Origin of the sequence: Pantoea ananatis LMG 2665 (assembly GCF_000710035.2) — a bacterium.
GTDB lineage: Bacteria > Pseudomonadota > Gammaproteobacteria > Enterobacterales > Enterobacteriaceae > Pantoea > Pantoea ananatis.
This window is the reverse complement of the sequence record NZ_JMJJ01000007.1, coordinates 112,339-169,376: the sequence shown is the minus strand read 5'-3', so window position 1 is coordinate 169,376 and position 57,038 is coordinate 112,339. Positions and strand designations below refer to the sequence as shown.

The following is a 57,038-nucleotide window of genomic DNA, read 5'->3' as shown; positions in this document are numbered from 1 at the left end:
ATGTTGCGGGGCGTCAAGGACGCGCTGTGTTTCACCCAGCTCCACAATTTGTCCCAGATACATGACTGCAACGCGATCGCTCATATGGCGCACGACCGACACGTTGTGCGATATCAGGATATAGGTCAGGTTTTGCTGTTTTTGCAGTTCTACCAGCAGATTCAGAATCTGCGCCTGAACAGAAATATCCAGTGCCGAGGTCGGTTCATCCAGCACGATAATATCGGGCTGCGATGACAGGGCCCGGGCAATCGCGATGCGCTGACGCTGGCCGCCGGAAAATGCATGCGGCGGACGGTCCAGATATTCGGGGCGAATACCGACCTGGTGAGCCAGTGATTCCGCCAACGCGCGCCGCGTTTTTTCTGAAGCACGCGACTGAATCCACACCGGCTCGGTGATAATGCGCCAGACGGGCAGGCGGGGGTCGAGTGAAGAGAGCGGATCCTGAAACACCATTTGCATGCGACGTCCCCGGTTATCGGCAGGCGCTGTTGCCAGTTCGAGCTGGCCTGAGGTTGGGCTGAGCATGCCCATCAACAGTTTCGCCAGGGTGCTTTTTCCACAGCCGGATTCGCCAACAATCCCCAGCGTTTCTCCCTGTCTGACCTCCATATCCAGGCCATTCAGCGCATGGACCTGTTCCATGACTTTGCCGCGCCAGTTCTTTTTGGCCGGGAAGGTGACATGTACGTTTTGCAGCGTAAGCAGAGCGTCAGACATGCTGCGCCTCCTGTTGTGGATACCAGCAGGCAACCTGCTGCGCGGCGTTGTCGGTAGTATGCAAGCGCGGCGTGGTGGTGCAGCGTTCTCCTGCCGCAAAACAGCGATCGCGAAAGGCACAGCCTGCGGGTAAACAGGCCAGATTAGGCACGGTGCCGGAAATGGATGCCAGCGGAGCACGCGGTTCAATCGCGTCAGGCGAGCAGGCCAGCAGACCAATGGAATAGGGATGGCGTGGTGAACGCAGCACGGTTTCAGTGACGCCGCTTTCAATGACGGACCCGGCATACATAACGTAGATCCGATCGCACAGCTGTGAAACCACAGCCATATCGTGACTGATAAACAGCACGGCGGTGCCGGTCGCTTCGGCTTTTTGTTTCAACAGGCGCAGTACCTGCCGCTGAACGGTAACATCCAGTGCGGTCGTGGGTTCATCCGCAATCAGCAGGTCTGGCTCACAGGAAAAGGCCAGGGCAATCATGACGCGCTGACGCATTCCGCCTGACAGTTCAAAGGGATAGCGCTCCATAACGTTCTTCGCATCCGCAATTTGCATATCGCCCAGCAGCGTAAGCGCCCGGGCTTTTGCCTCACGGACAGACAGAGGACGATGCTGTCTGATCACATCGACCATCTGTTTGCCAATGCGGCGGGTCGGATTCAGCGCGGTCATGGGCTCCTGAAAAATCATGGCAACACGATTGCCGCGCATTTTGCGCATGTCCACTTCACTGGCGGCGAGAACATCCTGACCCGCCAGCTCCAGCCTGCCGCCTTTGATGTGATAGCTGTGTTCCGGAATGAGCCGCATCGCCAGCATGGCGGTGACGGATTTCCCCGAACCTGATTCGCCGACAACGCCCACAATCTCGCCGCGATTGATGTGCATTGATACGCTATTCAGTACGTTCACCTCTCCCTGATAAACCGGGAAGCTGAGACGTAAATCCTCGATCGTCAGAATTCTTTCTTGCATCAGTTACGTCCTCCCGCTTTGGGGTCCAGCAGGTCTTGGATGCCATCGCCAAACAGATTGAATCCCACCGCTGTGATCAAAATCGCGGCCCCGGGAAAGGTGCAGTACCACCACTGGTCAAGAACATAGTTACGTCCGTTAGCCACCATTGCGCCCCATTCCGCCGTCGGTTGCTGAGCGCCCAGCCCGATAAAACCCAACGTGGCCGCTATCAAAATGGCGCTGCCAATATCCAGGGAGGCCTGCACCACCAAGGGCGGCAGAGCATTGCGCAGGATATGCCAGCTAATCAGGTGCCAGCGCGAAGCACCGAACGTTTTTGCCGCTTCAACAAAGGTATGCTGTTTGACGATTAACGTCTGACCGCGCGCCAGCCGGACATAAAAAGGGATGCGCACAATGGCGATAGCCAGCATGGCGTTGAACAGGCTCGGCCCCAGCGCGGCAGCCAGCGCCATGGTCAGCACCAGAGAAGGAATAGACAGCATGATGTCCATCAGGCGCATAATTATTGCATCGCTGCGGCCACCTAATACGCCGGACAGACAGCCCAGTAACGAGCCGCTTATGCCAGCCAGCAGCACGACCGCCAGCCCTGCTGCAACCGACTGCTGGCTCCCCACCAGGACACGGCTGAACAGATCCCGGCCCACCTCATCAGTCCCGAACCAGTGCGCGGCACTGGGTGGCTGGAGGCGATCGGTCAGGCTAATGGCGTTGGGATCGTGCGGCACAATCCACGGTGAAAACACCATTAATCCCAGCATCAGCGTGATGATGGCGGCACCCAACAGGGTCAGAGGGCTTTTACTTAGCATCCACAGGCGGCGTTTCCAGGCGAACAGGCTGGGTTTTGCCTGACGCACGGCGGGCTGCTCTTGCGTTATCATCATGTTCTACGCTCCCCGACCCATTCGCGGGTCAATCCACAGATAAAGAAGATCCACGAACAGGTTCACCAGCACGTAAGCAAAGGAAACCACGATGGCGAAGCCCATCACCGCCGGGAAATCAAGCGCCTGAATAGAAGACACCACATACGCGCCCATACCTGGCCAGGCAAACACGGTTTCGGTTAATACTGCACCATACAGCAGGTCGCCTAATGCCAGCCCCAGTACGGTTACGGAGGGAATCAGGGCATTGGGCAGGGCATAGCGCACGACGATAGTCCATTTCGGCAGCCCGCTGGCCAGCGCGGTACGAATATAGTCTTCGCTCAACTGCTCCAGCATGGCCGAGCGAATCTGGCGCGCCACAATGCCAAGGTGAACAAAGGCCAGGGTGGTGGCAGGCAGGATCAGATGCTGAAGCGCATTAAAGAAGACCTCAATGTTGCCTTCCAGCAGGGCATCGATCAGATAGAAGCCGGTAACGCGCGTAGGGGGATCGAGCCAGTCATCCAGCCGTCCGCCGCCGGGCAGCAGGTTTAACTTGCCATAGAACAGCACGATCGCCCCCAGGCCCAGCCAGAAGGCCGGTGTGGAAATCCCGGTCAGCGCCAGCAGACGAACCAGATGATCGAGCCAGCGGTTACGATACACCGCAGAGAGCACGCCCAGCGGCACGCCAACGAGCAGGGCGATGGTCAGGGCACAAAAGGCCAGTTCCAGAGTCGCGGGAAAAAACGCCCGCAGATCGTCCAGGACCGGGCGACCTGTCCGGATAGAGGTGCCCAGGTCGCCATGTAACAGCTGCTCCACATAACGGATAAATTGTTGCCATAACGGTAAATCCAGCCCCAACTGCTGACGGATGTGCTGGACGATTTCATCACTGGCGCGGTCGCCCGCCAGCAGCCTGGCAGGATCCCCGGGAATAAGATGCGAAATAATAAATGTAATGACGCAGACGCCGGCGACCACCAACAGCAGTCCCCAGCTACGCTGTCTTAATAAACTCCAGTAACTCATCATGTCTTCCTCAGCAGGGCCAGGCAGGCCCTGCATGAACGGGCGTGAGCGGTGTTATTCTTTATGCATGGTGGCGATGTTAAATATTTGCTCGAGCATCGGGTTAAACACGTAGCCTTTAACCGATTTGTTCATCGCAACCTGATAATTTTTCTGGAATAAGTAAACGTAAGCTGCATCCTTAATCACGATATTTTGCGCTTGCTGGTAATCGGCAGTCCGCTCAGCCTGATTCGTGGTCGATACCGCTTTTTTCAGCAGCGCATCGACTTCAGGGTTGGAATAAAAGGAGCGGTTACCCGGCAGGCCTTTTTTGTCTGACGCAAACCAGTAATTCATAAACATGTAGGGATCGGCGAAGTCCGGGCTCCAGTTACCAATCGCGATGTCATAGTCTGCTTTACCGATGCGCTCACGCATGGTGGCGTTGGCCAGTTTTTCCAGCTTCACATTGATGCCAATAGCCTGAAGGTTGGCCTGCATCGACAGGGCAATCGGCTCCCAGTTGGGATCGTTGTCAGAATAGAGGAACGACAGCGACTGCGGTTTAGTGGCCACTTTATCCATCTCCGCTTTGGCTTTCGCAAGATTAAAGCTGTACTGCATGGCCTTGGCATCGTAGCCCCACATGCCTTCCGGAATCGGTCCACGCATCTGTTTACCGTTGCCGCCCAGAATGCCCTGCACCATTCCCTGATAATCGGTGGCCCAGGAGATCGCTCTGCGCAAATCGGGCTGGTTCAGAGGCGGTTTACTGTTGTTGAGATAGAGATAGGTCACGCGCAGAGCGGGATAATCCCGCACTGCCACCTCATTTTGCTTTTTCAGGGCGGCAAACTGGTCCATCGGCAGGGCATCCGCAATGTCCACATCACCTTTTGCCAGCTGCAGGCGTCGGGCCGAACTTTCACTGATAATCTTTACGGACACGCGCTTAAAGGCAGGCTTAGGTCCGGAGAAATGTGGATTCGGCACCAGCACGAGCTGCTGACCTTTCTGCCAGCGCTGCAGCATGTAGGCGCCAGAGCCCGCGGTATGGTCGGCCAAATAACTGCGCGCGTCGTCAGCGGCATTCGCTTTCAGCACGGCAGGGTTGATGATGGAGGCGCCGTCGTTAGCGAGAGTGTAAAGGAAAGGCGCAAACGGCGTCTTCAGTGTGAAGCGCACGGTAAGCGGGTCCACGACCTCAACGTTGAGATCGGACGGGAACGCTTCTGAAGGCCCCTGCTTAATGCGCAGCAGGCGCTCAAACGACAGCTTAACGGCCTCCGCGTTAACGGCTGACCCATCCGCAAACGCGGCGCCGGGACGTAATTTAAACGTCCACACCTTTCCGTCCTCGCTGCTCTGCCAGCTTTCTGCCAGATCGCCTTCAACGTCTGTCGAACCCTTCCCGTCCTCGGTTTTGTATTTGATCAATCGTTGGTAGGCAGGATAGGTAACGGTCCAGTCGTTATTATCGATAGTCACGGCAGGATCAAGCGTCTGGGGATCGGCAGCTTTACCTATCACCAACATGTCTTTGGGAACCGCCGCCAGGACGGATGTCGTGGTGGCTGCAAGGGTCATGGCCAGTAACAAAGGGCGAAAATAGCCGGGTGCTGTGTGCGTCATTTTCATGGTAATACTCCGTCAGTCTGGGCTGGGGATATGCAGGTAAAAACATCATTGAGCAGCGGATAACGGGCCGCTTCCGGTAATTCGAAATGCCACCATTCCGTGGCAATGCCAGTGAAGCCGCCGCCAAACATCACGGCATTAAGCAGCAGCCTGTTACGTTGAGCCGTTAGCGGTACGTCGGGATGATAGGGATGGGACAACGCCTGCATTTCATCGAATCCGGTACCCATATCCAGGATCTGACCTTCGGCATCGACCAGCGTGACGTCAATGGCGGTACCACGACTATGGTTGGATCCTTGCGATAAAGGCACCACGTAATTCTGATCGGGGCAGGCGTGCCACAGCAGCTCCTGGGCTTTTTGCGGGCGATAGGCGTCCAGCACCAGCAGACTCAATCCGGCCACTTTTGCGATCGCGATGCTTTTCGCCAGCGCGCTGACCGCATCGGGGTGCAGCAGACAGCGGGCGACGCTGTAGATGGGCTGTCCCGTGATGTTATCGGCGGTGGCATATTTCAGGTCGATAGTGAGCGCGGGAAAGGCCGCTGCAATATCGACCAACTCTGTTTCCTGCATCATGCTGTAATCCCTGTTTTGTTAATGTTCAAACTGGCCAAATTCCTGCTGCAACAGTCGGTTCTGTGCCAGACGCTCAGAAAGCGCCGGGCCAAGTCGTTCCACGATGGCAGACAGCAGCAGGTTGAAAAGGCAACTGATGGGCGCAAGAGAGTCCCAGAAATTGGCGGTATCCGTTTTTACCTGAAGCAGATCAACCGGGTAATCACGCGCCCATGGGCACCAGATATCGGTGACGAGCGCCATCGCGACCTTGCGCTCGGTGGCAATCCGGCAAAACTGCCTTGCTACAGTGGAATAGGCCCGGGTATCGGTAAGAATGACGTAAGGCCTTGAAGACTCGGAATTCAGCGACTCCAGCCAGCTGCCTGAGCTGCCATCGGCGTAGGTAACGCGCGGGCGCAAATATTCCAGATGACTGAAAAAGGTGTTGGCAATGCCGCGTGTAGACTGAATACCCAGCACGATGACCGTGTCGGCATCCGCGATTTGCTGGCTGATATGGCGGAAAGTATCCGTTTGGGCCAGCTGATAGACATAGCGAATGGCATCCAGCTCCATCTGCAGGGACTGGCTGGACAGGTCGGGCAGGGTGCGTTGCTGCTCCCAGGAATCAAGACGGTCAATAACGCCCCATTGCTTGTAGGGCGTATTGGGGACGTCGCGCAGCAGGTTTTTCACATCATCAAGGTTTTTAAATCCCAGCTTACGCAGGTAACGCCCTACGGTTATACCGCTGGTACCGGTCGCCTGGGCGATGCTGTCAGCCGTTTCAAACGGAATTTGCTCGGGATGACTTAACAGCCACGAACTAATCCGCTTTTCGCTTGGCGTTTGCAGGCTAAAAGCGGCTTCGATTTTTTTGAACAGGGCTTCGTTCGCGCTCATGTTGTCCTCAGTGTTACCTGGCTGTCATTGTCCGCTGCGTTGTTAGTCAGGTAACAAGCACAATGCATGCCATATTTCTGAGGTGCATGAAAATAAGCCGCACGTCAGAGGATTCAGTAAAGGGAGTGAGAGGAGTGAATAGCCCGTCCATCAATCTGGCGCAATTAGGGTGCAACATATTTGAAACCTGCATCACATTGGGGCAACAAAATCGGCGGGAAATGTGATGCAGGTGAAGAAAACGGTTCAGCACGGCGCGGACCCGGTCAGCGCGGTTAAGGCCGTTGCGCTACGAGGTCTGAGGACAAGGCCTGAGTGGCCTGAACGATGCGGAGACATTACTCGTCATGCTGAGGGCCAGCCAGAGACGATCGGTTTTCCAGGTCGCGTTTTGAACCCCAGGGAGTGAGGTAAAGCAAAAATCAGCGGTGGCCGCGAAGGGGAAAATTCAGCGTTAAAATAACCTGTTTCTGGCGTGATTTTTTAAAAACGGCGGCCTTTTGCATGCAGAAAAAATTATGGCTGATTACCGCTTCGCTAAAGTGACTTTTAAGAATGTTTACCGGCAATAAAATGGCAGTAAACACGATTCAGTCACATACTTGCTTTTTTGACTCGTTAAGTGACACATCATGATTAGCTTCGTTCGTTCTTTGTTCGCCAGCCCGGATAAATTCCTGCAGATAATGAGCCGCCAGGACATAAACGACTCTATTGCGGATGGTGAGCGCATAATTATTGATGAAAATGGCAATGCTGCCGTCAATATTCTCAGTGATGAAGTAAAGGAAGATTTTAATCGGCACGTCAATACCTTAAAGGGAGTTTGAGGTGGGAACCGCAATTTTTATGGTACTGATGGTGAGTGGTTATTGGTACACCAGCCGGGATCTGTCCAGCCGTTTCAAAATGCGTCGTTCTTCAGGATGGGATGTCTATTTTCTTGTCGCACTTTACGGCTGTATTTTTGTACTGCAGGGCGTTTTCGTCACCGCCCTTATCTGGTTTATCTTGTTTATTATTTCAAGCGTTTCCAATTTCCTGTATGCGTTTCCTGGCGATCATTTGCAACTGCAAATGAAGTTCATGAACTGGAGTTTTCTCGGTATTCAGGCCCCAGTGGTAATCATGCTGGGCTTTGCCATCCTCTTCTGTCTCTACCGGTCAAACTGGGCAGGCAGCGCACAACTGAACGTGTCAGGTCGCAAAGATCTTTATCAGAAGCTTTCACGATCCAATGGTGTTGAACAGATGCTGTTCCAGTGCATGGAAGAAGGAGAGCTGGCGTGGATCACCTTAAAATCCCGTCGTATTTATATCGGCATGGTACACGCTGCCACCTTTGAATATGAGCGCACGGCCAATATCGTGCTCATCCCGATGCTGAGCGGCTACCGCGACAGCCATACGCTGAAACTGTCGGTCGAGCATAACTACAGCAGTTGGTATGCCGAGCACGACATCACACTGGATTCTGAGCCGAAAAACGCGATGGCATTTCGAAAAGTCATCATGGTGGATCAGATTGAAAGCTTCTCACTGTTTGATCCCGCCAGCGCAACTGCACTGTCAATGGGCGAAGACCATCCGCAGAGCGTTGAGAAAAGTCGTGAAGGTGACCATTCATCCCCGCCAGACCAGCAAATTGAATAATACAGCAACACCTCTGTCCGTAAGTATTCACTGCCCCATCAATGCTGTCTGAATGCAAAATAGCATTGATGATGCAGTGTGTTTGCCAATACGTATCTACGCTGTTTACTGCGTTCATCAACGAGGAAACTCTATGGCTTATCAAGGCAAAGCGTTAGTGATTGGTGCATCACGTGGCATTGGACTGGCGGTCGTCAAGGCGTTTGCGGCCAACAACTGGCAGGTCACGGCAACCCATCGCAGTGAAGTCCCCCCGCAGGGGGAAATCCCGCAGGTTGACTGGCGTCGGCTCGATATGACGCAGACCGAGGCGGTCAAGCAATTTGCGGTTGGGCTGAGCGGGCAGCCTTTTGACGCGATTCTGATCAACGCCGGCATTTACGGGCCTGCGCATCAGAAGCTGTCAGAGAGCAACGATGCTGAGCTAATCCAGCTGTTTATGACCAATGCCGTTGCGCCGATACGAACCGCAGAAATTTTGCTGCCGTTACTGAACCAGCAACACGGCGTACTGGCGTTAACCTCATCTCAACTTGCCAGCCTGAATGAGAATCGACATGCAGAAGCGCCACTTTACTCAGCCAGCAAAGCGGCTCTTAATATGCTCACGCGCTCGCTGGCCAGACCGGTGGCGGCGCAAAACGGCACGCTACTAACCCTGCATCCCGGTTGGGTCAAAACGGATATGGGAGGCGATGCGGCACCGCTCACGCCTGAAGAAAGCGCCAATGGGATTGTCACGCAGTTAACCGCCATCGGGGACGTGGCGGCCACCACTATCTGGACTACGCGGGCAAAACGCTTCAGTGGTGAGGTAAAGGTTGCAGCAACGCTGACGGGCTGACAGGGATAATGGCAGCCCGTCAGCGTGAAATTTTGCAACATCCACGCCCCGGCATTACACTGCGCTTTTGATTACATTGATTGAAGGTGCTTATGTCTCAGCCCTACGAGCGACAACCGCTACCCTTACCGGGTGGCCATAAAAAAGTGCTGTTGCACTCCTGCTGCGCGCCCTGTTCGGGAGAAGTCATGGAGGCGATGCTGGCATCCGGCATTGAATACACCATCTATTTCTATAATCCGAACATCCATCCGCTTAAAGAGTATGAGCTGCGCAAAGACGAAAATATCCGCTTTGCCGAAAAGTTTGGCGTGCCGTTTGTCGATGCGGACTACGATCGTGACGACTGGTTTAAACGTGCCAAAGGGATGGAGTGGGAACCGGAGCGCGGTGAGCGCTGCACCATGTGCTTCGATATGCGTTTCGAGCGCACGGCGCTGTACGCCCATGAAAATGGTTTCCCGGTGATCACAAGTTCACTGGGGATTTCCCGCTGGAAGAACATGCAGCAAATTAACGACTGCGGCGTCCGTGCTGCCGCACATTATCCCGATCTGTCCTACTGGGAATTCAACTGGCGTAAAGGCGGCGGATCGGCACGCATGATTGAAATCAGTAAGCGTGAGAGTTTTTATCAGCAGGAATATTGCGGTTGTGTTTACTCCCTACGGGATACCAATCGTCATCGCGTTGCCAGTGGTCGCGAGCGGATCCAGATTGGCGTACAGTACTATAAGCCTGATGATAACTAGTTTTTTGCTGCCACGGTTAAAGCAAGCGGACTAAATGACCAACCCCGAAGGTTTCGTTTATTCCGCTAAATAACTTCTTTTTTGGGGGGGGTTCAGCCTTACTACATACGCTGCAAGGATGGGCGTTGCTGTCGGTAACGTTCAGTCGCTGGCTTTTACGGCATACGCTAGGCGTACAGCCCATCATCTGCTTGAAGGAGCGGGTAAAAGACTGCTGACTTTCAAAGTGGTATTTAACCGCCAGGCTGATAATGGGCGCATGGCTGTATTTTAAATCATTAATACAGGCAATTAATTTCTTTCTACGGATGTAATGGGCCAGCGTTTCATTATGATAACGGGAAAATAACTTTTGTAGATACCATTTTGAATAACCCGCCTTTTCAGCAATGTCGTCAATGCTTAAGCGCTGGTCCAGATTCTTATTAATCCAGTCAGTAACAGAAATAATCACGCTCTCATTGTATTTGTTCTCATTCATAACACCCCCTTAAATTTCGAAGGTGATTGTAAATTATCCTGTGTTTCTCAAAACATTACATGCGTAAAGATTCTTAAGGAAGTGAATGGTTATTTCCTGCGATGTGGAAGTAAAGGCTAAAAGATTATATTACGTTGCGATTTGTGTATTATTTGTTTACTGAATAGAGGGCATAATGAGTGATGTGATTAATTCACGCCAATAAGCATCGCGTTCATTTCCCCGTTTACCGGACAGGAATAACGCCTTCTGCGAGGGTGCAGGCACCGTCGCAGAAGGGCCATGGCTCAGAGCAGGTTGTTCTCGGCCAACTCAAGTGCAAAATAGCTGAAAATCAAATCTGCGCCAGCCCGCTTGATCGCGCCAAGGCTTTCGAGCACGACATTACGCTCATCGATGGCGCCCGCCTGGGCCGCGAATTTAATCATCGCGTACTCACCACTAACCTGATAGGCCGCCAGCGGAAGTTCGGTGCGCTCGCGGATATCGCGCAGAATGTCCAGATAGGCTCCGGCCGGTTTAACCATCAGTGCATCGGCACCTTCAGCCGCGTCAATTAGCGACTCGCGAATAGCCTCACGACGATTCATCGGGTTCATCTGATAGGTTTTACGATCGCCTTTCAGGGCCGTACCTGCCGCTTCCCGGAAGGGGCCATAGAAGGATGATGCAAACTTGGTGGAATAAGACATGATCGCTGTCTGGGTAAAGCCTGCGGCGTCCAGCGCCTGGCGTATCGCCTGAACCTGGCCATCCATTGCGGCAGAAGGCGCGATAAAGTCGGCCCCCGCCGCCGCCGCCACAACGGCCTGCTTGCCCAGATTGATCAGGGTGGCATCGTTATCGACGCCGTGGTCACACAGCACGCCACAGTGGCCGTGGCTGGTGTATTCGCAGAAGCAGGTATCCGACATCACGATCATTTCAGGCACGGTGTCTTTGCAGATTTTCGACATACGCGCCACCAGGCCGTTTTCATTCCACGCATCGCTGCCGGTCGCGTCGGTATGATGGGAAATCCCGAAGGTCATGACCGAGCGAATGCCCGCCTTAGCGATACGTTCAATTTCATAGGCAAGACGTTTTTCAGGAATACGTCTTACGCCAGGCATGGCCTGAATATCTTTATAGTCATCAACACCTTCCTCAACAAAAATGGGCAGGGCCAAATCGTTCAGGCTAAGGCTGGACTCCTGAAACATTGCACGCATTGACGCGCTGGCGCGCAATCTTCTGGGACGTTGGGTAAGGGAAAAATCAGACATAGACACTCACGTAGCCAGTTTAAATAAGACGCACAGTCTACTCCGATTAGGTGCAGGCGATGAAGGTTTGTGTGCGGTGTGCAGAGGCAGCAAAAGATTCTCCCGCCTCAGGGGCGGGAGAGAGAGGCGTTACTCGTTGATATTTGGGTGCTGTTCAACCAGATTTTTACGTTTAGCTTCCAGGCGGGCCATCTCGGCGTCGATATCTTCGATTTTCTGCTCGATGTTATCGTGATGCTCCTGCAGAATTTCGCGCGCTTCTTCCATGTCAGAGGCGGCGGGAGTTGCACCTTTCAGGGGCTTATTCGCCGTCTCTTTCATGTAGAGGCCGGTAATCAGGCCAATGACTGCAACCACCATCAGATAGTAAGCGGGCATATAAAGGTTATTGGTCGATTCTACCAGCCAGGCCGCTAACGTTGGCGTCAGGCCTGCAATCAGTACCGATATGTTGAAGGCGCTGGCTAATGCACTGTAGCGAATGTGCGTCGGGAACATAGCAGGCAGTGACGAAGCCATCACGCCGGTAAAGGCATTAAGGATAACGGCCAGCAGCAACAACCCTGCGAAAATCATTCCCAGCATGCCACTGTTGATCATCATGAAGGCCGGAATGGCGAAGATCATCAGGGCGATACTGCCGATAATCACAAACGGACGACGGCCAAAGCGGTCGCTCAGCAGCCCCATCACCGGCTGGACAAACAGCATGCCCATCATGATGGCGATGATAATCAGCACGCCATGATCTTCAGAGTAGTGCAGGTTGTGCGACAGGTAACTTGGCATGTAGGTCAGCAACATGTAATAGGTCACGTTGGTTGCAATAACCAGACCGATACAGGCTAGCAGGCTACGCCAGTGTTTCGTGGCGATTTCTTTGAAAGAGACTTTCGGACCGTCACGCAGGCCTTCGCGATCGCCTTGTTCCAGTTTGTCGACGTGCTGCTGGAACGCGGGGGTTTCTTCCAGGGCATGGCGTAAATACAGGCCAATAATACCCAGTGGCAGGGCCAGGAAGAACGGAAGACGCCATCCCCACGCAAGGAAGTTCTCTTCGCCGATGATGGTAGAGATTAAGACGACGACGCCCGCGCCCAGCACGAAGCCGGCGATAGAACCGAAGTCCAACCAGCTTCCCATAAAGCCGCGCTTACGGTCAGGCGAATACTCGGCCACAAAGATAGAGGCACCGGTATATTCCCCACCGACTGAGAAGCCCTGGGCCATTTTGGCCAACAGCAGCAGAACCGGCGCCCAGATGCCAATGGAGGCATAGGAGGGAATCAGGCCGATACAGAAGGTACTGACCGACATAATGACGATGGTAATCGACAGGATTTTCTGACGACCATATTTATCCCCCAGCATGCCGAAAAACAGGCCGCCTAAAGGACGAATCAGGAAAGGAACGGAGAAGGTTGCCAGTGCGGCAATCATTTGAATCCCTGGAGAGGCATCCGGAAAAAACACCTTACCTAAGGCATAAGCCACAAAGCCATAAACACCAAAATCAAACCACTCCATGGCGTTACCCAAAGAGGCGGCGGTAATGGCTTTACGTAAACGGGAATCATCAATGATGGTGACATCATCTATCCCAATCGGTTTTACACGCTTCCTACGCAATTTCATAGAATTACCCTGTAATGGAACATGAAAGTCCTCAACGGCGCGAACCGAAAACAGCGTTCAGACCGCTGCGTTGAGGAAATTTAAGCATAGCCGTAAAACAGCATTATCTGTCGATCCATCAAAACAACAAATACTGTTGTTATCTGATTTATCGGCCGCAGAGTATAACGTTTTTGTGTGATATTTGTCATGTTTGACCTGAAAACGAACAATTTTACCGGTGGTTTATAGCCGCCCCTGAAGCGAAAAAAAGTCAGGTTCTGCGCGCGTTTGCGTGTTAAGTGAGCGCTGCGGTTTGAGTTCACTCAGCCGTCTGGCTTAAAGCTATTAATAAAGATTAAGGATTGGGCGGGTTAAGGTTTGAGGCTTGCCTATCAGAACGCCTTCGGCAATACTCTTTCACCTTGATTTGGAGGAAGAATGTCAAGGAAAACACCCCTTACTTGCCAGAGCCCTTGGGTGGCGCAGATAGATAGTGTAGAAAGAAAATTAATGAATTCTTCTGAGGTGCCCACGGCTTCCCGGCCTCCTGAGGCGCAGCTCAGTTCTGGATGGCTTAGCTGCCGCACGAAATACTGGATCGACCGCCTGGCTCAATTGAGCGAAGCACTACAAACATCGACCGTGACAGGTAAGCAACGCTCGGAATACGAGGAGTGCCAGCAACTGTTGCAGCAGTCGATGCCTACGCTGCAACGGCTGAATCAGCGCGCCAGTGCGCCTGTTGAGCACGTCATTCAACAGGAAGAGGCCATTGCGGTGGCAATGCGGGCGGCGAGTAAGCAGCGTGCAGCACAGCGAAAAGCGCGTTGATTTAGCGCTTCTTCGCCGTCATTGTGCCGCGTGCGTCAGTAAGTTGCGGCTCAGGTGTTTTCAACCTCAACCGGCAAATGACCATATTGTTTCATCCACGCCACGATCGTGGGGTTATCCATGGGCCTGGCGTAAAAATAGCCCTGGATAAAGGTGACTCCATGCTGCTGTAAATAGCGGAACTGCATTGCCGTTTCGACGCCTTCTCCCAATACCTGCAGCTTCAGTTTATGGCTCAGACTGATAATGGCGTCCAGCACCGGCGTTTCCCCCTCCAGGGATTCGATGGCATTGATAAAACCCTGATCGATTTTTAGGTAGTCCAGCGTAAAAGTTTGCAGGTAACTCAGAGAGCAGTGCCCCGTACCAAAGTCATCAATAGCGACTTTCATGCCTGCCTGACGCAGTTGCGCCAGCTTAGCCGCGACAAGGCTCCCTTCTTTGATCAGGCTCCGCTCCGTCAGTTCCAGAGTAATGTTGAATTCGGTTCTCGCCATCCTGTCAGCAAAATTAAGCATATCGTCAACAAAATCCGGGTGCTGAAGATGCTCGGCAGCCACGTTAATCGCCAGATGAAAGCCGGGGTTAGGCGCCCAGCTTTGCGTGTCTTCAACGATCAACGCCATCAAATGATGGGTAATCGGGATAATCATCCCTTCCGCTTCTGCGGCGGTAATAAAGGTGTCCGGGCGCACGCTGTTACCGTTGGGCAGGGTCCAGCGCAACAGGGCTTCTGCGCCAGTGCAACGTTGCAGCGTGCAGCTGTAGGTAGGTTGATAATGCACGCTGAACTGACGGGACTGAATGGCGCGACGAATTTCATCTCCCCAGGAAAAACGTCTGCGAAGCCAGGAGGCGGTAAGAATCATAAACAGCACGGAAAAAATCGCCGCCATCGGCATAAACACGAAAAGAAGCTGCGTCCATGTTTTAACCAGCTCAGCACCGGGCGCTATCAGGGTGACCTTGATGCTATAGCGGGAAGAGGTGGCATGATAGACCTGAGGCTTAAGCCACCTGTCGTCGGCCATTTCACGATCGCCTGACACGATTGGCGCACCGTTACTAAAACGCATGGTTATCTGATAATGATGCGTACTGCCCAGCGCGCTCATAAAATCAATAAGATACTGCCCTTCAACCATCACCCAGAGGGCTCTGCCAGCTGCCAGCTGGCGCACAAATATCACGGCAGGTCGGTCTGGCACGATGTAAGAACCCGCGATGGACAGGCTCCACCAGTCTTTGCCGGTCACGGGCGGGGCGACGCCAATCATGGCTTTAAGCGTAGCGGGCTTGTTACCGTAAGCAGAAGAGCAGCTTACCGTGTTACTTTCCAGTTTGCCGATACCGCGAAAATAGGGATGGAGAGTGCTATTAACCCGTAGCGTATTTTCTATCTTTTCACAGGGTTGGTACTCATACTGGCGCAGCCAGGCGATCATGCTCCAGGCGTTATCGCTGATTTTTTCTGCCTGAGACAGTAAGGTCGCGGCCGTATCAATTTGCTGTTCTTTTACTGTTTTTCTGGCATCAATTATCGTGAACAACAACCCCAGGAGCAGCGGCAATAGTCCTGCGAGGACAATGAGCGATTTGGCATGCTCATGTTTTCTTTTTATTAGCGGCACCGTAAAAACCTCTGAATCGTGATCGTGTTTTGAGAGGTGCTAAGGGTTAATGCAGCATAGCACGCCAGTTCACGCCGCTGGTGAACGGTCGGAAATCCCTTATTCTCCGATATGGTCAATTATCGACCTGGCAGGCAATTAATTGACAAAAAATTCATGCTATTAGTGAATGCTCACACATTAGTTTGATGGCGGCTGTAAACCGGTCGTGGAAAAGGTGAGCTTGGGGGTGTCCTGAAAAGGGTGCCGCAGCGAAGCCGTGGGAGGAGTAATCCAAAACACGGCAGCCAGAAGGGAGAGAAATGAGAACCCTCTTGTTACCTGGAAAGCGCGGCTGACCAACTGATGACGCGCCATAAATATGAGTACAGCAACCTGTCTAAACTACCCTTTGCCCCGACAGCATAACGACGTCGGGGCAACAACGTTTAGTCCTGGAAATAGATCTGCTTCAGGGCAACTTCGACGCCGCGCAGTTCTGCAAGCCCTTTAAGGCGGCCAATGGCGGAATAGCCTGGGTTGGTGCGCTTACGCAAGTCATCCAGCATCTGGTGACCATGATCGGGGCGCATCGGGATGGCTCGCTGTTCGCCCGCCCTACGGCGACGCTGCTCCTCGGCCAGGATCACTTTGATGACGCCAACCATATCCACATCGCCTGTCAGATGGGCCGCCTCGTGGAAGCTGTTGGGGTTCGTTTCTCGCTTTGTTGCCCGCAGGTGCACAAAGTTAATGCGGTCGGCATAGGTTTCTGCCATCTCGATAAGGGCATTATCCTCACGTACGCCGTAGGAACCGGTACAGAAACAGAATCCGTTATGCAGGCTGTCTACCGTTTCTTTCAGCCACTGCATGTCCTCTTGCGTGGAGATAATGCGCGGCAGGCCAAGAATTGGACGGGGAGGATCATCAGGATGGACGGCCAGCTTAATGCCGACTTCTTCCGCCACCGGCACGATGGCGCGCAGAAAGGTGGCCATATGCTCGCGCAGCCTGGCTTTATCAATACCGTCGTATTGCGCCAGCTGTGCCTGAAATTGTTCGAGCGTATAACCCTCTTCTGCACCGGGTAAGCCTGCGATGATGTTGCGCACCAGCGTGGCTTTCTCTTCCTCGGTCATGGCGGCGAAACGCGTTGCGGCGGCCTGTTGTTCGGCGGCGCTGTAATCTTTTTCCGCGCCGGGGCGTTGTAACAGATGCAGTTCAAACGCGGCAAAGGCATCGGCATCAAAGCGCAGCGCTTTAGCGCCGTCCGGCAGTTCCCAGGCCAGATCGGTACGCGTCCAGTCCAGAACCGGCATAAAGTTATAGCATACGGTATCAATCCCGCAGGCTGCCAGGTTGCGAATTGACTGCTGATAATTGGCGATGTAGTGCTGATAATCGCCGCGTTGGGTCTTAATCGTTTCGTGCACAGGAATGCTTTCAACGACTGACCAGGTAAGACCTTTTTCCGCCAGCAGCGCCTGACGCGCTTTGATTTCGGCTACAGGCCACACTTCTCCGTTAGGGATGTGATGAAGTGCTGTGACAATTCCTGTTGCACCTGCCTGGCGGGCATCGTCAAGTGACACAGGATCGTTCGGGCCGTACCAGCGCCATGTATGTTCCATTATTGCTCCTTGTTGGACGTGTGGCCCAGTGGTCAGGCCGCTGGACCAAGAGTAAGATAGCGCGTAAATTAAGGCCGTGATCCGGATCGCAGCAATATAAATACGTATCATCTGATGCCCGAAAGGCGGCCTGCAACAGGAGAGAGTTATGGGGTTAGCGGTACTGAAAACTGAGCGGCTTTATCGGCAAATTGCTAATGCCATCATTGCGGGCATTCATGGCGGCGATTTCGTGCCGGGCGGGGCGCTGCCGCCCGAACGGGAACTGGCCCGACAACTGGGCGTCAGTCGTTCATCGGTGCGTGAAGCCCTGATAGCGCTGGAGATGACGGGTTACGTCAGCATCCACACCGGTACGGGGGTTTTTGTCGCTCAGACCTTACCGCAACCTTCAGCAGGCAAAGAAACCGAGAACTTCAGCCTGCAGGATCTGCTACAGGCGCGCGAAGCCTATGAGAGCATGCTGGCGGGCATGGCGGCGCGAAACGGCAGTGAGGCCCAGCGTCAGCAGCTGCTGTCCCTTAGCGCAGCGCTCCAGGCATTTAATGAAAACGACGCGGCTTTCATCGAGCAGGATAAAGGCTTTCATCTGCTGATTAGCGAGATGAGCGGCAATGATCTGTTGCGGGAAATGATGGAAAATCTGTGGAACAAACGCGACAGCGCCCATTTCCGCCGGCTGGAACGTCATTATGCCGACAATACCTTTGCAGATGAAATGAACGCGGACCATCAGCGCATCGCCGAGGCAATTGCGTCCGGTGATGAGCAGGCTGCACAGGCGGCGATGAGAGATCATCTGCAGCATGTGCAGCAGCGTTTACTTGGTTAACAGCCGCGAAGGCTTGGGGCGGCCGGTTCCCAGCATAATGGCCAGACGGCTCCCGCCCGGGGTAGTTTCCATTAAAATTTTAGTGATGCTGGTCAGAGGAACGGACAGCAGCATGCCGACCGGGCCCAGCAGCCAGCCCCAAAATATCAATGACAGAAACACCACCAATGTTGATAAGCCCAGACCGCGCCCCATGATGCGTGGCTCAAGCATATTGCCGAAAACCATGTGAATGGCAGTAAACAGCGCCGCCACCATTGCCGCGTCAAACACGCTGTTGAGCAGCAGCGCCTGCAGGAAAGGAGGAATACCGGCAATAATCGGCCCGATATTGGGAATAAAGTTAAGGATAAAGGCCACCACGCCCCACAGTAACGCAAATTTCACGTCCAGCAGGTAGAGCGTCAGCCAGACCGCGATGCCGGTGATCAGGCTGATTAGCGTCTTCAATGCCAGGTAATGCGTCACCCCTTTTAAGGCCTTGTGTAAACCGGCGATACGAATTTTGGGGTTCACAAACGAGTTACGCATTTTATAAGGCAGATGGTGCACCTCAAACAGCATAAAGACCACGGTGAGGATCAGTAACACGGTATTGGTCATCGCGCCTGAAAAGCCACTCAGCGCCACACTGGCCAGATTCATAACGGTATTTGGGTCGAAACGCTGAACCAGGGCATCGGTTGAGATATTGAGATGGATGCTGGCTGCCAGATGCTGAACCACCGCCATTTTCTTTTCCATAATGGTGCGCAGTTGAGGATAGAGGTCGGAAAACTCACTCATCGAGCTTGCCAGTATGGCTCCCAGCAGCAGAATCACGATAAAAATCACCGTAATCACCAGGGTAATCGCCAACCCCCGCCGCAGCCCGCGCCGCATCAGTATCGTGACTAACGGATTCAGTACGATGGCAAAAAAGGCCGCCAGAAGTAACGGGACCAGAATGTCGGAGGCCGCTCTTATCCCGGCAAGGATAATCACCAGCATCGCGAGTTTGATTAAGATATTTTGTCCAATTTTTTCCTGCTGTAACGCGTTCATTCTGTATCTCTACGCATAAATAACTGATGAAAGTGTAGTTGAAGGAAAAGTAACGGTCTGATTTGTTAAGGGAAACGGTAAATCAGGCGAGTTTTTTACCCGATAAATGGCGGAATAAGCCGGATTTCCTGCTGTGTTGCCGTCTGGGTGTTAAAGGATTCTGGGGCGGATCCAGTGAGAAAGCTGTCGGAGACATCAAGGGCAGGGGGCATGAGCGCACAGGCGGTCACCCGCAACGACTGCGTCGCGGGTGAATGTGGCAGGATTATAATGACTGTGCGGATTCGCCCTCTTCTACTTCTTCACGTGCCGGCTTGTCTGCGCCAGGAATGAGAAGATTCAGGACAATGGCGACCAGGCCGCCGGTGGTGGCCGCGGAGCCAAACAGATTCTCAAACATGGGCGGCAGATGGGAAAGCGAAGCGGGAACGGATTCGATTCCCAGCCCGAAACTAAACGCCAGACCGACAATCAGTATTTCCCTGCGCGTTAGCGGAGCCTGACTTAGGATGCGAATCCCCGCCGTGACGACGCAGCCGAACATCACCATTGTGGCTCCCCCCAGCACCGGTGTGGGAATCTGACGCAGCGCTTCGCTGAAAGGCGGAAACAGCCCCAGCAGGATAAGAATGACGCCGACGTAACGGCCGACAAAACGACTCGCCACGCCCGTCATCTGGATCACGCCGTTATTTTGCGCAAAGGTGGTGTTGGGAAAGGCGCTCAGCATCGCCGCAATCATGCAGCTCAGTCCGTCTGCCAGAATGCCGCCCTTGAGACGGGCGCTAAAGGTCTTGTCGGTAATAGATTTACCGGAAATCAGGCTGTTAGCAGTAAGATCGCCCACCGCCTCGATGATGCAGACCAGAGAGACCAGCACCACCGGAATGAAAAGCGTACTGTTGAAGTGAAAGCCAAACGGAAACAGAGAGGGTAAACGAAAGACGCTCTCGCCCAGATCGTGAACCTGAAATTTGCCACTCAGGGCAGCGGCAATACAGCCTGCTGCGATGCCGGCCACGACCGATGAAAGGCGTAGCCAGCGGTTACCGGAGCAGCTCAGCACAACGATGACGCCAAGCGTTAACGCACCCAGCGCCAGGTTACTGAGGCTGGCAAAATCCTGGGCTTTCTCACCGCCGCACCAGTTAATCACACTGACTTTGATCAGGCTGATACCAATCAGCGCAATCACGCTCCCCGTCACCACCGGCGTAAAGACCCGCTTTAAGGTATCGATGAAGCGGCTGACGATGACCGGCACCAGCGCCGCGACAAAGTTGACGCCAAACAGCATCGCCATGATGTCTTCTGGACTGCCGCCCTGTGCTTTGACCCACAGGCCGCCGGAGATGGCCACACCAAGAAAGGCAAAACTGGTGCCCTGCATGCATATCATGCCGGCACCTATGCCCCATACCCGGTTTGACTGCAGAAACGTCCCGATGCCGGAGGCAAGGAGCGACATGCTGATCAAATAAGGCAGCCACGCATCCAGACCCAGCGCCGTGCCGATCAGCAACGGGGGCGTAATAATGCCAACCAGGCCCGCCAGCACATGCTGTGAAGCGCTGAAGAAAGCCTGAAGTGGTGGGATTCGCTGGTCCAGTCCGTACAGTAAGCCGCTGTTTTTTGGGTCAGACATGATTATCTCTTTCGGGTGCAGGGAGGTCCGACGATATTGCATAAAGCAGGCCAGGTTTTGCGTTGTGTCGAGGAATCTCATAAATAGTGCTAATAATCAAAAAGATAGACCGTTACCCTGCGATGCAGGAAAGGCGGTAAGCTGTGAAACACATGATTCCTGATTTGCAATCAGGAAATTATTGGTTCAGAAAATGGCCGTGGTTGAGGGATTTTGCACCACTGTCGTGCACCAGTTTGGGTTAAGGGCGTTGCGCCAGCAGAGTTAACCTTGTCAAAGGCAGGCTGAGGGCAAGAGGCGCGCAAAAAGAAATGTTCATTTCACTATGCGATTTAATGAAACTTAAAAGGAAGGCGGTGTTTTGTCTCTCCCTGCTTATTTTGACGCCTGACCGGGAAGGGACGACCGCATCAGTGCAGGCTTCACGCTGGCGCTTGTCGTCACAGCATACAGGCACTAACTTCCCCCCAGACAAGTCATGTAAAGCCATTGCTGGCGAGCCGTTCAGAGCGACATGCAAAAATGCGATCTGCCCCGCTAAAAAGTAATTTTTCAAAAATATTTATTTGAAAAATTTATTCCATTGTAATAGCTTCTCAGCATGCTTTTGGCTTTTCCTGCCCAGCCAGCATGCCACTTCTTGTGCTTTGCCTGCTGGAACCGTACATACCAAAGAGGCAACATCATGACTATCGTAGGAAATTTTATTGGCGGTAAAACCACGTTCAGTGCCAGCAACGAAACCATTCCTGTGTTCGATCCGGCAACCGGCAAGGTGATCCGTGAACTTACCCAATGCAGCGCAGACGAAGTGGCCCAGGCAATCGACGTGGCGCATGCAGCCTTTCCTGCCTGGTCCAAAACCGCCCCGCTGCGCCGCGCACGCGTGATGTTCAACTTTAAAGCCTTAATGGAACAACATCGTGATGAGCTGGCGGCGCTGATCGTGTCCGAGCACGGCAAAGTCTGGTCTGATGCGTTGGGTGAACTGACGCGCGGGATTGAGGTGATTGAGTTCGCCTGCGGCATTCCTCACCTGCTTAAGGGGGAGAACTCGCCTAACGTGGGCGGCGGCGTAGACAGCTACTCGCTCATGCAGCCGGTCGGCGTGGTTGCAGGGATTACCCCCTTCAATTTCCCCGCCATGGTGCCACTGTGGATGTTCCCTATTGCCCTGGCCTGCGGCAACACCTTTGTACTTAAACCCCCGGCGCTGGATCCGTCTGCCGCCGTGCGCATGGCGGAGTTACTGAAAGAAGCGGGCCTGCCGGATGGCGTTTTCAACGTGGTACACAGTTCGAATGAGAATGCAGAACAGCTTTACAAAGATCCCCGTATCGCGGCCGTTAGCTTTGTGGGTTCGTCGGGTGTGGCTGAGCACATTTACAAAACGGCCAGCGCGCACGGCAAACGCGTGCAGGCATTTGGCGCGGCCAAAAACCACGCTATCGTCATGCCTGATGCTGACCTGGACGCCACGGTCAATGCCATCATGGGGGGCGCATTTGGCTCGGCGGGTGAACGCTGCATGGCGTTGCCTGTCGTGGTCGCAGTAGGCGATGACACCGCCGATAAACTGATTTCGCGCCTGACGCCGCTGATTAAAGCATTACGCGTCGGGCCGGGCATGAGTAAGGGCAGTGACGAGAATGAAATGGGGCCTGTCGTTTCGGCCGCCCATCAGAAGAAAGTGCTGGGTTATATCGACATCGGCGAGCAGGAAGGGGCAACGCTGGTTGTGGATGGTCGTCACCAGAAGGTTGCAGGTTATGAGGACGGCTACTATGTCGGTGGAACGTTATTCGATCACGTAACCCCAGAGATGGTGATCTGGCGTGAAGAAATCTTTGGCCCGGTGCTGAGCATCATGCGCGCGCCGGATTACGACAGTGCGCTGAAACTGGTTAACAGTCACGAATTCGGCAACGGCAGCGCCATTTTTACCAGTAATGGTCACACGGCGCGTGAATTTGTCCAAAACGTCGAAGCCGGAATGGTCGGCGTCAACGTGCCCGTGCCGGTGCCAATGGCATTCCACAGTTTTGGTGGCTGGAAGCGCTCGGTGTTTGGCGCACTGAATGTCCACGGTCCGGACGGCGTACGTTTTTATACGCGCATGAAAACAGCGACCGTCCGTTGGCCGAGCGGCCAGCAAACGGTTTCTGAATTCAGTATGCCGACGTTGGGTTGAGTGGGCGCTGAGTGACAGCGTATTGACGATAAAGGGCGATGGATTAGGAGACGGCGGATGTCATTACTCTCAAAGGTAAAACAACCCGATGAGCAGGGGCGCATACAGCAGGTAACGCCAGACAGTGCGGGCTGGCGCTATGTGGGTTTCGAGTCTTTCCTGTTAAAACAAGGACAGACGCTCGACATGACCAGCGGTGACAGCGAGCTTTGCCTGGTGCTGGTGGCAGGCCTGGCCTCGATTAGCACGCGTCATGCAAACTTTCCGGGGTTAGGTAAGCGAATGTCGCCGTTTGAACGTACGCCGCCTTATTCCGTGTATGTCCCTCATGATGATGCAGTGACGGTAAGAGCGGACAGCGATCTTGAGCTGGCGGTCTGCAAGGCACCGGGGCAGGGCGACAACCTGCCCGCCCGACTGATTGCGCCAGAAGATGTCGGCGTTGAGCGGCGCGGCAAAGGCCACAACCAGCGACTTGTGCACAACATTCTGCCGGACAGTGAACCGGCAAATAGCTTGCTGGTGGTGGAAGTGTTTACCGATGAGGGCAATACCAGTTCGTATCCGAGTCACAAGCACGACCAGGAAAACAGCGAGAACGAAACCTATCTGGAAGAAACCTATTACCACCGTTTTGAACCCGAACAGGGCTTCGCGATGCAGCGCGTTTATACGGACGATCGTTCTCTGGATGAGTGCATGGCTGTTTATAACCGGGATGTCGTCACCGTACCGCGCGGTTACCATCCTGTAGCAACCCTGGCTGGCTATAACAATTACTACCTTAACGTTATGGCAGGGCCGGTTCGCCTGTGGAAATTCAGCTGGGAACAGGATCATGCCTGGATCAACAGCGATCGCTATCCGTCACGTTAATCACGGCTGAAAGCAAAACGGCAGCCTGAGGGCTAATGCGGGTCATTTAAGGCCCGGTTGACCGATCCAGTGGAAGGGATCAAAGGGGTTCATGTTCATCATGAACCCTTTTTTATGGAACTCTCACAGGCTCTGGGCATCATTCATTCCACTTCTCCCGAACGCGCCCGTTCGCTCTCTGATCTTATTCCCGCTGAGCCTCAGCAGAGCCATCAGTGAGATATCGCGGCTCCTGATGAGTTACCCCGGGCACGGTTCCGGGCGAACTGAGAACGCCGTATAAAAAGGCGAGATGGCTGATACTGCCGGGGCGAAGAGAACGAAACTTTCCGCGGGAGCTGCGAATAAGATCACGGAAATATGCCGATAAAAAAAAGCTGGTCACCTAAGTGACCAGCATTGAGCCTGAGGACTGCGTTTTTGTTGCTGCAGAGGGCGTTTCTTGCCGGGACGCGCGGGGGCGTTATGCTCCCGGCTTTATTGAGGGCGCGTGTATCATGGTTCAGGTATGACCTGTAAGCAGAGCCGCCGCAGCTGGCGGCATGTCAGGAGAGCTGACCGGACTGCGCATTCGCCAGCGCCAGGGATACGGCCAGCGTTTGTGCCAGGCACAGCGAGGCAACCTGAGAGCGAAAACCGTCAACCTGGGCTTCGCGTACAACGAAACAGACGTCACTGAAGGCGGCAAGTGGGCTGACCTGGCTGTCAGTGATCGCGATTAAGCTGGCACCGCGTTTGGCCCCCAACTCGACCACTTCTACCGCCTCCCTTGCATAGGGTGAACAGCTGATGGCAATCACCACATCTTTGGGCGTGACCAGATTAAGCTGTTCTGTAAACATGCCGCCCAGCCCGTCAATCAGGAAGGCACGGCGTTCCAGATGGCGCAGGGCATACACTAAATAAGAGGCAACGCTAAACGACCGCCGAAGGCCGATTACGTAGACATTTTCGGCTTCGTTCAGAAGCTGCACGGTTTTGTCTAACTGGTCCGGGCTCACCTGCATAGCCAGCTGCTGCAGGGCCTGACTGTTGACCATGGTGAAAACATTGAGAATTTCAGCCGGACTTTCGGGCGAATTCGCAGCATCGTCCGCTGCTGTCTGACGAAACAGCCGCGCTCGTTCTGTATAGTTGACGGTCTCTTCCATCAGATGCTGACGAAAAACCTGTTTCATTTCATTGAAACCGCTGAAGCCAAATGCATTAGCAAAGCGAATCAGCGTAGATGGCGGAACGTCAGCCTGCTGCGCAATAGAGGCCACGGTGTCAAAAGCAATACTGTTACTGTTATCAAGGATATAACGAGCCACCTGCTTCAGACGCTTGCTCAGCGTTTCGTAGCGACGGCGAATCTCGTCCTGCAGCAGTGAAAGTTGGGAGGGATTATTACTCATGACATCTGCTCATTTGCGGAAAACGTGGCTGGATAATGAACGCTATGATATCAGATGGTTGGAAAATTTCATTTTTTTGTTATGTATGCAGCTTTTATTTCATTGGTTTATGAAATGACTCACAGATTCACCGCGACAGGGGCGACGCGCGGGCGAGCTGGCCACTATAACAGGCTGCATCCGATGAGGGCACAGCCTTACACAAGACCTGATCATTCTCTTCAGGGCGGATGATAGTCTTACAGTCCGGTATTCTCCCGAATATATTTTCTTGCCTTTACCGCGTACTCGAACGGATTGGCCAACGCAGGATCCTGTTCAGCCTCAACCACCATCCAGCCTTGATAGCCGTAGTCATCAAGAATTTTGAAAACCGGTTTAAAATCAATCACGCCGTCGCCTGGAACGGTGAAGGTGCCCTTTTTCACACCGTCCAGAAACGACAGGTGCTGGTCACGCACTTCTGCGACAATCTCATCCCGCACGTCTTTCAGATGAACGTGGAAAATGCGCGGCAGATGGGTTTTCAGCACTGCCAGCATCACGTCCTGTGAGCCTTCAGAATAATAGATGTGGCCGGTATCATAGAGTAAACCGACATTGTCATGCGTGAGCGCCATGAAACGGTCGATTTCCGCGGGCGTCTGAATGCCGGTGCCCATATGGTGGTGCAGGCAAACGCGCATCCCTTTCGCGGCGGCAAGGTCGGCAAGCGTATTGTAGCCTTCCGCCGTTCTCTGCCACTCGTCATCGTTAAACACCGGTTTGTGATCGAACACTGCCCGTGCTGTGCCCTGAATACTTTTACTCTGCTCTGAACAGCCGATCACCCGGGCACCCATTTCATAGAGAAAATTCATGTGCGCCGTAAAACCCTCAAGGGTCTCGTCTTTGTCACCCTGCGCAAAAAATGTGCTGAACCAGGCGTTGCAGATCTGAATGCCGCGAATATCGAGCATTGGCTTGAGAATGGCAGGATCGCGTGGGTATTTGCTACCCACTTCACTTCCTGAGAAGCCCGCCAGTGCCATCTCGCTGACGGTTTGCTGAAAAGTATTCTCGCTGCCCAGCTCGGGCATATCATCATTTGTCCAGCCAATGGGCGCTATCGCCAGCTTTACGTTATCGTTGTTCATTGTTTACCTGCCAAAGGCGAGAGATTTAGTTATAGAATGCCGGACGAGCGGGCATTTCAATCGGTTCAATGGCACCGCTTTTCTGCGCCTTGATACAGGCGTCAGCGGCGACGGAGGCGGCAAAACCATCCCAGGCAGACGGACCGGTTAACTGCCCGGCTTTCACGTCGTTGATAAACGCCTGCAGTTCGACGTCGTAAGCCTCGATAAAGCGGTCTTTCCAGTCGACTAAAATGGTGTTGGAAAGTTTGGCCTGTTTGCGCAGCTGCACTGACGAAGGCTCCGGCAGTCTGGCGATGCCTTCTTCACCCACTACCTCACACTGAATGTCGTAGCCGTAGGTACAGTTAACAAAAATTTCTACATCGATGCGCACGCCTTTTTGCGTTTCAAACAGGACGATTTGCGGATCTTTCAGATGCGGACGCGCTTTGGAACTGACGCGCGGGAAAACCACCTGCACGCTTTTGTAGTCGTCACTCGTCAGCCAGCGCAGTACGTCAAGTTCATGAATTAACGTATTGGTGATCGCCATTTCCGTATTGTAATTTTCGGGCACCGTCGGATTGCGATGCGCGCAATGCAGCATGAGCGGCTCGCCGATTTCACCGTCGGTAATCACTTTTTTCAGCGCCCGGTAGCCGGCATCGTAAGGCCGCATAAAACCCACCTGAACCAGTCGCTTACCGTGTTGAATTTCTGCTTCGACTACCCGACGGCAACCCTCTGCGCTCATGGCCAGCGGTTTTTCACAGAACACCGGCTTACCCGCCGCGATGGCCGCCAGGGTAAACTCTTCATGCGTCGGATCCCATGAGGTCACCAGCACCGCATCCACATCAGGTGACTGAATCACCTCATAGCCATCCTTGCAGACTTGCGCATCACTATTCAGCCGTTGCAGTGCAGCCTGAGCGCCTTCAACGTTGATATCGGATACCGCGACCACTCTTGCCCCTTGTAAGACATTGTTGCAGCGGCGAATGTGTTCCTGACCAATCGCGCCTGTTCCAATCACACCAAGTTTCAATGTCATAATTACACCTGTAGGGTTAAATCGAAGAGAAGAAACAAGGGCCGTCAGACGGCCCGGAAATCAGTATTTGCGGGCCTGTGCCAGATGCGCATTCAGTTTGTCCGCCACATCCTGCGTGCGCGCCGATTGAGCAGTTTGTGCAACGCCAACGTGCCACCAGCTGAAATATTTATGAATCATGGTCTTGGGCAGTACTTTAATATCTATCAGCGTAGAAACCTGCTGTGTTTTCGCATCGTCCAGCGCAGCCTTAAGCTGTTCCAGCGTGCTGACGCGATAGGTCTTGCACCCATAACCGGCAGCAATTGCGGCAAAGTCTACCGGCACCAGGCTGCCGTTTAGCTTACCGCTGTCAGTATTGCGGAAGCGAAACTCGGTAATGAAGCTGTCCATACCGTGCTCCATTTGCAGGTTGTTAATGCAGCCATTGCTCATGTTATCCAGCAGCACCACGTTGATTTTGGCACCCTCCTGAATGGAGGTCACCAGCTCGGAATGCAGCATCATAAAAGAGCCGTCGCCGACCAGGGCATAGACTTCCCGCTGGGGCTCCGCAAGCTTAACGCCTAACGCCGCATTCACTTCATATCCCATACAGGAATAGCCGTATTCGAGGTGATAGCCGTTATAGCCGCGCGTGCGCCAGACGCGTTGCAGGTCGCCGGGCAGGCTGCCTGCAGCACCGACGATGACGGCATCGGCAGGCAAATGTTGGTTGAGGGTACCCAAGACACTGCTCTGGGTCAGCAGAGACTGCGTCAAGCGATTGAATTCGGCGTAGACGGCGTCCCGATCCAGGTGGTCGGCAATCTCGGGCACAAATTCAGCGTCGTTATGTGTAACGTGATACACGCGCTGTGTTTCTTCTTCTAACTGTTGCCGCGCCTCGGCAACCTGCGTGCCCCAGTCGTTGCCGTAGTGCTGCGAAACCAGCCCATGACTGAGCGCCAGCAGGGCTTCACGCGCATCGGCAAGCAGCTGCACGCCATCCAGTTTGTAGCTGTCAAAATTGCTGACGTTGATGTTAAGAAAGCTCACCTCGGGATGCCGGAAAATCCATTTCGATGAGGTGGTAAAATCGGTATAGCGTGTGCCAATCCCAATCACCAGATCGGCGTCTTTTGCCAGCAGGTTTGCCGCCAGACAGCCGGTTTCACCTACGCCGCCAACGTTGAGCGGATGATCGGACAGCAGCGTCCCTTTTCCGGCCTGCGTTTCAGCGAACGGAATCTGATACCGTTCAGCGAACGCCTGCAGCGCCTCGCCCGCCCCCGAATATTTGACGCCACCGCCGCAGATAATCAGCGGCTTACGTTTGCGGATAATAAGCTTCAGCGCATCTTCAAGTTGGGCCACGGTGGGCTGACGACGGTCCAGTCGGTGCACGCGTTTCTGGAAGAAATAGTCGGGGTAATCCCAGGCTTCGCCTTGCACATCTTGCGGTAAAGAGAGCGTGACGGCCCCGGTTTCAGCGGGGTCGGTGAGCACGCGCATCGCATTAACACAGGCGCTCATTAACTGTTCAGGGCGGCTGATGCGATCCCAGTATTTACTGACCGCTCTGAAGGCATCATTGGTGCTGATGCTCAGATCCCAGGATTGCTCAATCTGTTGCAACACCGGGTCAGGTTGTCGGGTGGCAAAAACGTCACCGGGCAGCAGCAGCAGGGGAATTCGGTTCGCCGTCGCCGTTGCCGCCGCCGTTAACATGTTGGCCGCACCCGGGCCAACAGAAGAGGTGCAGGCGATGATCTGACGCCGCAGGGATTGTTTGGCAAAGCCGGTTGCAGCGTGCGCCATTCCCTGCTCATTGCGTCCCTGGTATACCACCAGATCCCCACTGTCCTGTTCCAGTGCCTGGCCCAGACCCAGTACATTGCCATGGCCAAAAATGGCAAAAATGCCATGGACAAACTTCGTCTCATGCCCGTCTACGTCAATGTATTGATTATCAAGAAATTTAACTAATGCCTGTGCGGTAGTCAGTTTGATGGTGGCCATAAACTTTCCTCAACGTGCTGGCTGTAGCGGCGTCCGGCCCCGCGTATAAACGGCGTGACGTAACGGAGAGAGCTACCGGGATAACTGAAATGTCAGAGGATTATAAACAAATGCATTTTTCATAAAATACAATTACAGAAGAAATATTTCATTTTGCGAGGGGGATCAAATTTACATTCCTGCCGATCCCACGTAATACGCAGGAAAGGGGGGAACTGGAATGATTGGTGAGAGTTGCCGTTTTTTAAGATATTTCATTTCATTGTCAGGTCAGCCCTAAAAGACGGGCGGTGAGTCTGCCGCCTTGTGGTACGCGGTGCGCAGGGCATGGCGATAAAGTACCGGGGAGCGACAGATTTTTAACTGGTTCACATAATTGCATTGTAAGTTTCATTTTGAATTGAGTTTGGAATATTTGTTCCTCATACTGTGTTTATCGCTAATCAGACACCTTCAGACCCCGATATCCAACTTGTCCACAGTGTCTGCTCATCACAGAAGGAAACCAGAAGTATGAGTACACAACAGAAGCGTCTTGATGTGATTTGTATTGGACGCATCGCCGTAGACTTCTATGGTCAGCAAATTGGCGCGCGACTGGAGGACACCACGTCCTTTGCCAAATATCTTGGCGGTTCATCGGGTAACGTCGCTTATGGCACCGCTATTCAGGGGTTGCGTTCAGCCATGCTGGCGCGCGTGGGCGATGAGCATAACGGCCGTTTTTTACGTGAAAGCCTGCAAAGGGTTGGGTGTAATACCGATGCGCTGATAACGGATAAAAAACGCCTTACTGCCTTGGTGATTCTCGGCATCAAAGACGACGAAACGTTCCCACTCATTTTTTATCGTGATAACTGCGCCGATATGGGGCTGGTGCCAGAGGATATCGAGGAGTCCTTTATCGCCTCCTCCCGCTCGGTAGCGGTCACCGGCACGCACTTGTCACATCCCCAGACCCGGGCGGCTGTGCTAAAGGCGCTGGAGCTCGCCCGCAAAAACGGCCTGCGAACGGCGCTGGATATCGACTACCGGCCAGTATTGTGGGGATTAACCTCGCTGGGTGACGGTGAAACACGTTTCATTGCATCGTCAGAGGTAACGGCGCAACTGCAGCAGGTCGTCCACTATTTCGATCTTATCGTAGGCACCGAAGAAGAATTCCATATCGCGGGCGGCAGCACCGATACGCTGACGGCGCTGAGAAATGTCCGTGAGGTCAGTAAGGCTACGCTGGTCTGTAAGCGGGGTGCAATGGGATGCGTTGTCTTTGAACATGAGATTCCGGAAAACTGGGAGCAGGTAACGCTGCACAGCGGCGTGCGCGTCGAGGTGTTAAACGTGCTGGGCGCAGGTGACGCGTTTATGTCGGGCCTGCTGCGTGGCTGGTTAAATGATGAAGGCTGGGAGCAGGCCTGCCGTTATGCCAATGCCTGCGGTGCGTTGGTGGTTTCACGCCATGGTTGCGCGCCGGCGATGCCGACCCGAGAAGAACTGGACGATTTTCTGAGCCGCGAAAACGCCGTCAAGCGTCCGGATCTGGACAGTCGATTAACGCACCTGCACCGCGTGACCACCCGGCAGCGTGCCTGGCCGGAACTCAATATCTTTGCCTTTGACCATCGTAAGCAACTGGTCGATATGGCCAAGGCTGCGGGGGCTGACGTCAGCCACATTCCTCAACTCAAGCTCCTGCTGCTCCAGGCCGCAGAGCAGGCGGTACAGCAGGCAGGCATTGAAAGCAAAAGCGGCATTCTGGCCGATACCACCTTCGGGCAACGGACGCTTAACGCCATTACCGGCAAGAACAGATGGATCGGGCGGCCGATAGAGTTACCGGGATCCCGACCGTTACGCCTTGAACACGGCAATATCGGCACACAGCTTGCCAGCTGGCCAATGGAGCACGTGGTAAAATGTCTGGTGTTTTATCACCCGCATGACAGCGCCGAACTGCGTGAAGAGCAGGATGCCGTGTTGCTGGATGTCTGGAAAGGCTGTAACAAAAGCGGGCATGAACTGCTGTTGGAAGTGATTCTGCCAGAGGGGCAGCCAGACCGTAACGAAGCCTGTTATCTGGCGGTTCTGAGCCACTTTTATGCGTTGGGAATCAAGCCGGACTGGTGGAAATTACCGCCCCTGTCAACAGCGAGCTGGCAGGCCATTGGCACCCTGATTGAGGCGCAGGATCCTCACTGTCGCGGTATCCTGTTGCTCGGGCTGGATGCGCCAGAGGAGACGCTGAAACTCGGTTTCGCTGCGGCTGCGGCTGCGCCATGGGTGAAAGGCTTCGCGGTGGGACGGACGATTTTTGCCCAGCCTTCAAGTCAGTGGTTGCAGGGTGAAATTGACGACGCGGCGCTGGTAACGGCTGTAAAAGATAACTATCTGCGTTTGATTGATTACTGGCGCACGGCACGCGAGCAGGCGTGAAAAGAACCAGAATCGAGCCGTGTGGAAACGTGCTTTTCCACGCGGCTCGCTGTTTTCAGGGCGGGAACCTGAAATAACACCCATATCAGGTAAGGGCCTGTTGCGGTTATTTCAGTTTAATGCTCTTCACTACCGTTTCAGCATCGCTTTGCGCCTGCTGCTGGTTCTGGCCCGGCAGCGTGATCTGCATGGTCATCAGCTTACCATCCACCTTCGCCAACACGACGGAAGACCAGGAGGTCTGGTTATTGGCTGAGATCACGGTGTCCAGCTGTTGTGCAGGTTCGCCGCCCAAGGTGACCGCTTTGTTAGAGACAACCTGTAGCTGCGGATCGCGGTTACGCTGCTGTTGTTCCATGCGCTGTGATAAAACATCCAGCCCTTCGTTAGTGGGATCACCTGCAATGACGATAATCGCCCGCGCGCCGCTTTCATCAGCATACACGTGCATATTGGTGCTTTGTGAGCCCAGCTTGCCGCTCTTATCGGACATGCCCGGCGGTAAGGCGAAGCTTAACTTGCCATCCATCAGCGTCACGGTTTGTGCCGACTGACTGGCAGATGCGCCGTTGTCGTTTGCCGCGTCATCTTTCTTTTGGTCACAGGCGGCAAGGCCGAGGACCAGCAAACCAATTCCCGCATATTTCACTAAATTACGCATCAGAATCCCTTTTTAAATTTCCACTCAGGCGTTTATACAACAGGAATCAGGCTGCAAACGCAACCTGAGTATTGTCAGAAGATTTTAGCGGATTGTCAGGAAAGGCTGTATTGCCGGTTAGCCGAAATGTATCTGTGGTTGAGCCTGGCGTTCGGCCAGACGTTTCAACGCCGCATTGAGCAACACACCATAGGCAGGCAGGAAGAACACCATGCAGATCAGCACCTTGAAACTGTAATCGACCAGGGCGATTTCCACCCAGTGCTGCGCCATAAACGCATCGGAGCTTTTATAGAAGGCGATAAAAAAGAACGCCAGCGTGTCGCTGATATTGCCTAAAAACATGGCACAGCCGGGCGCTATCCACCACTGCGGCAGGCGACGCAGGCGGTTAAAGACATGCACATCCAGAATCTGGCCCAGCGCGTAAGCCATAAAGCTGGCGCAGGCGATACGGGCGACAAACAGGTTCACCTGCTGCAATGCCTGCCAGCCTTGCCACTCGCCCTGATAAAACAGGCTGGAAATGGTATAGGAGATAAATAACGCCGGCACCATGACCGCCAGAATAATCCGCCGTGCAAGCGGCGCGCCAAAAATGCGGACGGTCAGATCGGTCGCCAGGAAGATAAACGGGAAACTAAAGGCGCCCCAGGTGGTATGGAAACCAAAAAGGGAGACGGGCAACTGCACCAGATAATTACTGGAGGTAATCACCAGCAGGTGAAACAGGGACAGCCAGAAAAGCGCATAAGTGCGCTGACGCGGAGTAAATGCGAGCATAGTTAGCCTTTTTAATCGTGGGGTGAGGGAACCCATTGCAGGGCGCAGAACGGTCCGCGCACTACGGTTTCATGAACAAAAAACGGCCGCATCTTACCCTGGTGTGCTATTAATGCAATGGCTAATTTTAACGCAATCGTTATCGCCTTGCGTCAAAGGGCTGACGCGCTAGAATAAGCGCCCGCCAACCTGAATTGAGATCGTGATGAGTGATGCATTTTCTTCCGCCGACCATCAACTGGATGCATTAGGCCTGCGCTGTCCCGAACCGGTCATGATGGTTCGCAAAACCGTGCGCGGGATGCAGGACGGTGAAACGCTACTGATCGTGGCTGACGATCCGGCGACCACGCGGGATATTCCCGGTTTTTGCCGCTTTATGGAGCATCGCCTGTTGGTCGCGCAAACCGACACGCTGCCTTATCAGTTTTTGATCAGGAAAGGGATGGGCGAATAACGGCGGCACCTGCCGCCGTCAGGTTGTTAATCCCGCGTGCGCAGCAGCCGCAACGCGTTCGCCGTGACCAGCGCGGTGGCGCCAGAATCAGCCAGCACCGCCAGCCACAATCCGGTCAGTCCGAGAAGCGTGGTAACCAGAAACAGCGCCTTAAGCCCTAACGCAATGCCGATATTCTGACGAATAATTGCCCGGGTGCGACGCGCCAGACCGATCATCGGAGCCAGATGGCTGAGCTGATTGCGCGTCAGGGCCGCATCGGCTGCTTCCAGCGCGACATCGGTGCCGCTGCCCATGGCGATGCCCAGCGTGGCCGCCTTCATGGCTGGCGCATCATTGATGCCGTCGCCCACCATTGCCATAACCTGATGCTGACTGAGCTGGCGAACCCGCTCAACCTTGTCGGCGGGTAATAAGCCTGCGTGCCACGCGATATCCAGTTGTTGCGCCACCACAGCCGCCGCTCGCGGGTTATCCCCTGTGAGCATAATGCTGTTGATGCCGAGCGCATTTAACGCCTGCAACGCGGCAGGCGTTTCACTGCGCAGCCGATCGCGCAACGCGAGTGCACCCAGCGCATCGCCATTACGCAGCACAATCACCAGGGTTTCGCCCTGGGCTTCCTGCTCGCTAATCATGTCCAGTTGCCGGGCGTTCAGCGCGTTGACGTAAGCCGGTGCCAGCAGTTCAATGCGCTGGCCTGCAACCTCGGCCCTGATGCCGCTGCCGGCGATGGCCTGTTGATGTGCGGCTGCCGGAATTGTCAGGGATTTCGCCTGGGCCGCAGCCACAATTGCCGTAGCCAGCGGATGCGTGGAGCCCCGTTCAACGGCGGCGCCCAGCAGCAGAATCTCGTCTTCACTGAGATCGCCGAATGACAAAATGCGGGTTAACTGCGGTTTGCCTTCCGTGAGCGTCCCGGTTTTATCGAACGCAATCGTCTGCACCGTACTCAGGCGTTCCAGGGCTGCACCGCCCTTGATTAAAGCGCCGCGCCGCGCCGCGGTCGCAAGGCCAGACGTAATGGCCGCTGGCGTCGAGATCACCAGTGCACAGGGGCAACCGATGAGAAGTAACGTCAGCCCTTTGTAGATCCACGGTAGCCATGGACCCGCGCCGAGCAGCGGCGGTATGACCATGACCAGCAGCGCCAGCAGCATGATTGCAGGCGTGTAAATGCGGCTGAAATTATCGATAAAGCGTTCCACCGGAGCACGATGGCTTTCGGCTTCCTCAATCAGCTGCAAAATGCGGTCAATCGCGCTCTCGCCGGGTTTTGACACCATGTCCAGCGTCACCAGCCTGTCCACGCTGGTGGCGCCAGCAAGCACCTTATCGCCCCGCATGCGAAGAACCGGCAAAGACTCGCCGGTTAAGGCGCTTTCATCGAAGCTGGCGCTTTCCGCGACCAGGCATCCGTCAACCGGCAGGCGACCACCGGCGGCAACCTCTATACGGTCGCCTGGCTGCAGCGCCGCCAGTGGAACCTCACTGCGAACGCCATTTTGCAGGCGCACGGCCGATTCGGGACGGATCGCCATCAGCTGACTCACGCCACTGCGCGCACGGGTTGCCGCATAGGCCTCCAGGCGTTCACCCAGTTGGAACAGCAGCAACACCATGGCTGCTTCCGCATGGGCGCCAATCAACAGCGCGCCCGCCGACGCCAGCGTCATCAGGGTTTCAATCGTAAAAGCGGAGCCGGTTCGTAGACGTTGCCAGGCTTTACGCGCGACCGGTGCCAGACCAACCAGCGTGGTGAGAATAAATAATCGATCGCCCCACACAGCATTGGCCTGGCTGAGCGCAACGCTGGCCAGCATTAACCCGGCGAGCAGAAAAAGGGGGATATGTGTTTGCCAGGGGGCGGGTGAAGAAGCGGAAGCAGCGGCGGAGGAGAGTTGAAATCCGGCTTTTCTGACGGCGTCTTCTATCGCGCCTTGAACCGGTGCGCGGGCGTCAACAATCAGCTTCTCACTGGAGAATACGACGCGGGCCTGGGTGACGTCAGGAAGCTGACGAACGGCCGTTTCGATAGCGCGGGCACAGCTGGGGCAGTCCATGCCGCTGACCAGCCAGCTGAACTGAAAAGCATCTGAGGACCGTCGTCGGTCACCTTCGTCATTGGCTTCACTGCTGGATGAACTGCCGCACGCGCAGTCACCACCGCAGCCATTGCCGTCAGAAATTTCAGGCGTTGCCGCAGTAACCGACAGCGTACCGGAACGAACAGGGCGGATTGCACAAAGCGGTTTTGCGGCACGGTGCGTACCGCAGGGCTTACCGCAGCCACAAGCATGATGTTGATGCATATAACCTCCGGAAGACGTGGGCACCATGCCCACGCCTTATCTTACACCCGACGGTTTATTCCATCTTCAGATTTATTGTGACGCTTTCTTAGTAAATCCACAGGGAGCGGACAATCATAAAGTGGCCCGCAAAATAGCAGGCTGCGACAATGGCGCTGTCCGCGCTAAAGCGGCGACGGTAATGGCTGATAAACCACACAATATTGGCCAAAAGAAGCAGGGCCGAACCGACGAGAATCGAAAAGCTGTAATCGCTGGGACGGAAAAAATATTGCTCTGCCGCCATCCAGTTCATCACCAGCGTCATGCCAATAAGCGTACAGACCGGCCAGCGTAGCGTTTCCAGCTTGCTCCACAGAATGCCAATCACGACAACCCCGATGATCAAAAAGGTCAGCGGAATGGGCCAGTAGAAACTCATCGTCATGTTGGCGGCGAAGCACAGCGTATAGAGCAGATGCGACAGGAAAAACGCGCCCAGCGCGTAGAGCGTCTGCTGACGTGGAAGCAGCGTCAGCGTATCGCCGACAAGTGTGGCGACCAGCCCGGCCACAATCAGATAGTCTGACGTGTTGCGCGTGGGGGCTTGCCAGGCGAGGCCGACTAACAGCAGTAAGGTTACCGGCTTGAATAACCAGCGTTGCCATTGAGGTCCCCGGTAAGAGGCATCCACATACAGCCAGCCGGAGAAAAGTACCGCGAGAAAGGACCAGAGCATTGCTTCTCCCTATTGACCAAAAATGGTGACAGTTCCTGAAATACTCCTGTCAGTCTAGGTTACGCCAGCCTGATGTGACAATCGGTCAACTCTGGTTGTATGCTTTAGCGCGCCATGTACGCCATCTGTAACCTGAGAAACGTTGGGATATTATGAAACCACCGCTACTTTTTATCATTGTGCTGGCTGTTATCGCCGTTTTAGCGACTCGCCAGTTCATCAAACAGCGGCGTGAAGCCGCCGTCAACGATGCCTCGCCGGTTCGCACCCTGACAGTCGAAGTGAAAGCCAAACGTGAGTTTTCTGTTTCCAGTCGGCGCTCGCGTGAACGGGAAGTGATCGCCGGTGATGAAATGCGCTATGAGGCCTGGTTTCATCCGCTGAACGGCGAAAGCGATATTAAGATGCGGGTAAGTGAAAGCGACTACCATCTGATGGACAAGGGCACGCAAGGGGAACTGACTCTGCAGGGCTCGCGCTTTATTCAGTTTACGCCCGCCCGGCACTGACGGCGGGCCAGGTGCCCGCCGTGACGACTTACTTACGTGGAAAGTTTTTTTTCTGCCACGCGACCAGTTCGAATACGCCAAACAAAAAGACTTTTATCTGGGTGACACGATCGATCGGCGGCGCATCTTTACCTTGGGTGGTGCGCAGCAGGACCAACTGCAGACCATGCATCAGAATCATAAATATCAGAGCCACATTGATAAACCAGGTCAGTGGCTTAGGATAAGGATGAATCAGGTTAAACAGTAAAAAACCCCATACGCACAGCATCAGCAGGCGTCCTAAATTAAGTAACATCGTGTGTCTCCTGTTGGCGCTGATATAAGCGATAGGCCACCTGGCCGGCAATTTTTTCGCGGTATAGATCCCAGTGTGCTGGAACCGGGGGAGCACCGCGTTCAACTTCACTTTCAACGTAGATGAGTGCGTCAGCAGTCAGCCAGCCGTTATTCTCCAGCAGTTGCAGCGTTTGTTCCAGCAGGCCCTGACGAAACGGCGGGTCGATAAACACGATATTAAACGGCTTACCGCTCTGCGCCAGCCATGTCAGCGTATTGGTCTGCACAACCTGGCCGTTGGCGGCCTGAAGCGTCTGTAAATTTTTGGCCAACTGCTGCGCCACCGGGCGCTCCAGCTCCAGTAACGTTGCCGACGCGGCGAAACGCGACAAGGCTTCCAGCCCCAGCGCACCACTGCCGGCAAAGCAGTCCAGACAGTTGGCCGCCTGAATAGAGGGTGCCAGCCAGTTAAACAGCGTTTCACGCACTCTGTCGGTAGTCGGACGCAGTCCGGCACTGTCCGGCACCGGCAATTTGCGGCCGCGCCACTGTCCGCCAATAATGCGGATTTGGCCTGCACCACCAGTCTTACGGGGAGGTTTTATCATCTTGCTCACAAATCTTCATAATTTGTTGCGTAGTTTAACGGGCGAAACGATGAGAAGAAACGTTAAAAAAGGGTGCTGTGGTGAGCTGGCTGGAAAGTGTTAGACTACAGCGTTGCTGCTGTTATGCATAATTCTGCGGTTTGACGCTCATCTGGCGTTTATCACCAATACTGTTTTTAACCCTGGGAACATTGTGCTACCGGGATGAAGCCATCGAGGAGTGTGGTTACACAATGGCAAAAGAGAAAAAACGAGGCTTTTTTTCCTGGCTGGGATTTGGCAAAGAAGAAGAGAAACAACCCTCAACGGAAGCGCAGGCATCACAAACTGCACAACCGGAAGTCCAGCAGCCAGAACAGGAAGCCCCGGCAATAAGTCAGGCGGAGATCCACGCGGAAGAGACCGTTGCAACGACTGAAAAAGTCGTTGAACAGCAACACGCAGCGGATCCCGATAGCGAAGTAAAGCTGACAGCAATTACCCCATCGGCTGAAAACGTGCCTGATCCGCATGATGGCGTTATCACGCCCGCAGAACCTGCGTCCGAGCCAGTGGACGATGAGGCGCCGCTCAGCGATGACGAACTCGCCGCGCTGGCGCTGGCCGATGCGGATATCGTGGAGGTTACGCCGCACGAGCCTGAAATCCTTCAGTCCGAACCTGTCCCGGTGGCAGACGAAGCACCGCTCAGCGATGACGAACTCGCCGCGCTGGCGCTGGCCGATGCGGATATCGTGGAGGTTACGCCGCACGAGCCTGAAATCCTTCAGTCCGAACCTGTCCCGGTGGCAGACGAAGCACCGCTCAGCGATGACGAACTCGCCGCGCTGGCGCTGGCCGATGCGGATATCGTGGAGGTTACGCCGCACGAGCCTGAAATCCTTCAGTCCGAACCTGTCCCGGTGGCAGACGAAGCACCGCTCAGCGATGACGAACTCGCCGCACTGGCGCTGGCCGACGCGGATGCCGTTCAGGATGTTCCAGAAAACGCCGATCGGGTGGAGCCAACAGATACCGTCAGCGATCTTCCTTTAGCCGCCGCGCCACTGGTGACGCAGGAGCAGGATCGTCCGACAAAAGAGGGCTTCTTTGCCCGCCTGAAACGCAGCCTGGTGAAAACCCGTCAGAACCTGGGATCGGGTTTTATCGGCCTGTTCCGTGGCAAAAAGATTGATGATGAGCTGTTTGAAGAGCTCGAAGAGCAACTGCTGATTGCGGATGTGGGGGTCGAAACGACGCGCCGTATCATCACCAGCCTGACGCAACATGCCGACCGTAAACAGCTTCGCGATGCAGAGGCGCTTTATGGCCTGCTGAAAACTGAAATGGCCGACATTCTGGCGAAAGTGGAAGAACCGCTTAATGTTGAAGGCAAAACGCCTTTTGTCATTTTGATGGTCGGTGTTAACGGCGTAGGTAAAACGACCACCATCGGCAAGCTGGCTCGTCAGTATCAGGCAGAAGGCAAGTCGGTCATGCTGGCGGCGGGCGACACCTTCCGTGCAGCGGCCGTTGAACAGCTTCAGGTATGGGGCCAGCGTAACAACATTTCTGTGGTGGCGCAGCATACCGGTGCCGATTCCGCTTCGGTGATTTTCGATGCGATTCAGGCCGCGAAATCCCGTGGCGTTGACGTGTTAATCGCCGACACCGCAGGCCGTTTGCAAAACAAATCGCACCTGATGGAAGAACTGAAGAAAATTACGCGCGTCATGAAAAAACTGGATGAGCAGGCGCCGCATGAAGTCATGCTGACAATTGATGCCAGCACCGGGCAAAATGCCATCAGCCAGGCCAAACTGTTCCATGAAGCGGTTGGTCTGACCGGTATTACCCTGACAAAACTGGATGGCACGGCCAAAGGCGGTGTGATTTTCTCGGTGGCAGATCAGTTTGGCATCCCTATCCGGTATATCGGTGTCGGAGAAGGCATCGAAGATTTACGGCCGTTCAAGGCCGAGGATTTTATTGAGGCATTGTTTGCCCGAGAGGACTAATTAGGATGATTCGCTTTGAAGAGGTCAGTAAGGCATATCTCGGCGGACGTCAGGCGCTGCAGGGCGTAGATTTTCATCTACGTCCCGGTGAAATGGCGTTTCTGACCGGCCATTCTGGCGCAGGGAAAAGTACCTTGCTGAAGCTGATTTGTGGCATTGAGCGTCCCAGCGCCGGACAAATCTGGTTTAGCGGGCATGACATTTCACGCCTGCGTAACAGCGAGGTGCCGTTTCTGCGCCGTCAGATTGGTATGATCTTTCAGGATCACCACCTGCTGATGGATCGTTCTGTCTATGACAACGTGGCCATTCCGCTGATCATCTCCGGTGCCAGCGGGGAAGATATCCGGCGGCGTGTTTCAGCCGCGCTAGATAAAGTGGGCCTGCTCGACAAAGCGAAAAGTTATCCTATTCAACTTTCCGGTGGTGAACAGCAGCGCGTGGGTATTGCACGCGCCGTGGTGAATAAACCGGCGGTGCTGTTGGCTGATGAACCAACCGGTAACCTGGATGAGGCGCTGTCTGAAGACATCCTGCGCCTGTTTGAAGAGTTTAACCGCGTTGGGGTGACGGTCCTGATGGCGACACACGATGTGGGGCTAATCGGTCGCCGAAATTATCGGGTGATGACGCTAAATAAAGGACGCCTGCACGGAGGCCACGATGGTCAATAAACGCAACAAACGCGCGGCCGCGCCGAAGGCGAAGCAACCGTCGAAAAGCAAAGCGTTACGCGGCGGCTGGCAGGAGCAGTGGCGCTATGCGCTGCGCGGTACGTTGTCTGACATGTGGCGTCAGCCGTTAGCGACGTTGCTGACGGTGATGGTTATTGCGATCTCTCTGACGTTGCCCAGCGTGTGTTACATGGTGTGGAAAAACGTTAGCCAGGCCGCCACTCAGTGGTATCCCGCGCCGCAGCTGACGGTCTATCTCTCCAAAACGCTGGATGATGCCGCCGCCGAAAATGTGACGACTCAGCTGAAGCAGGTCGATGGCGTGGACCACGTTAACTACCTTACGCGCGAAGAAGCCCTGAACGAATTCCGTAACTGGTCAGGCTTTGGCGGCGCGATGGATATGCTGGAGCAGAATCCTCTCCCGGCCGTGGTCATTATTACGCCTAAACTTACCTTCCAGAATTCCGACACGCTACAAACTCTGCGCGACAGGGTGGCGAAAGTGCAGGGCGTTGACGAAGTGCGCATGGATGACAGTTGGTTTGCTCGTCTTGCGGCGCTGACCGGGCTGGTGGGGCAGATTGCCTCCATGATCGGTATCTTAATGATCGTGGCGGTGTTCCTGGTGATTGGCAACAGCGTCAGGCTGAGCATTTTTGCCCGGCGCGATACCATCAACGTGCAGAAGTTGATCGGGGCGACCGACGGGTTTATTCTGCGTCCGTTCCTGTATGGCGGTGCGTTGTTAGGTTTCTCTGGTGCCGTGTTATCGCTGCTTCTTTCCGAAGTGCTGGTCCTGCGTTTGCAGTCCGTGGTGGCGCATGTTGCCTCGGTGTTTGGCACGACCTTCTCGCTGGAAGGGTTCTCCTGGGATGAGGCACTGTTGCTGCTGCTGATCGCGGCGATTATTGGATGGGTTGCGGCCTGGCTGGCTACGGTACAACATTTACGCCGATTTACGCCGCAGTAAACCTCTGCAACATTTTTTTGTTATAATCATCCTCTGCTGCCGACAATGGGTGCAGAGGATATTGCCCCGCTGTCATCTGTGTGTAAAATATTCACTGCTAAAATTGAACTTGTGGATAACTTTGTTTTCCAAGTAGCACAGATTGCTTTTGGTTTTCCTGCGACGTTGACATAATGTGACGTGCGCTTATGGAAAGATGCGGCAATTCCACTGATTTTGTGAGGGTTTGAATGACCAAAGAAATGCAAACTTTAGCTATTGCTCCTCTGGGCAACCTGGAATCTTACGTTCGGGCTGCCAACACCTGGCCGATGCTGTCGGCAGAAGAGGAAAAGGCGTTGGCTGAACGGCTGCATTACCAGGGCGATCTGGATGCGGCTAAGACGCTGATCCTGTCTCACCTACGCTTTGTTGTTCATATCGCTCGTAACTATTCAGGTTACGGCCTGCCTCAGGCTGACCTGATTCAGGAAGGTAACATCGGCTTGATGAAAGCCGTTCGTCGCTTTAATCCTGAAGTTGGCGTCCGTCTGGTATCCTTTGCCGTGCACTGGATTAAAGCGGAAATTCACGAATATGTGCTGCGTAACTGGCGCATCGTGAAAGTGGCGACCACGAAAGCACAGCGCAAGCTGTTCTTTAACCTGCGTAAAACCAAGCAGCGCCTGGGCTGGTTTAATCAGGACGAAGTAGAAATGGTCGCGCGCGAGCTGGGCGTGAGCAGCAAAGATGTGCGGGAAATGGAATCGCGCATGGCCGCTCAGGATATGACCTTCGATATGTCCGCTGATGATGAAAGCGGTGAAGGTAAATCCATGGCGCCGGTGCTGTATCTCCAGGATAAAACCTCTGATTTTGCCGACGGTATCGAAGAGGATAACTGGGAGTCACATGCAGCCGACAAGCTGACGTACGCAATGGAAGGCCTGGACGAGCGCAGCCAGCATATCATTCGCGCCCGCTGGCTGGATGAGGACAACAAAACTACCCTGCAGGAACTGGCCGATCGTTATGGCGTTTCCGCAGAGCGCGTCCGACAGCTTGAAAAGAACGCGATGAAGAAACTCCGAATGGCTATCGAAGCCTGACGAGACAGGGCGACTTCAGGTCGCCCTTTTTTATTGTCTGTTTTTTTATTTTACCCAGCCGTCAACCTGGGCGCGAAAACCACAGGCCTGCATAAACGCCGCCCGAATACGTTGATCGTCACTGCCGTCATCGGCAATCCACCAGTCGTTTAACGATGGATTCTGCTTCATCGTCTCTTCCAGCAAATACTGTCCTACGCCACGTCGCCGGGTAACATCTCTTACAGCCAAGTGATGCACTTTGCCGTGAATACCTGAAATTTCAAGTTGTAATGCAGCCAGTAGACGATCGTTGAAGCGCGCCGCATAAAGACGATGGCTTTCATTCAACGCTGTCTCCAGCTTTTCTATATCGATCTCAGGCCAGATTTTCCCCAGATCTATCCGGTCCTGTAGCGTCAACGAGGTGAGACGCAAAATGGTGAGCTTCATAATAAACACCTGTGCGTGTAAAAGTCGTTAGTGTAGTCAATTCCCGTTACCGGAACCCTGGCACATTTTAGGCAATAAAACAGGTCAAAACAGCGACAGAGTGCCAGGATAATAGCTATAAACATGCTATCCGCTTTTAAAGGCAGCATAACGCGCTGGCCTGGTGAGTAAAAGCCACGCATTGGCTCCAGAGGATTATGCTGCTTTTGGCTGCGAATCATGAATATGTCAGTTGCTTTACAGAATAAACTTCCTGTTTAATAGACTGAAATATAAAGCCTTATTATTAATAAAAGCCAGAAAAGCGTGCTAACTCATTATTGTTAAATCAGTTTTCCACTTTATCTGGCAGAAAATAAAACCACTCACAACAAACACGACACAACTGATGGGGTAGTTCGCATGAAAATGACAGGTCGCGCGTTACTGGCAGGATGCGTTGCATTGGCGATGAGCCATGCGGCAATGGCGAAAGAGATTAAAATAGCTATCGTAGGTGCCGCTACTGGTCCGGTCGCGCAATATGGTGATATGGAATTTACCGGCGCTGCACAGGCGATTAAAGATATTAATGCCAAAGGCGGCGTGAACGGCGACAAACTGGTCGGTGTGGAATATGACGACGCCTGCGACCCAAAACAAGCGGTTGCGGTGGCGAACAAGGTGATCAACGACGGCATTAAGTATGTTATCGGCCACCTGTGCTCCTCCTCAACTCAGCCCGCTTCAGATATCTACAACGACGAAGGCGTGCTGATGATTACCCCCGCGGCCACGGCACCTGAACTCACGGCACGTGGCTATGCAGATGTGATGCGCACCACCGGTCTGGATTCTGACCAGGGCCCAACGGCGGCGAACTACATTCTGGATGTGATCAAACCTAAACGTATCGCTGTGGTGCATGACAAACAGCAGTACGGCCAGGGCCTCGCGGAATCCGTACAAAAAACCCTGAAGGCCAAAGGCGGCAACGTGGTGATGTTCGAAGGTATCACCGCGGGCGATAAAGATTTCTCTACGCTGGTTGCGCGTCTGAAGAAAGAGAACGTGGATTTCGTGTACTACGGTGGTTACTACCCGGAGCTGGGCCAGATTCTGCGCCAGGCGAAAGCGGCAGGCCTGAAAGCCGGCTTTATGGGACCAGAAGGTGTGGGTAACGCCTCGCTGTCTAACATCGCAGGCGACGCTTCTGAAGGGCTGTATGTAACCTTACCAAAACGTTACGACCAGCTGCCGCAGAACAAGGCGATTGTTGAAGCCATTAAAGCGAATACCGCGTCTAACCGCAAAGATCCAACCGGCCCCTTTGTCTGGACAACCTACGCGGCGATTCAGTCTCTGGTAACTGGTATTGAACGCAGTAAGAGCGATGAGCCAGATGCGATTGCGAAGAACCTGAAAACCGGCGCGCCTGTGCCGACAGTGATGGGTGACCTGAGCTGGGATCAGAAAGGCGATCTGAAAGGCTTCGAGTTTGGTGTCTTCAAATGGCACAAAGACGGTTCATCCACCGCGGTTAAATAAGGTCATGACGCTTCCCTGCAGCCTTTGCTCGGGGAAGCAGGCCAAAGCGATGCGCCCTGTGGGGTAATGCTTTCGCCTTGCTAACCCTCTCCTGCTGGCAGGAGAGGGGTTTTCTGGTTTCTGAGTAGGTCCTCATTATGTCCGAGCAGTTTCTCTATTTCATTCAGCAGATGTTCAACGGGGTCACCCTCGGGAGCACCTACGCGCTGATCGCCATTGGCTACACCATGGTTTACGGCATTATCGGCATGATCAACTTCGCCCACGGCGAGGTCTATATGATCGGCAGCTATGTCTCTTTTATGGTGATTGCTGCCCTGATGATGATGGGCATTGATACCTCATGGCTCATGATCGCCGCCGGCTTTGTGATGGCAGTGATTATTTCCAGCGCCTATGGCTGGAGCATTGAGCGCGTGGCTTACCGGCCGGTTCGCTCTTCCAAGCGCCTGATTGCGCTGATCTCCGCCATCGGAATGTCCATCTTCCTGCAAAACTACGTCAGCCTCACCCAGGGCTCGCGCGATCTTGCGTTGCCGAGCTTAATTACCGGCCAGTGGACGCTGGGAGAAAGCAATGGTTTCGCGGCTACGCTGTCGACGATGCAGCTGGTGATCTGGGTGGTGACGTTCCTGACCATGCTGGCGCTGACCCTGTTTATTCGCTATTCCCGCATGGGCCGCGCCTGCCGAGCCTGTGCTGAAGACCTGAAGATGGCCAGCCTGCTGGGCATTAATACGGATCGCGTCATTTCGCTGACCTTCGTGATTGGTGCCGCGATGGCGGCGGTGGCCGGCGTGCTGTTAGGCCAGTTTTATGGCTCCATCAACCCCTTTATCGGCTTCATGGCGGGCATGAAAGCCTTTACCGCAGCGGTGCTGGGCGGCATTGGCAGTATTCCCGGCGCGATGATTGGCGGTCTGGTGCTGGGCATTGCTGAAGCCCTGACCTCGGCTTATCTCTCCACGGAATATAAAGATGTGGTGTCGTTTGCCTTACTGATCGTGGTGCTGCTGGTGATGCCGACCGGCATTCTGGGCCGTCCGGAGGTAGAGAAAGTATGAAACGCCTTGGTCTGGTCAATGCGCTGATCTCTACGGTCATGTTGCTGGTTCTGGCTGCGTTCTTTATGGGAATGCGCCTCGATCTGAATGGTACGAAGCTACAGGTGGTCAATGCCGGTAGCGTGCGCTGGAACTGGATATTTATCGGTTGTGCGGTGGTGTTTCTGTTCCAGCTGCTGCGTCCGCTGCTTCAGGGCAAGCTGAAGCGCAGCAGTGGCGGTCTGGTGCTGCCTGGGTTTGATGGTTCCACGCCGAAGCAAAAACTTGTCATGGCGTTAATGATCGCTGCTGCCGTTATCTGGCCTTTTCTGGTCTCGCGCGGCAGCGTTGATATTGCGACGCTGACGCTCATCTACATCATGCTGGGCCTGGGGCTGAACGTGGTGGTTGGGCTATCGGGGCTGCTGGTTCTGGGCTATGGCGGCTTCTATGCCATCGGTGCCTATACCTTTGCTTTGCTCAATCATTACTATGGTTTCGGTTTCTGGCAGAGCCTGCCGCTGGCCGGATTAGTGGCCGCGGCCTTTGGCCTGCTGCTGGGGTTCCCGGTATTGCGGCTGCGCGGCGATTATCTGGCTATCGTGACGCTGGGCTTCGGCGAAATCGTCCGTATTCTGCTGCTTAACAATACCGCGATTACAGGGGGACCGAACGGTATTGCCCAGATTCCCAAACCCACTTTCTTCGGCCTGGAGTTCGGCCGCCGCGTCAGTGAAGGGGGATGGGGCACGTTTCACGAGGTCTTTGGCATGAAGTACGATCCCAGCGACAGGGTGATTTTCCTGTATCTGGTGGCGTTACTGTTAGTGGTGTTGACGCTGTTTGTGATTAACCGTCTGCTGCGTATGCCGCTTGGACGGGCCTGGGAAGCACTGCGTGAAGATGAGATTGCCTGTCGCTCGCTGGGCTTAAGCCCGACCCGTATTAAGCTGACTGCCTTTACTATCAGTGCGGCTTTTGCGGGGTTTGCCGGTACGCTGTTTGCCGCCCGCCAGGGATTTGTCAGTCCCGAATCCTTTACCTTCGTTGAATCCGCGTTTGTGCTGGCCATCGTGGTTCTGGGCGGAATGGGATCGCAGTTTGCGGTGATTCTGGCCGCCATTCTGCTGGTGGTGTCGCGTGAACTGATGCGCGACCTCAATGAGTACAGCATGCTGGTCCTCGGTGGGTTGATGGTGCTGATGATGATCTGGCGGCCGCAGGGTTTATTGCCGATGAAGCGTCCACACCTGAAACTCAGGCAGGGTAAACAAGGAGAGCAGGCATGAGTCAGCCTTTATTAGCCGTTGAAGGCCTGATGATGCGCTTCGGCGGTCTGTTAGCCGTAAACAACGTCAAACTGGAACTGCGTCCACAGGAAATCGTGTCGCTTATCGGTCCGAACGGAGCAGGCAAAACCACCGTGTTCAACTGCCTGACAGGTTTCTACAAGCCAACAGGCGGCAGCATTACCTTGCGTGACAAGAATCTGGCTGGTTTATCCGGGCAGAAGATCGCGCGCATGGGGATTGTCCGTACCTTTCAGCATGTGCGCCTGTTCCGCGAAATGACGGTGATAGAAAACCTGCTGGTCGCGCAGCACCAACATCTGAAAAGCGGGGTCTTTTCCGGCCTGATTAAAACGCCCGCCTTTCGCCGCAGTGAAGGCGAGGCGCTGGATCGTGCCGCCACCTGGCTCGAACGCGTCGGGTTGCTGGACATGGCCAACCGCCAGGCCGGTAATCTGGCCTACGGTCAGCAGCGCCGCCTGGAGATCGCCCGCTGCATGGTGACGCGTCCGGAGATTTTAATGCTGGATGAACCGGCCGCCGGGCTTAACCCCAAAGAAACGCACGAGCTTGATGAATTGATTGCCGAGTTACGTGGCGAACATAAGGTTTCCGTTTTATTGATTGAGCACGACATGAAACTGGTCATGGGCATTTCCGATCGTATCTATGTGGTTAATCAGGGAACGCCACTGGCTAACGGCACGCCGGAAGAGATTCGTAACAATCCGGACGTGATCCGTGCCTATTTAGGAGAGGCGTAATATGGCCATGTTAACCATTGATAACGTCAGTGCGCATTACGGCAAAATTCAGGCCCTGCATGGCGTAAGCCTGCATATCGATCAGGGTGAGATCGTCACGCTGATTGGTGCCAACGGTGCCGGTAAAACCACGCTGCTGGGTACGCTGTGCGGCGAACCGCGCGCCACCAGCGGCACCATTACTTTTGATGGCAAAGCCATTACCGACTGGCAAACGGCGCGCATTATGCGTGAAGCCATTGCCATCGTGCCTGAAGGCCGTCGCGTATTTTCACGTATGACCGTGGAAGAGAATCTGGCGATGGGCGGTTTTTTTGCCAGTCGTCAGCAGTATCTGCAGCGCATCGAACGTGTTTACCAGCTGTTCCCGCGTCTGGCTGAGCGTAAAATTCAGCGGGCAGGCACGATGTCCGGTGGCGAACAGCAGATGCTGGCTATCGGTCGGGCACTGATGAGCCAGCCGCGCCTGTTGTTACTCGATGAGCCTTCTCTGGGCCTGGCGCCGATTATTATTCAGCAAATATTCGATACGATTGAGCAGTTACGCAGCGAAGGCATGACGATTTTCCTGGTCGAGCAAAACGCGAACCAGGCACTGAAACTGGCCGACAGGGGCTACGTACTGGAAAACGGTCACGTGGTGCTGGAGGACAGCGGTGAGGCATTGCTTTCTAACGAGGCCGTGCGCAGCGCGTATCTGGGCGCCTAGCTTTCTGGCCTGACGTTCCTGCCAGGCCAGGATCCGGCAGCGCCCCTCCTCGTACAGGTGTGGGCGCTGTTTCTCAGCGCTGCCTTAGCTGCATTCTTCTGCACTCGCCTGTCGTCATCATGCATTAATCCCGCTTATCCCTGTCATCTTCTGACATTCTGTCGTCATTTTTCCGTCATCTGACTGTTATTTTTCCGTCATTTCCGCGTGTCATGTTACTTCGCGAGCAAAAAATGCGTGATAACGCGCGTACCTACCTGAACAGGAAAATTCTATGTCCGTTGTTACTTTTCGTCGTAGCCTGATGAGCGCACTGCTCGGTCTGGCGATCAGTGGTAATGCACTGGCCGTAACTGAGATCCCTTTCTGGCACTCAATGGAAGGCGAGTTAGGCAAAGAAGTTGACTCACTGGCACAACGTTTTAACCAGGAGCACCCCGACTACAAGATCGTCCCGGTGTATAAAGGGAACTACGAACAGAGTCTGGCGGCAGGTATCGCTGCGGTCCGCACAGGAAAAGCCCCTGCGCTGTTACAGGTTTACGAAGTGGGTACGGCAACCATGATGGCCTCCAAAGCCATCGTGCCGGTGTACCAGGTGTTTAAAGATGCTGGCATCCCAATGGATGAGAAGCAGTTTGTGCCTGCGGTCGCCGGTTACTACAGCAACGCACAAGGCCAGCTGATCTCTCAACCCTTCAACAGCTCCACGCCCGTGCTGTACTACAACAAAGACGCGTTTAAAAAAGCGGGCCTGAATCCGGACCAGCCGCCAAAAACCTGGCAGGAACTGGCAAAGGATGCCGACGCGCTGCGTAAGTCAGGCATGAGCTGCGGCTATGCCAGCGGCTGGCAGGGATGGATCCAGATTGAAAACTTCAGTGCCTGGAACGGTCTGCCGGTGGCGACCAAGAACAATGGTTTCGACGGCACTGATGCCGTGCTGGAGTTCAACAAGCCGGCACAGGTTCGTCATATCCAGCTACTGGAAGATATGAACAAGAAAGGTGACTTCACCTATTTTGGTCGTAAAGATGAATCGACCGCCAAGTTCTACAACGGGGATTGTGGTATGACGACGGCCTCATCCGGCTCGCTGGCCGACATCCGTCATTATGCCAAATTCAACTACGGCGTAGGCATGATGCCTTACGATGCGGATATCCCGAATGCGCCACAGAACGCGATTATCGGCGGTGCCAGCCTGTGGGTGATGAAGGGCAAAGATGCTAACACCTACAAAGGTGCAGCGGAATTCATGAAATTCCTCACCGAGCCAAAAATTGCGGCGGAATGGCATCAGAAAACCGGCTACCTGCCGATTACCACTGCGGCATATGAGCTGACGAAGAAAGAAGGCTTCTACGATAAAAATCCAGGCGCGGATATCGCCATTCGCCAGATGATGAACAAGCCACCATTGCCTTACACCAAAGGCATGCGTCTGGGGAATATGCCTCAGATCCGTACCATTCTGGATGAAGAGCTGGAAGGCGTCTGGACCGGCAAGCAGTCACCGCAGGCGGCACTGGATAACGCAGTGAAACGCGGTAACGAACTGCTGCGTCGTTTCGAGCAACAGAACAAGTAATCCGGTGTGCAGGCCAGCTCCGGCTGGCCTTTTTTCCCCAAAGTCAGAGAACGTTATGTCTCCATCTCGCCCGGTGTTTCGCAATCGCCTGTTACCCTATTTGCTGGTGCTCCCGCAGCTCCTGATCACCGCTATTTTCTTTGTCTGGCCAGCGGGTGAAGCGCTGTGGTATTCCCTGCAAAACCTGGATCCCTTCGGTATCTCCAGCACCTTTGTCGGGCTGGATAACTTCAAACGGCTGTTTTCCGATAGCCTCTATCTGGATACCTTCTGGACCACGATCAAGTTCAGCGGGATGGTGGCGTTTTTTGGCATGGTATCGTCTTTGCTCCTGGCGGCACTGGTGGACTATGTCGTGCGGCTGCGCAAGCTGTATCAGATGCTGCTGCTGTTGCCCTACGCCGTGGCGCCGGTTATTGCCGCGGTATTATGGATGTTTCTGTTCAGCCCCGGCCTGGGTTTACTCAGCTATCTGCTTAACCACATGGGCTATAACTGGAACTTTGCCCAAAACAGCGGTCAAGCTATGTTTCTGGTGGTGCTGGCCTCGGTGTGGCAACAGATGAGCTACAACTTCCTGTTCTTTTTTGCGGCATTACAGTCGATACCGAAGTCGCTGGTTGAAGCCGCCGCCATTGATGGCGCGGGGCCGGTGCGCCGCTTCTTCTCGATTTCGCTCCCGTTGATCACGCCGGTAAGCTTCTTTCTGCTGGTGGTCAATCTGATCTATGCCTTCTTCGATACCTTCCCGGTGATTGATGCCGCGACAGGCGGTGGTCCGGTTCAGGCAACGACCACGCTTATCTATAAAATTTACCGGGAAGGCTTCACCGGCCTCGATCTCTCCTCTTCAGCCGCGCAGTCCGTGGTGTTAATGCTGCTGGTGATTGGCCTGACGGTCATTCAGTTCCGTTTTGTTGAGCGTAAGGTGCAATACCAATGATTGAAAACCGTCGCGGACTGGACATATTCAGCCATGTGGTGCTGGTGTTGGGCATCCTGACCATTCTGTTTCCGCTCTATGTCGCCTTTGTGGCGGCTACGCTGGATAACGACGCCGTGTATAACGTCCCGATGACGCTGATTCCCGGCACGCACCTGTGGGAAAACATTTCGAACATCTGGACGCGCGGGGTTAACGGCAACGGTCCGGCCTTTAGCGTGATGCTGATGAACAGCGTCATCATGGCGCTGGGTATTACGATTGGCAAAATCCTGGTGTCGATTCTGTCGGCCTTTGCGCTGGTGTGGTTTCGTTTTCCACTGCGTTCGCTGTTCTTTTGGATGATCTTTATTACCCTGATGCTGCCGGTTGAGGTGCGCATTTTCCCGACGGTGCAGGTTATCGCCGATCTTAATCTGCTGGACAGCTACAGCGGGCTGACCCTGCCCCTGATGGCCTCAGCTACCGCCACTTTTCTGTTTCGGCAGTTCTTTATGTCGCTACCGGATGAGTTAATCGAAGCGGCGCGCATTGACGGGGCCAGCGCGATGCGTTTTTTCTGGGACATCGTGCTGCCGCTGTCAAAAACTAACCTGGCGGCGCTGTTCGTGATCACCTTTATCTATGGCTGGAACCAGTATCTCTGGCCGCTGTTAATCATTGATAACGCCAACCTGGGCACTGCCGTGGCTGGCATTAAAAGCATGATCTCCACCAGCGGTTCGCCGACCCAGTGGAACGAAGTGATGGCGGCAATGTTGTTAACCCTGATTCCACCGGTGGTGGTGGTATTTGTTATGCAGCGCGCCTTTGTGCGTGGTCTGGTTGAGAGCGAGAAATAAAGATGGCAGGCGTAACCCTTCAGGCGGTGACCAAGTCTTACGACGGTAAAAATCAGATCATCCAACCGCTCAACGTCACGATCAACGACGGCGAGTTTATGGTGATGGTGGGCCCTTCGGGCTGTGGCAAATCCACGCTGTTGCGTATGGTCGCCGGACTGGAGCGGGTGAGCTCTGGCGATATCTATATTGCCGATAAACGTGTCACTCACGAAGAGCCAAAAGACCGCGGCATTGCCATGGTGTTTCAAAACTATGCGCTCTATCCTCATATGTCCGTCGAAGAGAACATGGCTTACGGCCTGAAAATCCGCGGCATGAGTAAAGAACATGTTCGTCAACGTGTGCTGGAAGCCGCACGGAGCCTGGAGCTGGATCACCTGCTGACGCGCCGTCCGCGTGAGTTATCGGGTGGGCAGCGCCAGCGCGTGGCCATGGGCCGCGCTATCGTGCGTGAGCCTGCCGTGTTTCTGTTTGATGAGCCCCTCTCTAATCTGGATGCCCGCCTGCGTGTCCAGATGCGCCTGGAGCTTCAGCAGCTGCACCGTCGTCTGCAAACCACCAGCCTGTACGTGACGCACGATCAGGTCGAGGCGATGACGCTGGCACAGCGCGTCATGGTCATGAACAAAGGCATACTGGAGCAGATCGGCACGCCGGTAGAGGTCTATGAACGGCCCGCCAGCCAGTTTGTCGCGTCTTTTATGGGCTCACCGGCCATGAATCTGATCCATGGCAATATCAGCCAGGAGGGGACGCGCTTTACGATTGATGCCTCCCACGGGATAGCCATTGGCGAGGGAAAAGCGAAGTGGGCCAACCGTCCCGTCGTCCTTGGCGTACGACCAGAACATATTCAGATCAGCAGCCAGGCGCAGGGCGGAATTCCGTTCCGGGTGGAAACCCTGGAAATGCTCGGGGCGGATAATCTGGCGCATGGCCGCATCGGTGAGGCACGTTTAGTGGTACGCTTGCCCCACAGCGAGCGCCCTGAAGCAGGCAGTACCTTATGGCTGCATCTGCCCCTGGGGTCGCTACATTTCTTCGATTCAACGCACGGGAAACGTCTGGAATGAGTAAAAAACAGTGGCCTTATCCGCCCATCGTCGCCCATCGGGGCGGAGGAAAGCTGGCACCGGAAAATACACTTGCGGCAATTGATACGGGCGCCAGATATGGTCACCTGATGATTGAATTCGACGCCAAACTGTCGGCCGATGCGCATATTTTCCTGCTGCATGACGATACGTTAGATCGTACCAGCAACGGCTGGGGCGTAGCGGGTGAACTGCCCTGGGACAAGCTGTCACAGCTGGATGCGGGCGGCTGGTTTAGCGATGTGTTTCAGGGGGAAAAGCTGGCCCGGCTGGATGAGGTCGCCGAGCGCTGTCGCCAGCATGGGATGATGGCCAATATCGAAATTAAACCTACAACAGGAACGGATGCAGAAACCGGGCGCGCTATTGCTCAGGCAGCCGCCGCGCTGTGGCAGGGACAAACGCTGCCATTGCTGTCATCATTTTCCTTTGAGGCGCTGGAAGCCGCGATGCAGGCTGAACCTCAGCTACCGCGTGGGCTGTTGTCCCATAGCTGGGACACCGCGTGGAAAGCGAAAACCCGCGCGCTCGACTGCACCTCCATTCATCTCAATCATAAGGTGTTAACCGAGGCGCGGGTGGCAGAACTGAAAGAGGCCGATCTGCATATTCTGGTTTATACCGTAAACAGCCCTGACCGGGCCAGAACGCTGTTGAAATGGGGCGTTGATGCCATCTGTACGGACAGCATCGACATCATCGGCCCCGATTTCCGCTAATACTGACTCTGTTGATTCTGCTGCTGGCCCGGCTGCGATTTAATCACTCGCTGCTGGGCACTGTCTCGTTGTTCCTGCAGTTTACGCTGTAAATCCTGATTCTGACGCTGCTGATCCTGTTGCAGTTTGTTCTGTTGTTGCTGCGACTGGTTGAGCATCTGCGTTTGCATGCGCTGCTGGCTAGGGTTATAGCCGGGTTGATTAGGATTGTTGGTGTTATTCAGCATGTTCGCCATGCCGCTTAACGGCAGCAGGGCGGCAAAAACCATAAGCCACTTTTTCATTTTTATCCTCCAGTAAACGACCGGGTGCTGTGTGTGCGTGCCCAAATCGGGTCACGGGGTCGTTATCATAATTCTATGCACGGGTTCAGATTCCTGCTCCAGGAGTGCACTGAATTTGCGTTAATTCTTGATATTCGACTGTGTTTGTAGTCAGTTACATAAAGAATAAAGAAATGTAAATAAAAGTGGAGAGTGGAAACAACATGATGATGCAAGGCAAACTGCGCCAGCTGGGCTGGTCATTATTGATGAGTTTTACTGTTGTGACCGGGGCGGGTGCCGCGCCGGTTCAGGCACCGCCCGTCTCTTATGGTGTCGACAGCGATACGTTTCATCCGGTTAAGGCGCATAACGGTATGGTGGCCTCGGTTGATGCGCTGGCAACCCAGGTTGGGGTGGATATCCTGCGCCAGGGGGGGAACGCCGTGGATGCCGCCGTTGCGGTGGGCTTTGCGCTGGCGGTCACGCATCCGCAGGCGGGCAACCTGGGCGGTGGGGGCTTTATGCTGCTGCGCACGGCATCAGGACAGACCACGGCCATCGATTTCCGTGAAATGGCCCCGGCGGCGGCTTCACGCGATATGTTCCTGGATAAGCAGGGAAATGCCGATAGCAAGCTTTCCCTCACTTCGCACCTGGCCTCAGGTACGCCCGGCACCGTGGCGGGTTTTGCTTTAGCCGTCAATAAATATGGCACGCTGCCGCTCAGCAAGCTGCTGGCGCCTGCTATTAAACTGGCGCGTGACGGTTTTGTCGTCAACGATGCGCTGGCGGATGACCTGAAAACCTACGGTAAGGAAGTGCTGATTACGCATCCCAATAGCAAAGCCATTTTCTATAAGGCTGATGGTACGCCGTGGCAGAAGGGCGACCGTCTGGTGCAAAAAAATCTGGCCCACAGCTTACAACTGATTGCGCAGCAAGGCCCGGATGCCTTCTATAAAGGAAAAATTGCCGATCAAATCGCTGCCGAAATGGCCCAGCATGGCGGGTTAATTAATAAAGCCGATTTAGCAGCCTATCATGCGGTTGAACGTAAGCCCGTCAGCGGCACCTATCGTGGTTATGAGGTGTTTTCCATGCCACCGCCTTCATCGGGCGGCATTCATATCGTGCAGATCCTGAATATCCTGGAAAATTTTGATTTGGGCAAAATGGGCTTCGGCAGCGCGGACGCGATGCAGGTCATGGCGGAAGCGGAGAAGTATGCTTACGCGGACCGTTCCGAATATCTGGGCGATCCGGATTTCGTCAAGGTGCCCTGGCAGGCGCTGACCAGCAAAGCCTATGCGAAGTCACTGGCGCAGCAGATTGATATTGCCAAAGCCCGCCCGTCCAGCGAGATCAAGCCGGGTAAACTGGCCCCTTACGAAAGTAATCAAACTACTCACTTCTCCGTGGTGGACAAAAGTGGCAATGCGGTCGCTGTCACCTACACGCTTAACACCTACTTCGGCAGCGGTATCGTCGCCGGTAACAGCGGCATTCTGATGAATAACCAGATGGATGATTTCTCTGCCAAGCCGGGCACGCCGAATGTTTACGGGTTAGTCGGCGGCGAAGCCAATGCCGTGCAGGCCGGGAAGCGTCCGCTGTCTTCGATGTCACCGACTATCGTGGTGAAAGACGGGAAAACATGGCTGGTAACGGGTAGCCCGGGCGGCAGCCGCATTATCACCACGGTATTGCAGATGGTGGTGAACAGTATTGATTACGGGATGAACGTGGCAGAGGCGACCAACGCGCCGCGCTTCCATCATCAATGGCTGCCCGATCAGCTGCGTGTTGAAAAGGGATTCAGTCCGGATACCTTGCGGTTACTGGAGGCCAAAGGCCAGCATGTGAAAGTGTTGCCGTCGATGGGCAGTACCCAAAGTATTATGATTGGGCCTGACGGTACGCTGTATGGCGCGTCCGATCCGCGCACCGTAGATGACCTGAGCGCAGGTTACTGATGAAAACGGGCAGCCCTTTGGCTGCCCGTAATCTTATGTTTTCAGCCTCGCCATATAATGTGTATCGATCAAGGCACCCTCACGCATGGCGAAGCCTTGCGCGGTGCCTTCAATTCGGAAGCCGAACTTGTGATACAGCGCTATCGCGTTGTCATTGTCGGCAAACACCGTGAGTTCAATGCGCGTAACCTGTAGCCAGTTGTCGCAGAGATCGATCATCGCGGCCATCAGGGCGCTGCCAATCCCGCGACGATGAAACGCCGGATCGACGCCCATCCCCAGGCTGGCACAATGCCATCGCCGTGCGGCCGTCATTCCCTCAAGCGTAAGTTGCCCAACGACCTGCTCACCGAGACAGGCAACGAGCATATAAACGCCCGCGCGCGGGTTGGCGAGTTTCTGCTCCCACAGCGAGGGGGAAGGATAAGGCAGGTGCAGGGTAGCCGCCTGCGTTTCGGGCTGGCTGTAAAGACGCGTTAATGCGGATGCGTCAGAAGGGATAGCATGACGAATGGTTACCGTGTTCATAGCGCTTATCCTTGTTGGCAGGGTGATAACCCTTTCAACTTCAAGGTATTTACGCATGACGTCAATAAAAGAATGTGCAAAAAGACTTTACAGATGCGAATGATAATGATTATTATTGTCATGCTTTCTCGCGTGTCATCGACACGGTAGAACGCACGACATTGCTCACATTGCTTCCAGTATTATTTAGCCAGCCGGGTGCTGGCTTTTTTTTGCTACCTCTTCCCGCCAGGCCTCCTTCAGCCCCTTTCAACAACCCGTGATTTAATGTTCATAA

The 57,038-nt window shown here is 54.4% G+C and carries 52 protein-coding genes and 1 pseudogene (1 of these 53 running past the window's edge); 26 read left to right on the top strand and 27 right to left on the bottom strand.

Translation table 11 applies throughout. The features are described from left to right. The 7 genes in view from EL29_RS17055 to EL29_RS17025 are tightly spaced (at most 54 nt apart) and all read right to left on the bottom strand, a layout consistent with a single transcriptional unit that may run on beyond the window. Nucleotides 1-723, bottom strand: the 5' portion of a protein-coding gene (locus EL29_RS17055) for an ABC transporter ATP-binding protein (protein WP_028715896.1). Its footprint begins 228 nt before the window's first position; the window shows 723 of its 951 coding nt (coding positions 1-723); it begins with the start codon at nt 721-723; its stop codon lies beyond the left edge, outside the window. After that, entirely contained in the window at nt 716-1,702 is a 987-nt protein-coding gene (locus EL29_RS17050) for an ABC transporter ATP-binding protein (RefSeq protein WP_013027597.1), read from the bottom strand. Before EL29_RS17050 ends, EL29_RS17055 begins: the two co-directional genes overlap by 8 nt. Next, nucleotides 1,702-2,595, bottom strand: a complete 894-nt coding sequence (gene ddpC, locus EL29_RS17045) for a D,D-dipeptide ABC transporter permease (RefSeq protein ID WP_028715895.1) — start codon at nt 2,593-2,595, stop codon at nt 1,702-1,704. The genes EL29_RS17050 and ddpC overlap by 1 nt, the downstream gene beginning before the upstream one ends. Nucleotides 2,596-2,598: 3 nt before the next feature. Beyond that, nucleotides 2,599-3,615, bottom strand: a complete 1,017-nt coding sequence (locus EL29_RS17040; protein ID WP_026021054.1) for an ABC transporter permease — start codon at nt 3,613-3,615, stop codon at nt 2,599-2,601. A gap of 54 nt (nt 3,616-3,669) precedes the next feature. Then, nucleotides 3,670-5,235: an ABC transporter substrate-binding protein gene (locus tag EL29_RS17035; protein ID WP_033766251.1), complete on the bottom strand. Its 1,566-nt coding sequence runs from the start codon at nt 5,233-5,235 to the stop codon at nt 3,670-3,672. After that, on the bottom strand, nt 5,232-5,816 hold the full coding sequence (gene ddpX, locus EL29_RS17030) for a D-alanyl-D-alanine dipeptidase (RefSeq protein WP_013027593.1): 585 nt from the start codon (nt 5,814-5,816) through the stop codon (nt 5,232-5,234). The genes EL29_RS17035 and ddpX overlap by 4 nt, the downstream gene beginning before the upstream one ends. Before the next feature lie 18 nt (nt 5,817-5,834). Further along, entirely contained in the window at nt 5,835-6,701 is an 867-nt protein-coding gene (locus tag EL29_RS17025; protein ID WP_014594820.1) for a MurR/RpiR family transcriptional regulator, read from the bottom strand. 632 nt (nt 6,702-7,333) lie between these two features. Here EL29_RS17025 and EL29_RS17020 point away from each other — a divergent pair. From EL29_RS17020 to EL29_RS17005, 4 genes and pseudogenes are all read left to right on the top strand, one after another. Continuing rightward, the gene (locus tag EL29_RS17020; protein WP_013027591.1) at nt 7,334-7,531 is read left to right on the top strand and encodes a hypothetical protein; all 198 of its coding nucleotides are present in this window, start codon (nt 7,334-7,336) and stop codon (nt 7,529-7,531) included. A gap of 1 nt (nt 7,532) precedes the next feature. After that, nucleotides 7,533-8,354, top strand: coding sequence for a hypothetical protein (locus EL29_RS17015; protein WP_013027590.1), 822 nt, complete (start codon nt 7,533-7,535; stop codon nt 8,352-8,354). 133 nt (nt 8,355-8,487) lie between these two features. Then, nucleotides 8,488-9,167, top strand: a pseudogene (locus tag EL29_RS17010) (SDR family oxidoreductase). A gap of 123 nt (nt 9,168-9,290) precedes the next feature. Beyond that, nucleotides 9,291-9,950, top strand: a complete 660-nt coding sequence (locus EL29_RS17005; RefSeq protein WP_014594818.1) for an epoxyqueuosine reductase QueH — start codon at nt 9,291-9,293, stop codon at nt 9,948-9,950. A gap of 16 nt (nt 9,951-9,966) precedes the next feature. Here EL29_RS17005 and EL29_RS17000 read toward each other — a convergent pair whose 3' ends face one another. The 3 genes from EL29_RS17000 to proP all read right to left on the bottom strand — a co-directional run bounded on the left by EL29_RS17000 (nt 9,967) and on the right by proP (nt 13,331). Then, nucleotides 9,967-10,431, bottom strand: coding sequence for a helix-turn-helix domain-containing protein (locus tag EL29_RS17000; RefSeq protein ID WP_015699366.1), 465 nt, complete (start codon nt 10,429-10,431; stop codon nt 9,967-9,969). A gap of 287 nt (nt 10,432-10,718) precedes the next feature. Next, entirely contained in the window at nt 10,719-11,696 is a 978-nt protein-coding gene (hemB, locus tag EL29_RS16995) for a porphobilinogen synthase (protein WP_014594817.1), read from the bottom strand. 129 nt (nt 11,697-11,825) lie between these two features. Beyond that, nucleotides 11,826-13,331 (bottom strand): glycine betaine/L-proline transporter ProP, encoded by a 1,506-nt coding sequence (gene proP, locus EL29_RS16990; protein WP_013027585.1) that lies wholly within the window; start codon nt 13,329-13,331, stop codon nt 11,826-11,828. A 492-nt stretch (nt 13,332-13,823) separates the two neighbouring features. On the opposite strand from proP, the gene EL29_RS16985 reads away from it, so the two are divergent. Further along, nucleotides 13,824-14,144 (top strand): hypothetical protein, encoded by a 321-nt coding sequence (locus EL29_RS16985; RefSeq protein WP_022622532.1) that lies wholly within the window; start codon nt 13,824-13,826, stop codon nt 14,142-14,144. A 50-nt stretch (nt 14,145-14,194) separates the two neighbouring features. On the opposite strand, the gene EL29_RS16980 is transcribed toward EL29_RS16985, so the two are convergent. Beyond that, nucleotides 14,195-15,775 (bottom strand): EAL domain-containing protein, encoded by a 1,581-nt coding sequence (locus EL29_RS16980; RefSeq protein WP_013027583.1) that lies wholly within the window; start codon nt 15,773-15,775, stop codon nt 14,195-14,197. A gap of 428 nt (nt 15,776-16,203) precedes the next feature. Next, nucleotides 16,204-17,388, bottom strand: a complete 1,185-nt coding sequence (gene uxuA / locus EL29_RS16975) for a mannonate dehydratase (protein ID WP_014604819.1) — start codon at nt 17,386-17,388, stop codon at nt 16,204-16,206. A 148-nt stretch (nt 17,389-17,536) separates the two neighbouring features. Between uxuA and EL29_RS16970 the strand changes: the two genes are divergently transcribed. Continuing rightward, on the top strand, nt 17,537-18,220 hold the full coding sequence (locus tag EL29_RS16970; protein ID WP_013027581.1) for a FadR/GntR family transcriptional regulator: 684 nt from the start codon (nt 17,537-17,539) through the stop codon (nt 18,218-18,220). Here the strand turns inward: EL29_RS16970 and EL29_RS16965 are convergent. Together EL29_RS16965 and EL29_RS16960 are read right to left on the bottom strand one after the other, a co-directional pair. Further along, nucleotides 18,209-19,264: an AI-2E family transporter gene (locus EL29_RS16965; protein ID WP_013027580.1), complete on the bottom strand. Its 1,056-nt coding sequence runs from the start codon at nt 19,262-19,264 to the stop codon at nt 18,209-18,211. The genes EL29_RS16970 and EL29_RS16965 overlap by 12 nt on opposite strands. A 265-nt stretch (nt 19,265-19,529) precedes the next feature. Further along, nucleotides 19,530-20,909, bottom strand: coding sequence for a nucleobase:cation symporter-2 family protein (locus tag EL29_RS16960; RefSeq protein ID WP_028715893.1), 1,380 nt, complete (start codon nt 20,907-20,909; stop codon nt 19,530-19,532). Between the two features lie 685 nt (nt 20,910-21,594). Here EL29_RS16960 and EL29_RS16955 point away from each other — a divergent pair. Both EL29_RS16955 and iolB read left to right on the top strand, forming a co-directional pair. Beyond that, nucleotides 21,595-23,100, top strand: coding sequence for a CoA-acylating methylmalonate-semialdehyde dehydrogenase (locus EL29_RS16955; RefSeq protein ID WP_014604821.1), 1,506 nt, complete (start codon nt 21,595-21,597; stop codon nt 23,098-23,100). A 57-nt stretch (nt 23,101-23,157) separates the two neighbouring features. Next, complete coding sequence (gene iolB, locus EL29_RS16950; protein ID WP_014594813.1) at nt 23,158-23,976, top strand: 5-deoxy-glucuronate isomerase; 819 nt, start codon at nt 23,158-23,160, stop codon at nt 23,974-23,976. 545 nt (nt 23,977-24,521) lie between these two features. Here the strand turns inward: iolB and EL29_RS16945 are convergent. The 4 genes from EL29_RS16945 to iolD form a co-directional block, all read right to left on the bottom strand. Continuing rightward, on the bottom strand, nt 24,522-25,373 hold the full coding sequence (locus EL29_RS16945) for a MurR/RpiR family transcriptional regulator (protein ID WP_013027575.1): 852 nt from the start codon (nt 25,371-25,373) through the stop codon (nt 24,522-24,524). A gap of 239 nt (nt 25,374-25,612) precedes the next feature. Then, nucleotides 25,613-26,509 (bottom strand): myo-inosose-2 dehydratase, encoded by an 897-nt coding sequence (iolE, locus tag EL29_RS16940; RefSeq protein WP_013027574.1) that lies wholly within the window; start codon nt 26,507-26,509, stop codon nt 25,613-25,615. Between the two features lie 25 nt (nt 26,510-26,534). Continuing rightward, nucleotides 26,535-27,545, bottom strand: coding sequence for a bifunctional inositol 2-dehydrogenase/D-chiro-inositol 1-dehydrogenase (gene iolG / locus EL29_RS16935; protein WP_013027573.1), 1,011 nt, complete (start codon nt 27,543-27,545; stop codon nt 26,535-26,537). 60 nt (nt 27,546-27,605) lie between these two features. Then, nucleotides 27,606-29,546: a 3D-(3,5/4)-trihydroxycyclohexane-1,2-dione acylhydrolase (decyclizing) gene (gene iolD, locus EL29_RS16930; RefSeq protein WP_028715892.1), complete on the bottom strand. Its 1,941-nt coding sequence runs from the start codon at nt 29,544-29,546 to the stop codon at nt 27,606-27,608. Between the two features lie 513 nt (nt 29,547-30,059). Here iolD and EL29_RS16925 point away from each other — a divergent pair. Then, nucleotides 30,060-31,979: a bifunctional 5-dehydro-2-deoxygluconokinase/5-dehydro-2-deoxyphosphogluconate aldolase gene (locus EL29_RS16925; protein WP_028715891.1), complete on the top strand. Its 1,920-nt coding sequence runs from the start codon at nt 30,060-30,062 to the stop codon at nt 31,977-31,979. A 106-nt stretch (nt 31,980-32,085) separates the two neighbouring features. Here EL29_RS16925 and EL29_RS16920 read toward each other — a convergent pair whose 3' ends face one another. Beyond that, nucleotides 32,086-32,640 carry a DcrB family lipoprotein gene (locus EL29_RS16920; RefSeq protein WP_013027570.1) on the bottom strand — a complete coding sequence of 185 codons (555 nt, stop codon included), beginning with the start codon at nt 32,638-32,640 and terminating at the stop codon, nt 32,086-32,088. A gap of 117 nt (nt 32,641-32,757) precedes the next feature. Next, a complete protein-coding gene (locus EL29_RS16915; protein WP_014604826.1) occupies nt 32,758-33,423 on the bottom strand; it encodes a 7-cyano-7-deazaguanine/7-aminomethyl-7-deazaguanine transporter in 666 nt (221 codons plus the stop codon). Nucleotides 33,424-33,628: 205 nt separating this feature from the next. Between EL29_RS16915 and tusA the strand changes: the two genes are divergently transcribed. Beyond that, nucleotides 33,629-33,880, top strand: a complete 252-nt coding sequence (gene tusA / locus EL29_RS16910) for a sulfurtransferase TusA (RefSeq protein ID WP_014604827.1) — start codon at nt 33,629-33,631, stop codon at nt 33,878-33,880. A 26-nt stretch (nt 33,881-33,906) separates the two neighbouring features. Here the strand turns inward: tusA and EL29_RS16905 are convergent, their stop codons facing one another. Both EL29_RS16905 and EL29_RS16900 read right to left on the bottom strand, forming a co-directional pair. Continuing rightward, on the bottom strand, nt 33,907-36,192 hold the full coding sequence (locus EL29_RS16905) for a zinc/cadmium/mercury/lead-transporting ATPase (RefSeq protein ID WP_028715890.1): 2,286 nt from the start codon (nt 36,190-36,192) through the stop codon (nt 33,907-33,909). A gap of 88 nt (nt 36,193-36,280) precedes the next feature. Beyond that, the gene (locus EL29_RS16900; RefSeq protein WP_013027566.1) at nt 36,281-36,910 is read right to left on the bottom strand and encodes a lysoplasmalogenase; all 630 of its coding nucleotides are present in this window, start codon (nt 36,908-36,910) and stop codon (nt 36,281-36,283) included. A 152-nt stretch (nt 36,911-37,062) separates the two neighbouring features. Here EL29_RS16900 and EL29_RS16895 point away from each other — a divergent pair, with 152 nt between their 5' ends. After that, on the top strand, nt 37,063-37,419 hold the full coding sequence (locus EL29_RS16895) for a DUF2500 domain-containing protein (protein ID WP_019106373.1): 357 nt from the start codon (nt 37,063-37,065) through the stop codon (nt 37,417-37,419). A gap of 28 nt (nt 37,420-37,447) precedes the next feature. Here the strand turns inward: EL29_RS16895 and EL29_RS16890 are convergent, their stop codons facing one another. Further along, the gene (locus EL29_RS16890) at nt 37,448-37,717 is read right to left on the bottom strand and encodes a DUF1145 family protein (RefSeq protein WP_013027564.1); all 270 of its coding nucleotides are present in this window, start codon (nt 37,715-37,717) and stop codon (nt 37,448-37,450) included. Then, nucleotides 37,707-38,306, bottom strand: coding sequence for a 16S rRNA (guanine(966)-N(2))-methyltransferase (gene rsmD, locus EL29_RS16885; RefSeq protein WP_014594808.1), 600 nt, complete (start codon nt 38,304-38,306; stop codon nt 37,707-37,709). Before rsmD ends, EL29_RS16890 begins: the two co-directional genes overlap by 11 nt. Before the next feature lie 233 nt (nt 38,307-38,539). Here rsmD and ftsY point away from each other — a divergent pair, with 233 nt between their 5' ends. From ftsY to rpoH, 4 genes are all read left to right on the top strand, one after another. Further along, complete coding sequence (gene ftsY / locus EL29_RS16880) at nt 38,540-40,303, top strand: signal recognition particle-docking protein FtsY (protein WP_029571470.1); 1,764 nt, start codon at nt 38,540-38,542, stop codon at nt 40,301-40,303. 5 nt (nt 40,304-40,308) lie between these two features. Next, nucleotides 40,309-40,977 carry a cell division ATP-binding protein FtsE gene (ftsE, locus tag EL29_RS16875; RefSeq protein WP_013027561.1) on the top strand — a complete coding sequence of 223 codons (669 nt, stop codon included), beginning with the start codon at nt 40,309-40,311 and terminating at the stop codon, nt 40,975-40,977. Further along, entirely contained in the window at nt 40,967-41,950 is a 984-nt protein-coding gene (ftsX, locus tag EL29_RS16870) for a permease-like cell division protein FtsX (protein WP_014594806.1), read from the top strand. The genes ftsE and ftsX overlap by 11 nt, the downstream gene beginning before the upstream one ends. Before the next feature lie 230 nt (nt 41,951-42,180). Further along, a complete protein-coding gene (gene rpoH, locus EL29_RS16865) occupies nt 42,181-43,038 on the top strand; it encodes an RNA polymerase sigma factor RpoH (protein WP_013027559.1) in 858 nt (285 codons plus the stop codon). Nucleotides 43,039-43,083: 45 nt separating this feature from the next. Here rpoH and panM read toward each other — a convergent pair whose 3' ends face one another. Continuing rightward, a complete protein-coding gene (gene panM / locus EL29_RS16860; RefSeq protein ID WP_014604831.1) occupies nt 43,084-43,470 on the bottom strand; it encodes an aspartate 1-decarboxylase autocleavage activator PanM in 387 nt (128 codons plus the stop codon). A 402-nt stretch (nt 43,471-43,872) separates the two neighbouring features. On the opposite strand from panM, the gene EL29_RS16855 reads away from it, so the two are divergent. The 10 genes from EL29_RS16855 to ugpQ all read left to right on the top strand — a co-directional run bounded on the left by EL29_RS16855 (nt 43,873) and on the right by ugpQ (nt 53,994). After that, nucleotides 43,873-44,997, top strand: coding sequence for a branched-chain amino acid ABC transporter substrate-binding protein (locus EL29_RS16855; protein ID WP_013027557.1), 1,125 nt, complete (start codon nt 43,873-43,875; stop codon nt 44,995-44,997). Between the two features lie 137 nt (nt 44,998-45,134). After that, nucleotides 45,135-46,061, top strand: coding sequence for a high-affinity branched-chain amino acid ABC transporter permease LivH (gene livH / locus EL29_RS16850; protein WP_014594805.1), 927 nt, complete (start codon nt 45,135-45,137; stop codon nt 46,059-46,061). Next, nucleotides 46,058-47,329: a high-affinity branched-chain amino acid ABC transporter permease LivM gene (locus EL29_RS16845; RefSeq protein WP_013027555.1), complete on the top strand. Its 1,272-nt coding sequence runs from the start codon at nt 46,058-46,060 to the stop codon at nt 47,327-47,329. Before livH ends, EL29_RS16845 begins: the two co-directional genes overlap by 4 nt. Then, the gene (gene livG / locus EL29_RS16840; protein WP_013027554.1) at nt 47,326-48,093 is read left to right on the top strand and encodes a high-affinity branched-chain amino acid ABC transporter ATP-binding protein LivG; all 768 of its coding nucleotides are present in this window, start codon (nt 47,326-47,328) and stop codon (nt 48,091-48,093) included. Before EL29_RS16845 ends, livG begins: the two co-directional genes overlap by 4 nt. Nucleotide 48,094: 1 nt before the next feature. After that, nucleotides 48,095-48,802: a high-affinity branched-chain amino acid ABC transporter ATP-binding protein LivF gene (livF, locus tag EL29_RS16835; protein ID WP_013027553.1), complete on the top strand. Its 708-nt coding sequence runs from the start codon at nt 48,095-48,097 to the stop codon at nt 48,800-48,802. A gap of 274 nt (nt 48,803-49,076) precedes the next feature. Next, nucleotides 49,077-50,393 (top strand): sn-glycerol-3-phosphate ABC transporter substrate-binding protein UgpB, encoded by a 1,317-nt coding sequence (ugpB, locus tag EL29_RS16830; RefSeq protein ID WP_013027552.1) that lies wholly within the window; start codon nt 49,077-49,079, stop codon nt 50,391-50,393. 55 nt (nt 50,394-50,448) lie between these two features. Further along, nucleotides 50,449-51,336: a sn-glycerol-3-phosphate ABC transporter permease UgpA gene (ugpA, locus tag EL29_RS16825; RefSeq protein ID WP_014594803.1), complete on the top strand. Its 888-nt coding sequence runs from the start codon at nt 50,449-50,451 to the stop codon at nt 51,334-51,336. Beyond that, nucleotides 51,333-52,178 (top strand): sn-glycerol-3-phosphate ABC transporter permease UgpE, encoded by an 846-nt coding sequence (gene ugpE, locus EL29_RS16820; RefSeq protein ID WP_013027550.1) that lies wholly within the window; start codon nt 51,333-51,335, stop codon nt 52,176-52,178. The genes ugpA and ugpE overlap by 4 nt, the downstream gene beginning before the upstream one ends. A gap of 2 nt (nt 52,179-52,180) precedes the next feature. After that, nucleotides 52,181-53,254 (top strand): sn-glycerol-3-phosphate import ATP-binding protein UgpC, encoded by a 1,074-nt coding sequence (locus tag EL29_RS16815; RefSeq protein ID WP_028715888.1) that lies wholly within the window; start codon nt 52,181-52,183, stop codon nt 53,252-53,254. After that, the gene (gene ugpQ, locus EL29_RS16810; protein ID WP_022622524.1) at nt 53,251-53,994 is read left to right on the top strand and encodes a glycerophosphodiester phosphodiesterase; all 744 of its coding nucleotides are present in this window, start codon (nt 53,251-53,253) and stop codon (nt 53,992-53,994) included. Before EL29_RS16815 ends, ugpQ begins: the two co-directional genes overlap by 4 nt. Here the strand turns inward: ugpQ and EL29_RS16805 are convergent. Next, complete coding sequence (locus tag EL29_RS16805) at nt 53,991-54,278, bottom strand: DUF2756 domain-containing protein (protein ID WP_014604833.1); 288 nt, start codon at nt 54,276-54,278, stop codon at nt 53,991-53,993. The two genes, ugpQ and EL29_RS16805, sit on opposite strands and share 4 nt — an antisense overlap. A gap of 203 nt (nt 54,279-54,481) precedes the next feature. On the opposite strand from EL29_RS16805, the gene ggt reads away from it, so the two are divergent. Next, nucleotides 54,482-56,233, top strand: a complete 1,752-nt coding sequence (gene ggt / locus EL29_RS16800) for a gamma-glutamyltransferase (protein ID WP_028715887.1) — start codon at nt 54,482-54,484, stop codon at nt 56,231-56,233. Between the two features lie 33 nt (nt 56,234-56,266). Here the strand turns inward: ggt and EL29_RS16795 are convergent, their stop codons facing one another. Continuing rightward, the gene (locus EL29_RS16795; RefSeq protein ID WP_028715886.1) at nt 56,267-56,761 is read right to left on the bottom strand and encodes a GNAT family N-acetyltransferase; all 495 of its coding nucleotides are present in this window, start codon (nt 56,759-56,761) and stop codon (nt 56,267-56,269) included. Between the last annotated feature and the right edge of the window lie 277 nt (nt 56,762-57,038).

Coding starts and splice junctions, on each gene's coding strand:
- EL29_RS17050 (WP_013027597.1), bottom strand. CDS start 1,702: ATGCAAGAAAGAATTCTGACGATCGAGGATTTACGTCTCAGCTTCCCG.
- ddpC (WP_028715895.1), bottom strand. CDS start 2,595: ATGATGATAACGCAAGAGCAGCCCGCCGTGCGTCAGGCAAAACCCAGC.
- EL29_RS17040 (WP_026021054.1), bottom strand. CDS start 3,615: ATGAGTTACTGGAGTTTATTAAGACAGCGTAGCTGGGGACTGCTGTTG.
- EL29_RS17035 (WP_033766251.1), bottom strand. CDS start 5,235: ATGAAAATGACGCACACAGCACCCGGCTATTTTCGCCCTTTGTTACTG.
- ddpX (WP_013027593.1), bottom strand. CDS start 5,816: ATGATGCAGGAAACAGAGTTGGTCGATATTGCAGCGGCCTTTCCCGCG.
- EL29_RS17025 (WP_014594820.1), bottom strand. CDS start 6,701: ATGAGCGCGAACGAAGCCCTGTTCAAAAAAATCGAAGCCGCTTTTAGC.
- EL29_RS17020 (WP_013027591.1), top strand. CDS start 7,334: ATGATTAGCTTCGTTCGTTCTTTGTTCGCCAGCCCGGATAAATTCCTG.
- EL29_RS17005 (WP_014594818.1), top strand. CDS start 9,291: ATGTCTCAGCCCTACGAGCGACAACCGCTACCCTTACCGGGTGGCCAT.
- EL29_RS17000 (WP_015699366.1), bottom strand. CDS start 10,431: ATGAATGAGAACAAATACAATGAGAGCGTGATTATTTCTGTTACTGAC.
- hemB (WP_014594817.1), bottom strand. CDS start 11,696: ATGTCTGATTTTTCCCTTACCCAACGTCCCAGAAGATTGCGCGCCAGC.
- proP (WP_013027585.1), bottom strand. CDS start 13,331: ATGAAATTGCGTAGGAAGCGTGTAAAACCGATTGGGATAGATGATGTC.
- EL29_RS16985 (WP_022622532.1), top strand. CDS start 13,824: ATGAATTCTTCTGAGGTGCCCACGGCTTCCCGGCCTCCTGAGGCGCAG.
- uxuA (WP_014604819.1), bottom strand. CDS start 17,388: ATGGAACATACATGGCGCTGGTACGGCCCGAACGATCCTGTGTCACTT.
- EL29_RS16970 (WP_013027581.1), top strand. CDS start 17,537: ATGGGGTTAGCGGTACTGAAAACTGAGCGGCTTTATCGGCAAATTGCT.
- EL29_RS16965 (WP_013027580.1), bottom strand. CDS start 19,264: ATGAACGCGTTACAGCAGGAAAAAATTGGACAAAATATCTTAATCAAA.
- EL29_RS16960 (WP_028715893.1), bottom strand. CDS start 20,909: ATGTCTGACCCAAAAAACAGCGGCTTACTGTACGGACTGGACCAGCGA.
- EL29_RS16955 (WP_014604821.1), top strand. CDS start 21,595: ATGACTATCGTAGGAAATTTTATTGGCGGTAAAACCACGTTCAGTGCC.
- iolB (WP_014594813.1), top strand. CDS start 23,158: ATGTCATTACTCTCAAAGGTAAAACAACCCGATGAGCAGGGGCGCATA.
- EL29_RS16945 (WP_013027575.1), bottom strand. CDS start 25,373: ATGAGTAATAATCCCTCCCAACTTTCACTGCTGCAGGACGAGATTCGC.
- iolE (WP_013027574.1), bottom strand. CDS start 26,509: ATGAACAACGATAACGTAAAGCTGGCGATAGCGCCCATTGGCTGGACA.
- iolG (WP_013027573.1), bottom strand. CDS start 27,545: ATGACATTGAAACTTGGTGTGATTGGAACAGGCGCGATTGGTCAGGAA.
- iolD (WP_028715892.1), bottom strand. CDS start 29,546: ATGGCCACCATCAAACTGACTACCGCACAGGCATTAGTTAAATTTCTT.
- EL29_RS16925 (WP_028715891.1), top strand. CDS start 30,060: ATGAGTACACAACAGAAGCGTCTTGATGTGATTTGTATTGGACGCATC.
- EL29_RS16920 (WP_013027570.1), bottom strand. CDS start 32,640: ATGCGTAATTTAGTGAAATATGCGGGAATTGGTTTGCTGGTCCTCGGC.
- EL29_RS16915 (WP_014604826.1), bottom strand. CDS start 33,423: ATGCTCGCATTTACTCCGCGTCAGCGCACTTATGCGCTTTTCTGGCTG.
- tusA (WP_014604827.1), top strand. CDS start 33,629: ATGAGTGATGCATTTTCTTCCGCCGACCATCAACTGGATGCATTAGGC.
- EL29_RS16905 (WP_028715890.1), bottom strand. CDS start 36,192: ATGCATCAACATCATGCTTGTGGCTGCGGTAAGCCCTGCGGTACGCAC.
- EL29_RS16900 (WP_013027566.1), bottom strand. CDS start 36,910: ATGCTCTGGTCCTTTCTCGCGGTACTTTTCTCCGGCTGGCTGTATGTG.
- EL29_RS16895 (WP_019106373.1), top strand. CDS start 37,063: ATGAAACCACCGCTACTTTTTATCATTGTGCTGGCTGTTATCGCCGTT.
- EL29_RS16890 (WP_013027564.1), bottom strand. CDS start 37,717: ATGTTACTTAATTTAGGACGCCTGCTGATGCTGTGCGTATGGGGTTTT.
- rsmD (WP_014594808.1), bottom strand. CDS start 38,306: ATGATAAAACCTCCCCGTAAGACTGGTGGTGCAGGCCAAATCCGCATT.
- ftsY (WP_029571470.1), top strand. CDS start 38,540: ATGGCAAAAGAGAAAAAACGAGGCTTTTTTTCCTGGCTGGGATTTGGC.
- ftsE (WP_013027561.1), top strand. CDS start 40,309: ATGATTCGCTTTGAAGAGGTCAGTAAGGCATATCTCGGCGGACGTCAG.
- ftsX (WP_014594806.1), top strand. CDS start 40,967: ATGGTCAATAAACGCAACAAACGCGCGGCCGCGCCGAAGGCGAAGCAA.
- rpoH (WP_013027559.1), top strand. CDS start 42,181: ATGACCAAAGAAATGCAAACTTTAGCTATTGCTCCTCTGGGCAACCTG.
- panM (WP_014604831.1), bottom strand. CDS start 43,470: ATGAAGCTCACCATTTTGCGTCTCACCTCGTTGACGCTACAGGACCGG.
- EL29_RS16855 (WP_013027557.1), top strand. CDS start 43,873: ATGAAAATGACAGGTCGCGCGTTACTGGCAGGATGCGTTGCATTGGCG.
- livH (WP_014594805.1), top strand. CDS start 45,135: ATGTCCGAGCAGTTTCTCTATTTCATTCAGCAGATGTTCAACGGGGTC.
- EL29_RS16845 (WP_013027555.1), top strand. CDS start 46,058: ATGAAACGCCTTGGTCTGGTCAATGCGCTGATCTCTACGGTCATGTTG.
- livG (WP_013027554.1), top strand. CDS start 47,326: ATGAGTCAGCCTTTATTAGCCGTTGAAGGCCTGATGATGCGCTTCGGC.
- livF (WP_013027553.1), top strand. CDS start 48,095: ATGGCCATGTTAACCATTGATAACGTCAGTGCGCATTACGGCAAAATT.
- ugpB (WP_013027552.1), top strand. CDS start 49,077: ATGTCCGTTGTTACTTTTCGTCGTAGCCTGATGAGCGCACTGCTCGGT.
- ugpA (WP_014594803.1), top strand. CDS start 50,449: ATGTCTCCATCTCGCCCGGTGTTTCGCAATCGCCTGTTACCCTATTTG.
- ugpE (WP_013027550.1), top strand. CDS start 51,333: ATGATTGAAAACCGTCGCGGACTGGACATATTCAGCCATGTGGTGCTG.
- EL29_RS16815 (WP_028715888.1), top strand. CDS start 52,181: ATGGCAGGCGTAACCCTTCAGGCGGTGACCAAGTCTTACGACGGTAAA.
- ugpQ (WP_022622524.1), top strand. CDS start 53,251: ATGAGTAAAAAACAGTGGCCTTATCCGCCCATCGTCGCCCATCGGGGC.
- EL29_RS16805 (WP_014604833.1), bottom strand. CDS start 54,278: ATGAAAAAGTGGCTTATGGTTTTTGCCGCCCTGCTGCCGTTAAGCGGC.
- ggt (WP_028715887.1), top strand. CDS start 54,482: ATGATGATGCAAGGCAAACTGCGCCAGCTGGGCTGGTCATTATTGATG.
- EL29_RS16795 (WP_028715886.1), bottom strand. CDS start 56,761: ATGAACACGGTAACCATTCGTCATGCTATCCCTTCTGACGCATCCGCA.